Here is a 52,468-nt window from a genome sequence, read left to right as displayed (position 1 = left end):
GCTTGCCCGTATCGTAGGCAATGCGCCGAATGCTCGCCATCGAAATTTATCGATGGCCTATTTCAGACTGTAATGGGCGCCATATGGGGGTTGTCGCCCAATTATCCGTTTCTTGTGGAGAACCTGTGCTTGCACTCATCTGCAGGTTTGCGTTGTGCTTGCACGTTTCCGCAGCTATTGGTATAGTTTGCTTGCAAATGAAGTTGTAATTGAAAGAAGTGGGGTTTCGGCCCCGCTTCTTTTTTGTATGAATGGAGGTGCCGCAATGGTCAAGACCAAGACCGAGCAGGCGATCATCGACGCGCTCGAGGCCGTCGCTCCCCAGCACGATGTCGACATCGTCGACGTCGAGCTCGTGGGTGCCACCAAGGCCCCCTGCGTGCGCGTGCGTATCGAGGGTGCCGAGGGTCAGAGCCTGTCGCTCAACGACGTCACGGCCAACACCAAGTGGGTCGGCGATGTGATTGAGGAGCTCGACCCCATCTCTTCGAGCTATACGCTCGAGGTGTCGAGCCCGGGTATGGCGCGCCCGCTGCGCCGCCCGTGCGACTTTGCCCGCTTTGTGGGCGAGAACTGTGAGCTCACCTCCACCGCCACCGAGGGCCGTCGCAAGTACGCCGGCAAGATTGCCGCCGCCACCGAGGCCGACGTGACCCTCGAGCTCGAGGACGGCGAGTCCGTTACCCTCGATTTCTCTGATGTTAAAAAGTGCAAGTTGAAGCCCACCTACGACTTCAAGCCCGCGAAGGAAGGAAAGTAAGATGGCAGCATCCGACATGATGTCCGCCCTGATGGAGCTTTGCCAGGAGAAGCACATCGACCAGCTCTACCTGATCGACCGCCTGGAGCAGTCGCTCGCCAAGAGCTATGCCGAGATCCTGCATCTTGAGTGGGGCGCCAAGGTGACCATCGACCGCACCACCGGCAAGATCTACGTCTACCGCCTGGAGCCGATCGACGATTCCATGGACGAGGAGGGCAACTTCACTGAGTTCGAGGAGATTGACGTCACCCCCAAGAACACGAGCCGCATCGCTGCCCAGCACGCCAAGGCCGAGATCAACGCCATCGTGCGCAACTCCGCCCGAGAGCAGATCTACGAGGAGTTTTCCGGACGCATCGGTGACCTCATCAGCGGTACCGTTCTGCAGTCCACGCCCGACTTCACGATCGTCAAGATCCGCGAGGGCGTCGAGGCCGAGCTGCCGCACTTCGACCAGCGCCGTTACGAGAACGAGCGCAACGAGCGTCCGATGGGCGAGCGCTACCTGCACAACCAGCACATCAAGGCCGTGATCATCGACGTTCGCGACCCCAACTCCAACCTGCAGCCGGTTCGTGGCGAGCACAGCCGTCCACCGATTGTCATCTCCCGTACCCACCCCGAGCTCATGCGTCGTCTGTTTGAGCAGGAGGTGCCCGAGATCTATGAGGGCACCGTCCAGATCAAGTCGATCGCCCGCGAGCCCGGCCAGCGCTCCAAGGTCGCCGTCCACTCGCTCGACGACCGTCTGGATCCCGTGGGCGCCTGCGTCGGCCCCAAGGGCAGCCGTGTTCGCGCCGTCGTGGGCGAGCTCCGTGGCGAGCGCGTCGACGTCATCCTGTGGGATGCCGATCCGGCCGTCTACGTCGCAAACGCCCTGTCGCCCGCCAAGGTCACCCGCGTCCTTATCGACGAGGAGAAGGCCTACGCCGGCGTTATCGTGCCCGACGACCAGCTGTCCCTCGCCATCGGCAAGGAGGGTCAGAACGCCCGCCTCGCCGCGCGCCTGACCGGCTGGCACATCGACATTAAGTCCGAGACCCTTGCCGCCGACATCCTCAAGAACGTTCCCGTTCACGAGGAGCCCGCCGCCGACCTGATCGGTGACGAGGAGGACGACGACGTCCGTCGCTGCGAGTACGTGTCCGAGGACGGCATCCAGTGCCGCAACCAGGCCCGTCCCGGCTCCCGTTTCTGCGGTGTCCACGACACCGACGCCTTCGATGATGCGGAGGACCTGATCTAGCGCGCGGTCGCGCCGGGCGGGTCCCGGCGCATACCCCACGCTCGTTCAGTCTCTAGGCACCCAAGGTGCCAGAAAGGGTAGGTGAAGTCATATGGCAAAAGTCCGTGTGTCCACCCTGGCCAAAGAGTTCGGCATGACCTCCAAGGAACTGATGGGTCATCTCGCCGAAATGAAGATTCCCGCTAAGTCCGCTTCCTCCGCTCTGGAGGACGCCTATGTTGCCATGGTCCGCAAGCAGCTCGCCTCGGTGATCGAGGCCCGCGCCCAGGAAGTCGAGGCCGCCAAGCTGGCCGAGGAGCAGGCCGCTGCCGCCGAGGAGGCAGCACGCGCTGCCGAGGCAGAGCGCGAGCGCATCGCCGCCGAGAAGGCACGCGAGGAGGAGCGCCGCCAGTTCGCCGCCGCCCAGGCTGCCGAGGAGGCCACCCGCGCCGAGGCCGAGGCTAAGAAGAAGGCCGAGCAGGAGCGCCTTGCCCGCGAGAAGGAGGAGGCTGCCCGCGAGGCCCAGCGCCGCGCCGTTCCCGCTTCCGACTCCGGTTCGCGTTTCCGCTCTCTGCTCGACCAGATCGCCGCACAGGAGACCGTGCTCAAGGAGAAGAAGGACGCCGAGGAGAAGGCCAAGGCCGAGCGCGCTGCCGAGCGCGGCAACCGTCGTGGCGGCAACAACGACCGTCGCGGTGGCCGTCGTAACGATCGTAACGCCTCCGACAACAACTCCGAGCGCAATGCCTCCGAGAACCGTCCCCACAGCCATCGCACTAATGCCAGCAACAACGTCGCTGCCGGCATGGACTTCCCCAACCCCGACAAGCAGGGCAAGGGCAAGAAGCGCAAGGGCGGTCACAACAACGAAGAGGACCACTACAGCCGCATGGCTCGCGAGGCCGAGGAGTACAGCCGCGAGAAGGTGCTCGAGGAGGCTCGTGCCGCCGTCGAGGAGGCCTCTCGCGAGTCCACTGGTCGCCGCAAAAAGCGCAAGGAGAAGCGCGAGCGCGAGGCCGCAAAGGCTCAGGAAGAGCGCAAGATTGAGGAGGCGCTGGCCCAGGGAGTGAACCCCGAGGAGCTCGACGCCATCAAGGTCTCCCAGGGCGTTACCGTCCAGGAGCTCGCCGAGGCGCTCGACGTTCCGGCCAACGACATCATCAAGCGCCTGTTCCTGCTGGGCACGCCGCTTACCATGACTCAGTCCATGTCCGACGACCTCGTCGAGCTCGTTGCCGACGACCTGGGCCGCCAGATCAAGATCATCACCCCCGAGGAGGAGAACACCTTCTCGTTCTACGACGATCCCGCCGACCTTAAGCCGCGTGCCCCGGTCGTCACCGTCATGGGCCACGTCGACCACGGCAAGACGAGCCTCCTCGACGCCATTCGCCACACCGGCGTCGCAGCCGGCGAGGCGGGCGGCATTACGCAGGCCATCGGCGCTTCGCAGGTCATGATCAACGACCGCAAGATCACCTTCATCGATACCCCCGGTCACGCGACCTTTACGGCCATGCGTGCCCGCGGCGCCAAGGTTACCGACATCGTCATCCTGATCGTGGCCGCCGACGACGGCGTCATGCCCCAGACCATCGAGTCGATCAACCACGCCAAGGCCGCCGGCGTTCCCATCGTCGTCGCCGTCAACAAGATCGATAAGCCGGGTGCCAACCCCGATCGCGTGCGCCAGGAGCTCACCGAGTACGGCATCATCCCCGAGGAGTGGGGCGGACAGAACATGTTCGTCAACATCTCGGCCAAGCAGAAGATCGGTATCGACGACCTGCTCGAGACCGTCCTGCTCCAGGCCGATGTGCTCGAGCTCAAGGCCAACCCCGATACGTTCGCATCGGGCAACGTCCTCGAGGCTAAGCTCGACAAGGGCCGCGGCTCGGTTGCCACCGTGCTCGTGACCCGCGGCACCCTGCGCGTGGGCGACACGCTGGTCGCCGGCCTCACCTATGGCCGCGTCCGTGCCATGCTCGACCCCAAGGGCAACGCCGTCACCGAGGCCGGTCCTTCCGATGCCGTCGAGATCTTGGGCCTGCAGTCCGTCCCCAACGCCGGCGATGAGTTCCGCGTGTTCGAGGACGAGCGCGAGGCGCGTGCGCTGGCCGACGAGCGTTCGCTCAAGGCCCGTATCGAGGAGCAGAGCCGCGTGAAGCACGTGACGCTCGAGAACCTCTTCGAGACCATCGCCGACGCCGAGGTCAAGGAGCTCAACCTGATCATCAAGGCCGACGTCCAGGGTTCCATCGAGGCCCTTCAGGACTCCCTCGACAAGATGGACCAGTCCGAGGTGCGCATCAACACGATCCATTCCGCGGTCGGCGCCATCAACGAGACCGACGTCGTCCTGGCCGACGCTTCCAACGCCATCATCATCGGCTTTGGCGTCCGTCCCGACGGCAAGGCCCACTCCGCCGCCGAGCGCGAGGGCGTCGAGATTCGTTGCTACGACGTCATCTACAAGTGCCTCGAGGACCTCGACGCTGCCCGCATCGGTATGCTCAAGCCCACCGAGGTCGAGGTCTCCACGGGTACTGCGACCGTTCTGGACACCTTCAAGGTGCCCAAGGTTGGTATCGCCGCCGGTGTCCGCGTCGAAGAGGGCGAGATCGCCGCGACCGATTCTGTGCGCCTGGTGCGCGACGGCATCGTGGTTTTCAACGGCAAGATCGCCTCGATGCGCCACTACAAGGACGAGGCTAAGAGCCTCAAGAGCGGCTCCGAGGGCGGTATTGGCCTGGAGAACTTCCAGGACATCAAGCCTGGCGACACCATTGAGGGCTACCGCATCGACCAGGTTGCCCGTACCGAGTAGGGGGTAGCGCTATGAAGCAAACGCAGGCAACCCGCCGTCTGGGCGAGCAGCTTCGCGAGAAGCTCGGTTATATCCTGCTCTTTGAGGTTTCCGATCCGCGTCTCGACCTGGTCACCCTGACCGCGGTCGAGGTCGCGGTGGACCGTTCGTTCGCGCGCGTGTACGTGTCGTGCGATGCGAGCCGCTACGACGAGGTCATGGAGGCGCTCGTAAGCGCTAAGGGCCGTATTCGCAGCCTGTTGGCTCGCTCGCTCGATTGGCGTGTCACGCCCGAGCTCGATTTTCGCATCGATCGCTCGACCGATGAGGCCGAGCGCATCACGCGTGCGCTGGAAAACGTTCCCGCCACGCTTGCGATCGAAAAGGACGAGGACGGCTATCCGATAGCGGATGCCGCCCAGGAGGCAGCTTTAGATGACTAATTCCGCCGACCTCGCCTCGTGCGAGTCTGCAGATATTCAGCGACGCATTCTCGAGCTCATCGAGGGTGCGTCCTCCATTGCGATTTCGGGACATACTTCTCCCGATGGCGATGCCTTGGGCTCCGTGTTGGGTCTGGGCCTTTCGCTCATGAAGTTTTTTCCCAACAAGGACATTGCGCTGCTGCTGGCAGACGATGACCCGGTTCCGCGCATCTACCGCTTTATGGAAGGCTCCGATCGCCTGGTTCCGGCATCTGCGTACACCGGCAATCCGGACCTGTTCATCTCGGTGGACGTGCCGGTCGTCGAGCGCCTGAATAACTCCGCCGAGGTGCTTCGCCGCTCGGCGCATGTGGTGTGTTTCGACCATCATCCGGCGCGCGAAGAGTTTGCCGAACTCAGCCTGAGGCGCGTCGAAGCTGCAGCCTGCGCTATGATCATCGACCGCTTCTTGGACAATTGTGGCATTGTCGCACGTGATGGCGTTGCGACCTGCCTGCTGTGTGGCTTGGTTACCGATACCGGCCGTTTTCAGTACCAAAACGCCGATGCCGCCGCGTTCCATGCGGCCTCGCGCCTGGTGGCGCACGGTGCCGATCCGGCGCGCGTTGCGCTCGAGGTCTACCAGAGCATGCGCGTTGAGTTTTTGCACCTCAAGTCCATTGTCATGGGTCGCATTAAGACGGTCGCGCATGGGCGCGTGGCGTATAGCTATGCCTACCAGAGCGACCTTGAAGCCTGCGGCGTCACCTCGGACGAGTGCGACGGCCTGGTCGATGTGGTGCGTTCGGTGATGGGCGTCGAGGTCTGCATGTTCTTAAAGGGCATTGAGGGCGATACCAAGGTGCGTGGCAACCTGCGCTCCAAGGGCGACCTCGATGTGTCCGAGATTGCTGCCAACTTTGGCGGTGGCGGGCATCATGCCGCCGCCGGCTTTTCCAACAACGGAACAATTCGCGAGACGCTCGCCGTGGCACTTCCCATGCTGGCCGAGCTGGTGGGGGAGGATCCCGCTTCGGTGACCGTCGAGCTTTAACTTTTTGGATGGTACATGGCTCGTCGTACGCCTTCTCAACTGAATATGCTACTCGCCGTCGATAAGCCGGTGGGCTGCACGTCCCACGATGTGGTCTCGCAATGCCGACGCGCCCTCCATGAGCGGCGCGTCGGCCATGCCGGTACGCTCGACCCCATGGCGTCCGGCGTCATGGTGGTGGGCGTGGGCCAGGCCACCCGTCTGCTGGGTATGCTCACGCTCGATACCAAAAGCTACGTCGCCGACATCTCGTTTGGCGCCGAGACTAATACCGATGACGCGGAGGGCGAGGCCGTCCGCACGGTGGCTGTTGCCAACGAGCTCCGCGATCCTGCCTATGCCCGTGAGCGCTTGGCCGCCATGCTGGGTCCGCAGATGCAGGTGCCGCCGGCGTTTTCGGCTATCTCGGTCAATGGCGTTCGCGCCTACAAGTCTGCTCGCGCGGGTAATGCGGTGGACCTACCTCCGCGCCCCGTCGAGGTCTATGCCGCTGACCTGATCGCCGTGGGTGGCGAAGGCGATACATGTGTGTGGACCGCGGCGTTCTCGGTGAGCAAGGGCACCTACATTCGTGCGCTCGCTCGCGACCTGGGCCGTGCTTGTGATAGCGCCGCGCATATTTCCGCGCTTCGTCGCACCGCATCCGGTGTTGTTTCCATTGGCGCCTGTCATGCGGTGGAGGAGCTTTCTCCCGAGTCCGCGGCTAGCTTTGCCCTGGATCCCATTGCAGCCCTGGGCGCCACGCGTGTTGACTTGCCGGGTAATCTTGCCGACGACCTGCTCTGCGGCCGACGCATTCCCGTTGAGCGTGCGCTTGCCGATTTCGATTCCTCGAAGGCGCCGTTTGCGTTGGTGCTCGATGGGGGACTCAAGGCGCTCGCCCGCATTGAGGGCGGCCGCTTTGTCATGGAGCACGTGTTTCCGCAGGCAATCGGCGGTGTTCGATGATGTTGTCCGCTCGCGAGCTCGCGCGTGTCTTTTTCGCGGGCGAGTCGGACGAGGCTCGCATCGTTGCTGTCGATACGTTTGATGAGTGTGAGCACTTGGGTGCCGCTTCAATCGCCATTGGCGTGTTCGACGGCGTTCACCGTGGACACCAGGAACTCATCGAAGCGCTTGTCCGTGATGCCCGTGCCCATGGCTGTAAGGCGGTCGTGGTTACCTTCGATCCCGACCCGGACGTTGTGGTGAGCCCTTCGCCCGCTCAAAAATTGATGACGACGGCCGACCGTCTGCATGCCTTGGCTCAAACCGGGGTCGATGCGGTGGTGGCCGTTCCCTTTACGCCTGAGGTTGCGGCGCTTGACCATGTTGATTTTCTCTCGCTGGTGTCGCGTCTGGTCGACATTCGATCGATTCGCGTTGGCAGTGACTTTAGGCTGGGTCGTGGCGGTGCTTCTGGTGTTGCCGAGATGCGCTCCTGGGGTTCCGAGCACGGCGTTGACGTGTATGGTCACGACCTGCTTTGCGAGGGCGGTGAGGCCATTTGCGCCACCCGCATTCGTCATGAGCTGGGACAGGGCCATGTGGAGCTTGCTGATGAGTTACTCGGCCGTCCGTATATGGTGCGTGGCGGTGTTATTCGCGGCCGTCACGAGGGCTCTGGCATGGGCTTTCCCACGGCAAACCTGCAGGTTCCCGACGGTATTCAGGTGCCTGCCGATGGCGTGTATGAGGGTCTGGTGCTGGTCGATGACACCGCGTGGCCCGCTGCCGTGAACGTCGGACTGCCGCCGACGTATGCCGACGATGTCGCTTCGGCGCATCTCGAGGCTAATTTAATTGGTTATACGGGCGACCTGTACGGCTCTTCTGTTTCGCTGGCGTTTACGCGTTGGCTGCGTCCCTCGCGCGTGTTCGATTCGCTGGATGAGTTGATCGCGACCGTCGAGGGTAATATCGAGGACATTCGTCACAACTTGGGCAATCAGGGGGTGAGCATCCGTGATTAGCGATGAGGAAAAAGACCAGGTACGCGCTGCGTCTGACCTGGTTGCCATCGTGCAGGAAACGGTCGAGCTCAAGCCTCGCGGCCATGAGTTTTGGGGATGCTGCCCCTTCCATGGCGAAAAGACGCCGTCCTTCCACATTATCCCCGCCACGCAGGTGTGGCATTGCTTTGGTTGCGGCGAGGGTGGCGACGTTTTCACGTATATCATGAAGCGCGAGAACCTGAGCTTTCCCGAGTCAATCCGTTACTTGGCCGATCGCGCGGGTATTGAGCTGCATGACACCGGAGATCGCCGCGAGCGCGGCACCAAGCGTGCCCGCATCTACGATCTGTGCGCCGAGACCGCCCAGTTCTACCACACCATGCTCATGCGCGGTAAGGACGGCCGTCCGCGCGAGTACTTTGCCAGCCGCGGCATGGGCGGCGACGTCTGCCGCCGCTACTGCCTGGGCTTTGCACCGGGCCGTAACGCGCTGGTGTCGCACCTGTCCCAGGCGGGTTTTACCCCGCAGGAGATGATCGACGCCAACGTTGCCGTGAGTCGCGGGCGCGGGCAGCTTGCCGACCGCTTTTACGACCGCGTGATGTTCCCCATCTTTGACGAGCAGGGTCACAACATTGCCTTTGGCGGTCGCATTATGGGCGACGGCCAGCCTAAGTATCTCAACACCGCCGAGACGAGCGTGTTTCATAAAAAGCGAAACCTCTACGGCTTTAATTGGGCCAAGGAGTTTATCGTCGCGCAGGATACCGCCATCGTGGTGGAGGGCTATACCGACTGCATCGCCTGTTGGGAAGCGGGGATTAAAAACGTTGTCGCCACGCTGGGCACCGCGCTCACGGAGCATCACGTCAAGACGCTCACTCGTTTTGCCAAGCGCATCGTGTATATGTTCGACGGCGATGCCGCCGGTCAAAAGGCCGCCCGCCGCGCGATTCAGTTTATCGAGCAGGATTCCATGGACCTGCGCTGCGTGGTGCTCCCCGACGGCAACGATCCCATGGAGTTCATCACCGCACATGGTGGTGAGGCACTGCAGACGCGCATCGACGCTGCCGAGCCGCTTATGGACTTTGTCTACCGTTCGCTGCAGGAGTCGAGCGACATCACCACGCCGGGCGGTCGCGCCAAGGCGCTGGAGGACGCGCTGACGCTCATCTATCCGCTTCGTGACAGCTATATGATCGATACGTACTTTATCCAGATTGCCGATCTGCTGGGTTTGGATCTGGAGACCGTGCGCGCGAGCTCGGGCCGCGTGTTTCGCGATGTCGCCAAGCGCGAAGATGCGGAGCGCCGTCGCGAGCAAAACTATGAGCGCCAGAGGGCGCAGGCCGAACGGTCCGGCGGGACGGGCAGTCGGGCGTCGGGTTCTCGCGATGCCGGTCGCGGTGCTTGGGCATCGGGCGCGACGCCGCCGGTGTCCGCGCCGGTCGAAGAAGAGCCGTACGACTACGTCCCGCTCGATGCCTACGGTGCCGCGCCTGTAGAGGTCGTCGACGACCTGCCGCCGATCGATGTGCCTGATGGTATGGGCGCTGCGCCCGCCGGTGCCCCGACAGACGCCTCGGCCCCTATGGTTCTTACCGATCTAGAGCGCAAGTCCTTGGCAGGGGAGCGCGAGCTGCTGACCATGCTTACGAGCTACCCCGACCTGTTCCGCACGTATGCCGACCGCATCTGCTCCATCGAGTGGGTGGATCCGCGCCACGAGTCCATCGCATGGGCCGTGCTGGCAACGCCGCCGGGAACCGATCCGGCAGCCTGCATGGATGCGGCGCGCTCGGTGTGTCCCGAGGCGGCAACGCTTGTGAGTGCCGGGCGCATCTCGTCGACGAGCAAGCACCCCACCGAGACGAACATCGTGTTTATGCTCGATACGCTCGAGCTCTACACCATCAAGCGTCGCATGCGTGCCGCACAGGCCAAGCTGCGCCAGGACCGTTCGCTCGATGATGAGGCCCGTCGTGCGCTGACCGTGCAGGCCGCGCAGGACTCGCAGCGTCAGCGCGAACTGCAAAAGTCGATCGGCGGCGTGGCGGATCCGTTTCGTTTGATCGGCCTGGAGGCCGCAGGCACCGAACAAGCCTAGATGTTGTGGTCAACCAGCGTATTCTCGCCTATATCCAGCCCTCTTTTTGGGTATAGACGTCAATGTGTGTGCTAAAGTATTGAGTCCTGTGGACTATGAAGGGAGAATCTGTGCCAAAAAAGACTGAGAGCACGGGTACTGGGCTGGAATCCTACGTTGCAAAGCTCATGGGCAACGGCTCAAACAGGACTTCGGTAACCGAGGACGAGATTCAGGTCGCCCTGAAGGATATCGATGTTTCTGACGAGCAGCTCACCGCGGTGTATTCCGCGCTGCGCAACAGCGGCATCCAGATTATCTCCGCGAGCGGTAACGACGACGCCCCCATGGACGTCGACGATGACGATAACGATACCGATACCGACGATTTCGATGACGACGACGAGCACGATTCCGGCTCGCTCGACGATCACGAGCTCAAGATGGCCCGCCAGGCCGACGCCGAGATGGGTTCTTCCAAGAGCAAGAAGAAGCGCACCGTGCGCACGTCCCGTTCGCGTTCGCGCGTGCGCGGCATCGATGCCTCCACGGTGATGCTGACCGGCGACCCGGTCCGTATGTACCTCAAGGAGATCGGCAAGGTCGACCTGCTGACCGCCTCCGAAGAGGTCGATCTGGCCATGAAGATCGAGGCCGGTCTTGAGGCCACCGAGAAGCTCGAGGCTGCCGATGCTGGTGAGCTCGAACTCACGCGTGCCGAGATGCGTCGTCTTACGCGCATTGAGAACGTGGGCCTCGAAGCCAAGCAGGCGCTCATCAGCGCAAACCTGCGTCTGGTCGTCTCCATCGCCAAGCGCTATGTCGGTCGTGGCATGCTGTTCCTGGACCTGATCCAGGAGGGCAACCTCGGTCTGATCCGCGCCGTCGAGAAGTTCGACTACCAGAAGGGCTTTAAGTTCTCCACGTACGCCACGTGGTGGATCCGTCAGGCCATTACGCGCGCTATCGCCGACCAGGCCCGTACCATCCGTATTCCCGTGCACATGGTCGAGACCATCAACAAGCTCGTCCGCGTGCAGCGTCAGCTCCTTCAGGACCTGGGCCGCGACCCGACCCCCGAGGAGATCGGTGCCGAGATGGACATGAGCGCCGACCGCGTCCGCGAGATCCAGAAGATCTCGCAGGAGCCCGTGTCGCTCGAGACCCCCATTGGCGAGGAAGAGGATTCCCAACTGGGCGACTTTATCGAGGACTCCCAGGCCATCGTTCCGCCCGATGCCGCCAGCTTCTCCATGCTGCAGGAGCAGCTCACCCAGGTGCTCGATTCGCTTGCCGATCGTGAGCGCAAGGTTATCGAGCTGCGCTTTGGCCTTGTCGACGGACATCCCCGTACGCTCGAGGAAGTCGGCCGCGAGTTTGGCGTCACGCGCGAGCGCATCCGCCAGATCGAGTCCAAGACCCTGGCCAAGCTCCGCCACCCGAGCCGCAGCAGCAAGCTCAAGGACTATATCGAAAGCTAGTCAAGCAAGAGGCGCCCTCAAGCACATCCGCTTGGGGGCGCCCTCAAGCACATCCGCTTGGGGGCGCTTTCATGTAGTCGTTGGGGACGTTCTTGAATGACTGGTCGTTTAAGAACGTCCCCAATGACTAGGTCGGAAAATTTCTTAAAAAAGTTCTTGCCCTGAGCTGATTCGTCCGTATAATAAACTTCGTTGCTTGAGAGCACGCACCTATTCCTCGGTAGCTCAATGGTAGAGCACGCGGCTGTTAACCGCGCTGTTGTAGGTTCGAGTCCTACCCGGGGAGCCAGAATTTTCCAGCCCTTTCCGTTGGGCTTTAAATTCCTCGGTAGCTCAATGGTAGAGCACGCGGCTGTTAACCGCGCTGTTGTAGGTTCGAGTCCTACCCGGGGAGCCAGGTTGTAAAACCCGTCGCTATGCGGCGGGTTTTTTCATGCCGCGATCGCCGTTCGCGAACGTTACCGTATCAACATTTCGTGTCGAGGATGTAATCCCGAGGCCCGCCACCTCAACATGGCGCGGTCGTTGTAGAATATTGCAATGATTGCTCCCACGACATGGTGCCGCGAGCACCAAGAAAAGGAGATTCTTGTGTCTGAGACCATTAACGGCAGCCTGAGCGTCTCGAACGACGTTATTGCCGATATTGCCGGTTATGCCGCGATGACGTGCTATGGCGTTGTCGGTATGGCTGAGCAGCTCCAGGGCGCCGAGAGCGTGCGCCTGCTTGCCGGTCAGCGCCTCCGCAAGGGCGTGCTTGTCTCCGCCGACGAGAACGGCCTTACGGTCGATCTTCACGTCGTGCTCGAGAACGGCGTCAACATGAAGTCCGTCTGCCACAATCTTTCGAGCTCCGTTGCCTTCACTCTGCAGGAGATCGCCCAGATCGATCCCGCCAGCCTTAAGATCGGCATCCATATCGACGCGCTCAAGAGCCGTCTGAACTAGCATCCGAAAACGGAGATTCAAATACCCATGATTGCAAAGACCATTCGCACCTGTTTTCCGATCGCTGCGGCTGCCGTTTCCGACAAGGCCGAGGAGATCAATAAGCTCAACGTCTTCCCCGTACCCGATGGCGATACCGGCACCAATATGTCGCTCACGCTTGCCTCGGTGACCAAGGAGCTCTCCGCCCTTCCTGCCGATGCCGATATGGAGGCCATCGCCGGCGCCATCACCCACGGCTCCCTGATGGGTGCCCGCGGTAACTCCGGCGTCATCACCTCGCAGATTCTGCGCGGCGTGGCCGAGGGTCTTGTCTCTGCCGACGAGCCTATTACGTCCGCCAACATTGCCTTCGCCTTCCGTCGTGCCGTCAAGGTTGCCTTCCAGGCTGTCCGCAAGCCTATCGAGGGCACGATCCTCACGGTCCTGCGCGATGTCTCGACCAAGGCCGATGAGTGCGAGAAGAAGAAGTTCTCGGCCGAGGATGCGCTCGATGCTATCGTCGTCGAGGCGTACCAGTCCGTCGCCCGCACGCCCGACCTGCTGCCCGTTCTGAAGGAGAACGGCGTGGTCGACTCCGGCGCCTTTGGCTTCGCCATCTTCCTTGAGAACTTTGTGGCTGCAGCACTTGGCCGCAGCACCGTTGTCGAGGATTTCTCCGCCACGTTTGATTCCGCTGTCTCTGCCCGCGACGCGGCCCTTGGTCGCGTTGAGATCGAGGCCAACGACGATTGGGAGGGCTCGGAGTTCCGCTACTGCAACGAGTTCCTGTTTAAGGCCGACGCCCCGTTTGACGAGGACGAGTGCCTTAAGTTCCTGGGTTCCATGGGCGACTGCGAGCTTCTCGTGGGCGCCTATCCCGACTACAAGATCCATGTGCACTCCAACACCCCCAACCTGGTGCTCGAGCACATGCTGCAGCTCGGTCAGATCTATGAGGTCTTTATCCACAACATGGAGATGGAGGCCCACGACCGTACCGCCAAGATCCACGAGGATCAGGAAAAGGCCGCCGAGCCCGCCAAGGCGCTGGGCTTTGTCGCCGTTGCCGCCGGTTCCGGCGAGGCCGACATCCTCAAGTCCCTCGGCGTCGACGTGATCGTGTCCGGTGGCCAGACTATGAATCCCTCGACCGCCGACCTGCTGGGCGCGGTGGACCAGGTCAACGCGACCTCGGTCATCATCCTGCCCAACAACGGCAACATCCGCATGGCCGCTGAGGCTGCTGCTTCAGCCTGCACCGACAAGAAGGTCGCCGTCGTTCCCACCAAGACCGTCCCGCAGGCCTTCTCCGCGCTGTTCGCGGTCCTGCCCGATTCCGAGCTCGAGGATGCCGTCGCCGCCATGGTCGACGCCATCAGCGAGGTCCGCGATGGCGAGGTCACCCGCGCCGTGCGCGACTCCAGTGCCTCTGACGGTTCTCCGATTCACTCCGGTGACGTCATGGGTATCATCGCCGGCTCCATCGACGTGGTCGGTTCCGACGTGAAGCAGGTCACGCTCGACTGCATCAACCGCATGCAGGAGGAAGAGGAGGGCGACGCGCTGACGATTCTGGCCGGCGAGGAGCTGTCCGATGAGGCCTTCCAGGAGATCGTCGACGCCATCGAGGAGGCTCAGCCCGACCTGGAGATCGATGCTCATCGTGGCGAGCAGCCGCTCTATCCCGTGATCTTCTCGATCGAGTAGGCATCTACCCATGTCCGAGCTGTGCTCCGTGCCGCGCGCCTCGGAGCGCTTTGCCCAGAGCAATGCGCTCGACGAGGATATCGCGCGACTCAAATATGTTTCGGGTAAACGTGAGGAGGCCCTTCGCCGTCTGGGAATTCGGACGGTGGGGGACCTCCTTCTCCATATCCCTCACCGATATCTCGACTTTACGCGCTCCTGGTCCATCGAGATGGCTCCCATCGGTACCGTGTGCACCATCATCGCCACGGTCGACCGTATCGTCCAAAAGCAGCCGCGTCCGCGCATGCAGGTGACCGAGGTCTCACTCGTTGACGAGACGGGCGTGCTGCAGGTCGCCTTTTTCCGCCAGCCCTGGATTGCCCAGCAGCTTAAGCAGGGCGACCGCTTGGCCGTGATGGGTAAGGTCGAGTTTGCCTACGGTTTTAAGCAGATGGCCTCGCCGCACTTTGAAAAGCTTGAGGAAGGGCGTGCCGCGGGCACTATCCTGCCGGTCCATTATGTGAGTGATGGCGTGAGCCAGGCGTGGATGCGCCGCATCGTAAGCGGCGCGCTCGAGGTTGTCGGCAATCCCTTCGACCCGATTCCCGCACGCTTACGCGTCAAGCGCCAGCTGATGAGCAATGCTCGTGCGCTGCGCTCAATTCACTTTCCATCGAGCATGGCCGAGCGCGATATCGCGCGCGCACGGCTTGCCTACGAGGAGTGCCTCTACCTTCAGCTGGCGCTGCGTCTGCGCAACGACGGTGGCATGGTCGAGGTCGTTCCCTACGCCCACACCGCGGGCGAGCATCTGGCCGCGCTTAAGCAGGCCCTCCCGTTTTCGCTGAGCGACGAGCAAGAGGCCGCGTTCCAAGACATCCTGCACGACATGTGCGATGGCGGGCGCGTGATGAACCGCCTGCTGCTGGGCGACGTCGGAACCGGCAAGACCGCCGTCGCCGCCTGCGCGCTGGCCGTTGCGGCCGATAGCGGCACCCAGTCCTGCGTTATGGCGCCAACGGGTGTGCTGGCGCGCCAATATGCCGATAAGACCGGCCCCTTGCTCTCGCAGGCCGGCATGTCCTGGGCGCTCCTGACGGGTGCCACGCCGGCAGCCGAGCGCGAGCAGATCCATGCGCAGCTGAAATCGGGCGAGCTCGATGTCCTCTTTGGAACCCACGCGGTCCTTTCGGATGACGTGACGTTTAAGCATCTGTCGCTTGTCGTCATCGACGAGCAGCACCGCTTTGGTGTGGGCCAGCGCAATGCCCTGCGTGCCAAGGGCCCGGGTGCCGACCTGCTCGTTATGACGGCGACGCCGATTCCGCGCACGTTGGCGCTCTCGGTCTACGGCGACCTTGACACGAGCATCATCCGCCATCGGCCTGTTCCGGGGGCGGGCGTTACGACGCGTGTGCTCACCGAGTCGAGCCGCGACCTGGCCTACGGCGCCATTCGCGAGGCGCATGAAAAGGGCCAGCAGGCTTACGTGATCTGCCCGCTTGTGGAGCCGAGCGACTCGGCCGATGAGCTTGAGGATGTCCCCGGTATCGCCCGCGACGATGAGGGCCGCGTGACCGTCCCCGTGCCGCTGCACGATACGGCAACCGAGCTCGACCGGCTGCGCCTGGCGTTGCCGGGGCTTACTATCGAGCGCCTTCATGGCCGCATGCCGGCGGGGGAGAAGGACCGCGTGATCGATGCCTTCAAGCGCGGTGAGATCGACGTGCTCGTTTCGACCACGGTGGTCGAGGTGGGCGTCGACGTGCCCAACGCCACCGTCATGGTCATCGAGAACGGTGAGCGCTTTGGCTTGGCGGCCCTGCACCAGTTGCGCGGCCGTGTGGGCCGCGGCAGCGTGTCGGGCACCTGCCTGGTCATGACGCACTCCAAGGGCAACGGCGGCGCGTCGGCGGCACAAGACCGCCTCCAGTCGCTCGAAAAGACCTCGGACGGCTTTACACTCGCCCAGATGGACCTGCGCCTGCGCCACGAGGGCGAAATCCTGGGGTACCGCCAGCACGGCGGTGTGACCCTGCGCTTTGTCGACCTGGATGCCGACGAGGAGCTGATCGAGTGGGCCCATTTGGACGCGGTCGAACTCTTGCGGTATGCTTGCAACCTTGACTCTGTGGCGACGCGTCCCTTGCGCGATGCGGTCGCCATGCGTTATCGACATATCTTTAAGGAGGTCAGCGGAGGATGAGAATCATCGGCGGCGAATGGCGCGGTCGTAAAATCGAGGAGCCCCGTGGTCGCGGTGTCACCCGCCCCACGACTGATCGCGTGCGCGAGGCGTGCGCATCTATGGTCATGTCGGCATTCGATTTCGATTTGGACGAGGTTCGTGTGCTGGACGCCTTTGGCGGCTCCGGTGCCTTAGGGTTAGAGATGCTCTCTCGTGGGGCCCGCTCGCTCACGACGTTTGAGATCGATCGCAACGCCGCGCGGCTCATTACCAAGAATATCGAGTCGCTCTGCCGTGACCGTGCGCGTTGGCGCGTGGTCACGGGCGACATGCTGACGAGTGCCTCACGCGGTCGTGTACCGGGCGGCCCCTTTGATCTGGTCCTGCTCGACCCGCCCTATGCTTTTGGTGCCGAGCCGGTCGAGGAACTGCTGCAGAATCTGGCCCAGCAGGGTCTGCTTGCGTCTGGCGCTTACGCCCTGTTTGAGCATGCCGCCGCCGATGCGGGCGCGCATCCGGCAGACTTTGAGACTGTACGTGAGAAGCGCTACGGCATTACCTCGGTCGACCTGCTCCGTTGGGTCGGCGATAGCAAGGACGGCGGCACTGATGCTAACGAAAATGACGAGGCAGTATCCCCGGAGGACGCCCATGAGTGACACTATTAATCGCGTGATCGTCCCGGGCACCTTCGATCCCATCACGTTTGGCCATATCGATGTGATCCGCCGCGCCCGCCGCATCTTTCCCAGCGTGATCGTCGCTGTTGCCGAGTCGCAGGGTAAAAACGGTGTGGGTACCACGTTTATGCTCGATGAGCGCGTGGCGCTGGCCCGCGAGGCGCTCGGTGATATCGACGGCGTCGACGTCCTGCCCTTTACCGGCCTCTTGGTCGACTTCGCTCGCGAGCAGGGGGCGGGGGCCGTGGTCAAGGGCCTGCGCGCCATGACCGACTTTGAGTACGAGCTGCAGCAGGCAGATCTCAACTATCGCTTGGATAACGAGCTGGAGTCCATCTTTGTCATGAGTGCGCCGCAGTACGGCTATATCTCGAGCTCGGTCGTTCGCCAGATCGCCTCACTCGGCAGCGATGTATCGACGTTTGTCCCGCCCAACGTGGTCGAAGCGCTCAGACATCGCTTTTCGTGACGTTTTTTATTGCCTGGTGGCATGTGGTAAACTAGCACGATGATATGTTACCTATGAAAGGAGATCGGATGCCGGGCGAGATTTTTCCTGGCGATAGGATCGTCAGCTTGGTCGATGAGCTCGAAGGGCTGATCGAGGAAGCCAAGCCGCCTTTCGGCAAGAACGCTCAGTTCAAGGTCATCGACGCCGACGTGTTCTTCAACATCCTCGACGAGATCCGCATGAGCTATCCCGAGGAGTGGCAGAAGTCCCGCCGTATCCTTAAGGAGCGCGAGGAGCTTATGGCTTCCGCCGCCGCCCAGGCCGATTCCATCATCGCCGACGCTCAGCAGCAGGCCCTCACCATTGCCGGTGAGCAGGAGATTGTCCGCCTTGCGCAGCAGCAGGCCGACGACATCCGCGATCGTGCCCAGCAGTACGAGCGCGAGACGCGTTATGCTGCCGAGGACTATGCAGAGCAGGTCTTTACGCATCTGGAGGAGAACCTCAAGAGCCTGACTGGCACCGTTACCCGTTGCCGTCAGCAGCTCAACGAGGGTGCCGCCCAACAGAATGGTCAGTGGTAATGGCTGAGTTCCCGAGCGTTACCGTCGATCTTTCCGAGCAGCTTGAGTTTCCCGGAGATTCGTATCCGCTGACCGGCAAGGTCGATGTCGCCACCTACACGGTGGGCGAGAAGGAGTACCAGCTACAGGACGGCATCGACTACGACGTTGTCTTTACCAATGCCGGTACCGGTGTCTTGCTCACGGGCATGGTCCGCGCGCACGCCACCGGCGAGTGCGACCGTTGCCTGGAGCCCGCTTCGTTTGATATCGCCGGCGAGATCGAGGAGTTCTACCTCTTCGAGGAGCCCGAGGATCCCGAGGCCTTCGAGGACGGCTACGAGCTCCTGGGTGAGGACCGCATCGTCGATCTGGGTGAGCCCATCAACGACGCGGTCGTCATGGACACGCCGTTTGTGGTGCTCTGCAAGCCCGATTGCCGCGGTCTGTGTCCCACTTGCGGTTGCAATCTCAACGTCGAGCAATGCGAATGCGCCGCACAGGCAGAGGCAGAATGGGCCGCTGCCACGGAAAATCCATTTGCAGCATTGAAGAATCTCAAGCTTGATGAGTAAAACTGTGGTAGTATCGCTACTTGCGCGTAATCGCCACACTGGATAGTTCATAAGGAAGGTCACTATGCCCGTACCTAAACAAAAGCAGGGTCGTATCCGCACTCACACCCGTCGTTCCGCCAACATGAAGATCTCGGCTGCGGCTCAGTCCACGTGCCCCCGTTGCGGCGCTGTCAAGCTTCCGCACCACGTGTGCCCCAGCTGCGGTTTCTACAAGGACCGCGAGGTTATCGTTACCGAGTAACGGTATACTCTGGATGCGATGCCGTTCCAAATGGAACCACAATGGCCGGCTCAATGAGTCGGCCATTTTTGTATAAGGAGCATGTATATGAGTAACGTTCGCGTTTGTGTAGACGTTGTGGGCGGAGACGAGAAACCTCAGGTTGTTCTCGATGGTATCGAGGCTGCGCTTGCCGCCGATCCCGATATCGAGGTCTTGGCAGCTGGCCCCGCTGAAATCGTCAATCCCTTTGCTGCTTCCCATGCACGTGTTGAGGCTCTTGAGGCACCCGACGTTATCGCCATGGATGACGATCCCATTCGCGCCGTGATGACCAAGCGTAAATCGTCGATCGTGCTTGCCTGCCGCGCCATCAAAAAGGGCAACGCGGACGCGTTCTTCTCCGCCGGCTCGACCGGTGCCATGACCGCTGCCGCCACCGCCTATGTGACGCCGTTTAGATATATGGCCGAAGGCAAGAAGCAGCCGGTGCGTCCCTGTCTGACCAATGCGCTGCCCAATCGCGCCGGCGGTCTGACGGTGCTGTGCGATATGGGCGCCAACCCCGATGTCGAGGTCGATGACATGGTGCGTTTTGCCCAGATGGGTAGCGCCTATGCCCGCGTCGTCCTGGGCATCGAGCATCCCCGCGTGGGCCTGCTTGCCAATGGCACCGAGGACGAGAAGGGTTCCAACTTTACCAAGGCCTGCTTCCCGGCCATGAAAGCCGCCGTTCCCGGCTTTGTGGGCAACTGCGAAGGCACCGACCTCACCTCGGGCAATTTCGATGTCGTCGTTGCCGATGGCATGTCGGGCAATATTGCGCTCAAGGCCACCGAGGGCGCTGCCAAGTTTTTGCTGCAGGAACTCAAGGGTGCCTTTATGGCCTCGCTCGGCACCAAGATCGCCGCGCTGCTCATCAAAAAGCAGATGCGCGAGATTAAGGCCAAGCTCTCTGGTGATGCCAAGGGCGGTGCGATTCTTTTGGGCCTGCGTGGCGTGGTCCTAATCGGCCATGGCGCCACCTCGGTCGAGGCTGTTAAAAACGGTACGCTCGCGGCGGCCGAAGCCGTGCGCGCGGGGCTGGTCGAGAACGTCGCCAACTCCATGGACGGCATCGTTTTGTAAGAGCGAGTTAGAGCGCTGTTATGTGCCTCGCGGCCTGCTTCGTGGGGTAGAATCAGAACCGTGTCTTGGTACCGCCCGGGCGGTACCATTCTTTTGGTATTCATTCACTATGAGAGGAAGCGCTATGGACCGCTCCGAAATCTTCGACAAGATCGCCGAGGTCGCTGCTGACGTTCTGGGCGTCGATGTTGCCGAAATTAGCGATGAGACCACCTTTGACGATCTCGATGCCAACTCGCTCGAGCGCCTGCAGCTGGTTACGGCTATCGAGGACGAGTTCAACCTCGAGATCGATGACGAGACTCTGCTCTCGCTCAACTCTGTCGCCGACGCCGTCGACGCGATCGAAAACGCCAGGGAGGCCTAGGTCTTGGCTTTGTCTGAACGACTTACGCGTGCCCAGGAAATCCTGGGCCATGAGTTCAATAATAAGGTGCTGCTGCGCGCGGCGCTTACGCATCCCTCGGCAGTCGAGGGCCAGCCGGTTTCTGCCAGCTATGAGCGCCTTGAGTTCTTGGGCGATTCCATTTTGGGCGCCGTCGTCGCCCGTTCGCTCTTTGAGTCCTATCCGGAGTTTGACGAGGGCAAGCTCACGCGCCTGAAGGTGTCGCTTGTCTCGGGCGCCACGCTGTCCGAGGTTTCTCACGAGTTGGGCATCGACGACATCATCATCTTTGGTGCCTCCGAGACCGGTACCGGTGCGCGCGGCCTGCATTCGGCGCTCGAGAACGTCTATGAGTCGCTCGTGGGCGCGCTGTACCTGGATGCCGGCTGGGACGTTGCGGCGGAGTTCATTCACCGTACGCTTAAGCCGCATTTGGCTTCCGAGCGTGCCGAGCATCCTGCGAACCCCAAGTCGTTTTTGCAGGAGTGCGTGCAAGCCGACGGTCACGAGCCCCCGGCGTACAAGCTCGTTGGCTCCGAGGGCCCGGCGCATGCGCCCACCTTTACCGCTGTGGTTTTGATCGATGGTATTCGCCAGGGTCGCGGCTCCGGCTCCTCAAAGAAGGAAGCCGAGGGAGCTGCCGCGCTTGAAGCGCTCGACCGCATGGGTTACACCACCAACGGCGTGATTCTGAACAAGAAGCACGTGTAAGCGAGGAACCGTGTATCTCAAGTCCCTCACGCTCAAAGGGTTCAAGTCGTTTGCCGACCGCGCCCATATGACGTTTGAGCCAGGCCTGACCGTCATCGTCGGTCCTAACGGCTCGGGAAAATCGAACATCTCTGACTCGATTCTGTGGGTCCTGGGCGAGCAGAGTGCCAAGCAGCTGCGCGGCCAGGCCATGGAGGATGTCATCTTCTCTGGCTCGTCAGCGCGCAAGCCGGTGGGTGTCGCCGAAGTCACGCTGGTGCTCGATAACTCGGACCATATGCTGCCCGTCGATTTTGACGAGGTTGCCATCACCCGTCGTATGTATCGCTCGGGCGAAAGCGAGTACCTCATCAACTCGAGTCCGTGCCGCCTGATGGACATTCAGGACATCCTGCACGATTCGGGCCTAGGCAAGGATACGCATTCCATCATCAGCCAGGGCAAGCTCGACGCCATTTTGCAGAGCCGCCCCGAGGAGCGTCGCGCCCTCATCGAGGAGGCCGCCGGCATTTCCAAGCACAAGCGCCGCAAGGAGCGTGCGCTCAAAAAGATTAAGTCGATGGACGAGCACCTGACGCGTGCCCGCGACATCAATAAGGAAATCGCCCGTCAGCTGCGACCGCTGGAGCGTCAGGTCGATCGCGCGCGCAAGTACAAAGAGCTGTCCTCGCGCGCGAACGAGCTTACGCAGATGCTGGCTGTCGATGAGCTTCGTTCGCTGCAGTCGCAGTGGAACGACCTGGAGAGCCGCTCCAAGGAAGGTGCTGCCGAGCTGGAGCTTGCGCAGTACCGCATGGGCGAAAAGGAGCGCGAGCTCGAGAAGCTCCAGGTTATGCTTGAGGAAAAGGGCCTGTTTGTGGGCGACCTGGGCGAGCAACGCCGTCATATGCAAGATGTGGTCGGCCGCATTAACTCCGACATGCGCCTGCTCGAGGAAAAGGGCCACAACATGGTGTCGCGCCTGTCTGACATGCGCGGTCAGATTTCGAGCTCCGAGCATCAGCGTCGTCGCGTGGTCGAGGAGCTCAAGGACGCGCGTGCGCAGCTTGAGGAAGTGACCGGTGCGCATATGCAAGCCCAGGAGGACGTTGACGCCGCTGGTCCTGCCGCCGCTGAGCTCCACGAGCGGCGCGTGGCGCTCGACAATCAGATTTCGCAGCTTACGCGAGAGCAACGCGATGTGCAGCGCGTGGCCGATAACGCCGCGCTCGAGCTCGCCAAGGTGAAGGATTCCTTGAGCAATGCCGAGGTCGAGGACAACATGTATGCCTCGCGCCTGGAGCAGATTGACGAGCAGCTCGAGGAGGTCACGGCCTCGCTCGAGAGCCGTCGCGACCGCGCCGAGGAGCTTGAGGGCGCTCTTGAGGAAGCGCGCCAGGCCCAGGCCGATGCGCGTGAGGCCACCGAGGTCGCCCGTGCAGCCCTGAAGGACCTGCGTGCCCGCGAGAGCGAGGCGCGCAACAAGTTGTCCGAGGTGCGCTCGGAGCTTTCCAGCCAAAAGAAACTCGATGCCCGCATGGCCGACAGCTCGCCGCTCGTGAGCCGTCTGGTGGGTGCGCTGGGCGACGATGTCTCGGGTCGTCTGGGCGACGTGCTCGAGGCCCCGCGCGAGCTTGAGGGCCTGGTGGAGCAACTACTTGCCGGCGATATCGATGCGCTGCTGTTCGACGATACGTCTGCGCTTGAGCGTGCCGGTCGTTCCGCTCTGGACCAGAAGAAGGCCTCGGGTGAGGCGCTGCTGGTGGCGCGCGGCGTGAGTGGCTCTGCTGCCGCCGAGGGCGCTGCCGGTACCCGTCTGGTTGATCGTCTGTCCGTGCGCGCAGGCTACGGACCCGTCGTCGAGGCGCTGCTCGGCGGCTATTACGTCGTGGACGATCTTTCTGCCGCGCTGTCGGCGCCGGTCGTTGACGGTGTGACCTATGTGACTCCCGATGGAGCCCGCGTAAGCTGTGGCGGCCTGGTGCGCGTGGGCCTCGATGCAGGCGAGGCCTCGGGTGCCTTGGAGCGCAAGCGTCGCATTCGCGAACTGGAGGGCCTGGAGCCCGATCTTGCTGCCGTGTTTGAGCATGTGTCGGATCAGGTCGTCGAGGCCAATGCGGCCGTTGAGGAAGCGCGTGTCGCCGAGGGCGATGCCGCCGGTGAGATTGCCCGCCTTGAGGGCGAGCGCCGCTCGCTGCTCTCCGAGATCGGCCGCCTGGAGCAAAGCGCCAACAATGCCGAGGTCGAGCGCGTGCGCATTTCCAAGCGCCGCGAGCAGGCCGCTGAGGCCGTTCGTGCTGCGCGCCCGCGCGTTGACGAGCTCACCCGTTCGCGTGACGAGGCCCGTGCGCAGGCAAGCGATCTGGGCTTGCAGATTGCCGAGGCCAACGACGAGCTCGACCGTGTTCGCCGCGATGACTCCGAGGCCGCCGGTAAGCTTGCCGATGCCAAGGTGCGTCTGGCCCAGACGAGCGAGCGCCTGCGTTCGCTGAAGGGCCGCGTGCCCGACCTTGAGCATCGTCTTGAGGGCATCGACCGTCGTATCCGCGGAACACGCCAGGCTTCGCGCTCGCTCGAGCTGCTGCGCCTGCGCGTCGACCCTATGCACGAACGCTATTCTGCCCTGTTGGAACGCGCGTCGGATTGGGCAGCGCGCCTGCGTGACCAGGCCTCTCTGGAGGAGGCGGACTCCGCTTCGCTCAAGAAGACCATCGAGGATGCCAAGGCAGAGGTTGCCCGCGCTAAGGAGCGAGTCGATACCGCCTCCGCCGCGCAAAACGAGTTCAAGGTCGCGCGTGGCAAGCTCGAGGTGCAGGTAGAGGCCGCCATTAAGGCCATTACCGCCGATGGCACCACGGTACTCGAGGAAGCGCTCATGCTTCCGGCGCCCACGGACCGCGATGCCGCCGAGCGCGAACTCAACCAGCTTGTGCGCCAGATCAACAACCTTGGTCCCGTTAACCAAGTTGCCATGGAGGAGTACGAGCAGCTCAAGCGCCGCGCCGATTACATCGAGGAGCAGCTGGCCGATCTGGAGAGCGCGCGCAAGGCGCTCACCAAGATCACGGTGGCCATTGATCGCAAGATGCGCAAGGCGTTCCTGGTGACGTTTGAGAAGGTCGATGCGAACTTCCGCGAGATCTTCGCCATGCTGTTCCCGGGTGGCCAGGCGCATCTGGAGATGACCGACCCTGAGCATCCGGCCGAGACGGGCATCGAGGTCGTGGCGCAGCCGCGTGGCAAGCGCATCACCAAGATGATGCTCATGTCGGGCGGCGAGAAGAGCTTGACGGCGCTCGCCTTGCTCTTTGCCGTGTACCGCACGCGCACGGTGCCGTTCTATGTGCTGGACGAGGTCGAGGCGGCGCTCGATGACGCCAACCTGTCCAAGCTCATCGGCGCGCTCGACGTGTTGCGTTCCGATACGCAGCTCTTGGTTATCTCGCATCAGCGCCGTACTATGGAGGACGCTGACGTCCTCTACGGCGTCTCGATGCAAGCCGACGGCGTCAGTCGCGTCGTCTCGCAAAAACTCGATCGCGAAACCGGAAAGGTCGTGAATGCATAATGGGATTCTTCGATGCTCTCTCGCGCGGACTTGAGCACAGCCGCGAGGCCCTCAACGAGGTCTTTTACTTTGGCGGCGAGGTCGACGAGGATTTTTGGGAGGACCTAGAGGACACCCTCGTTATGGGTGACATGGGTGCCGAGGTCGCGATCAAGGTGTCCGATGACCTGCGCGATGCCGCGGCCAAGAAGAACCTCAAGACCGCTCCGCAGCTTCGTCGTGCCCTGGCCGAGCAGCTCGAGCAGCACTTTGTGCCCATCGAGCGCGATCCGTTCTCCGATACGCCGAGCTGCGTGCTGTTTGTGGGCATCAACGGTGCCGGCAAGACCACGACGGTCGGCAAGATCGCGAGCGCCATGGCCGCCCGCGGCAAGAACGTGGTGATCGGCTCTGCCGATACGTTCCGCGCAGCCGCCATCGAGCAGCTTGATGTGTGGGGTCAGCGTGCCGGCGTCCCCGTCATCAAGCGCGACCGCGGCTCCGACCCGGCAAGTGTTTGCTACGACGTGCTCGACGAGGCCGACAAGCGCGGCAGCGACCTGGTGCTTATCGACACCGCCGGCCGTCTGCACACGAGCCCCGAGCTTATGCGCGAGCTTGCCAAGGTGGTTAACGTGACGCGTAAGCGCGCTGCCAATATGGCCGCCGGCCCCATGCCCGTCTCGGTCGTGCTCGTGATCGATGCCGCCACCGGCCAGAACGGTCTGAACCAGGCGCTCGAGTTTAACGAGGCGCTGGGCCTGGACGGTATTATCATGACAAAGCTCGACGGAACGGCAAAGGGCGGTATCGCCATGGCCGTGGCCGAGAAGCTCAAGCTCCCGATTCTGCGCGTTGGCGTGGGCGAGCAGGTCGATGACCTGCAGGAGTTTAACGCCAAAGATTTCTGCCGCGCCCTGGTGGGCGAGTCCAACTAAGGAGTGACTAGTGTTTGATTCACTGAGCGATCGCCTCAACGACACATTTGACCGCCTGCGCGGCAAGGGCAAGCTGACCGAGGCCGATATCACCTCTGCCATGCGCGACATTCGCATGGCGCTGCTCGAGGCCGACGTTAACTTTAAGGTCGTTAAGGAGTTCGTCGCCAAGACCAAGGAGCGCTGCATGACCGCCGAGGTCATGGAGTCGCTGTCGCCGGCGCAAAACGTCGTCAAGATCGTGCTCGACGAGCTCACCGAGATGCTCGGCTCCACCGAGAGCAAGCTCGTCTTTAGCAACCGCATCCCCAATGTCATCATGCTCGTGGGCCTGCAGGGCTCCGGTAAGACTACGGCGGCCGTAAAGCTGGCCTACCTGCTCAAGAGGCAGGGCCGCTCGCCGCTGCTCGCCGCGTGCGACGTCTACCGTCCCGCCGCTGCCGACCAGCTTGCCACGCTCGGCGGAGAGATCGGTGTCCCGGTCTTCCGAGGCGACGGTGCACACCCGGTCGACATCGCCAAGGGTGCCATCCAGGAGGCCGTCGACCACCTGCGCGATGTGGTCATCGTCGATACCGCCGGTCGTCTGCAGATCGACGAGCAGATGATGCAGGAGGCCGTGGATATCAAGAAGGCCGTCAAGCCCGATCAGGTGCTGATGGTCGTCGATGCCATGACCGGCCAGGATATTGTCAACGTCGTCTCGACCTTCGCCGAGCGTACCGACTTTGACGGCGTGATCATCTCCAAGCTCGACGGCGATGCCCGTGGCGGCGGCGCGCTTTCCGTGCGCCAGGTGACCGGTAAGCCCATCAAGTTCGTGAGCATGGGCGAGAAGCCCGATTCGCTGGAGCCGTTCTATCCCGATCGTATGGCCAAGCGCATTCTGGGCATGGGCGATGTTGTCGGCATCATTGAGAAGGCCCAGGAGGCAGCCGACGCCGAGCAGCTCGAGGCTGCCGAGCGCATGCTGCGCGAGGGCTTCACCATGAACGACATGCTCGACCAGATGAAGGCCGTCAAGAAGATGGGCGGCATGAAGGGCATCCTGGGCATGCTCCCCGGCGGCCAGCGTGCGCTTAACCAGATGGGCGGCAACCTGGACGAGGGCATCTTCGACAAGAACGAGGCCATCATCATGTCGATGACCAAGGAGGAGCGTCTGCGTCCTTCCATCATTAACGGCCAGCGTCGTGCCCGCATTGCCAAGGGCGCCGGCGTGACTCCCACAGAGGTCAATAGCCTTATGAAGCAGTGGGGCGAGATGAACAAGATGATGGGCCGCATGCGCACGATGGCCAATCAGGCACAGGCCGGCGGCAAGAAGGGCAAGAAGGGCAAGAAGGGCAAGAAGATGCGCATGCCCAATATTCCCGGCCTGGATGCCATGGGCCTGGGCGGCATGGGCGGCCTGGGAACGGGCGGCCCCAAGTCCGATATGGACCTGCTGCGCCAGATGGAAGCGCAGATGCGTAATAAGAAGTAACGGCTTGATTGAGTCGTGTATGGCTAAGGCCGCCTGGATGGTATTCCAGGCGGCCTTAGCCGTTTGTTCGCTGGTTGTCGCACGCGTGGAAGCGCATTCTCGACGAGGTGCTTGCCGCTAGTGGCAGCCGCAGCCTTCGTGCCCGTCATGGTCGTGGTGACCGTGGCAGCCGCAGGACTCGCCATGCTCGTGGATGTGCTCGTGATCATGTCCATGGCAGTCGCAGGTGGCCTCGCCGTTCTGTGCGAGCGTGCCGGCAATGAGGGCCTCGACGCAGGCATCGCAGCTGCCCTGGGCGCCCGCATAGACCGTGATGCCGGCTTGGGCAAGCGCGTTGATAGCGCCGCCGCCGATACCGCCGCAAATGAGCGTGTCAACGCCACCGTTGGCAAGCAGGCCCGCCAGGGCGCCGTGGCCGGTGCCACCGGTGCCTACGACCTGCTCGTTGAGCACCTTGCCATCCTGGATGTCGTAGATCTTGAACTGGTCGCTGCGGCCAAAGTGCATAAAGATGTTGCCGTTGTCGTACGTTGTTGCCACCCTCATGGTGCCGACCTCCTTTGCTGGCCATGCGGCCGTCGTCGTGGTGATGGGGGAGTACGCGATGTTGCCGCCTTCGATGACGATCGCCCGTCCATTGACCAGCGCGTTTGCCACCTTGCGATGCGCGCGACTGCTGATTGCCGCCACCGTGGCGCGGGCGATGCCCATGTGCAGGGCGACGGCCTCCTGATTGAGGCCCTCCAGATCGCACAGGCGCAGTACTTCGAGCTCATCGACCGTCATATCGATAGCGTCTCCGCTGGCAAGGCCATCGGGGGTAAAGCCGCGATATTCGGGGATGATCCCGACGCGGCGCAGTTTTTCGCGTCTTCCAGCCATACACTCTCCAAATCTGACATATGTCAACAATAGAATAGCGAACGTGCGGATTTGCGCAAGGAATTTCTGGCATATGTCAGAAAATGAGGGCTTATGTTTGGGCTGTGGGGCCGCGTGCGCCTGGGCTACAATGAATCTCGCTTGTAGGCGACTGACAGGAGGGTCAATGAGCAAAGCTGATCAACAGTTTGTAACCATGTGCCGCGATATCTTGGACCATGGCACCACCACCGAGGGCCAAAAGGTCCGTCCGGTGTGGGAGGACGGCACCCCTGCCTATACCATTAAAAACTTTGGTGTCACGGCGCGCTATGACCTGCGCGAGGAGTTCCCCGCGCTCACCCTGCGTCGTACGGCGCTTAAGTCTGCCATGGACGAGATTCTGTGGATCTATCAAAAGAAGTCCAATAACGTGCATGATCTCAACAGCCATATCTGGGATGAGTGGGCCGATGAGACCGGTTCCATCGGTAAAGCCTACGGCTATCAGATTGGTCAGAAGAGCCATTACGCCGAGGGCGACTTCGACCAGATGGACCGTGTGCTGTACGACCTTAAGCACACGCCGTATAGTCGCCGCATTATGACCAATACGTACGTGTTTAGCGATCTGTCCGAGATGCACCTTTATCCGTGCGCCTATAGCGTGACCTATAACGTGACGCAGCGTCCTCAGGACGACAAGCCGACGCTCAACATGATTCTCAACCAGCGCAGCCAGGACATTTTGGCCGCGAACAACTGGAACGTGTGCCAGTACGCCATTTTGCTGATGATGGTCGCGCAGTCGGTCGATATGATTCCCGGTGAGCTGCTGCACGTGATCGCCGACGCCCATATCTATGATCGTCATGTCGATATCGTTCGCGAACTTATCGAGCGTCCGCAGTTTGCGGCGCCTAAGGTAACGCTTAACCCCGATGTGCACGATTTTTACGCGTTTACGACCGATGACCTGATCGTCGAGGGCTACGAGCACGGCCCGCAGGTCAAGAACATTCCCATTGCGGTGTAGGTGGTGCTCATGACGTGTAAGCTTTCTGCCATCGTTGCTGTGTGTGACGATTGGGGCATTGGGTGCGAGGGCGACATGGTGGTGTCCAATCGTGCTGACATGCGCCATTTTGTGGCGTGCACCAAAGGTTGCCCGGTCATTATGGGGCGCAAGACGCTGCTGAGTTTTCCCGGTGGGCGTCCGCTCAAGAACCGTCGCAATATCGTGCTCACCCGCGACGAGGGCTTTGCCCCCGAGGGCGCCGACGTGGTGCATAGCGTTGACGAAGCACTCGCCGCGGTAGCCGACGAGCCCGTTGCGTGGGTGATCGGTGGTGGTGATGTTTATCGGCAGTTTTTGCCGTATTGCGTCGAGGCCGAGGTCACGCATAACCACTGCGTGCATACGGTGGATACGTATTTTCCCGACCTGGATGCCGACCCTGCGTGGGAGATTGCTCAGCGTAGCGGGGTGGCGACGATTGCCGCCGGTGAGGGTGACGAGGGCCTCGATTATGAGTTCGTGACATATCGTCGTGTTGAGGCGTAAATCGTCTGGCGCGAACGGTATCATCAGGTTGATTGAATGCATGGGGCGGCGCTTAGCGTCGCCTCGTTTGGTATAGATGTGCTGTAAAGAAGGGTGCGGGCAGGCTGCTATGACTGATGCCGTTGAGGTTCTGCGAATTGATTCGCTCGAAGACGAGCGGCTCGATGCCTACGTGCGACTTACCGAGCGCGAACTGCGCTGCGTGCTGGAGCCGCAAAAGGGCATCTTTATCGCCGAGAGTGCCAAGGTTATCGAGCGCGCGGTGCGTGCCGGATACGAGCCGGTGAGCTTTCTTTTGGGCGAACGCTGGCTTGACCAGATGATGCCGCTGTTTGAGCGCCTGGTTGTGCGCGAGGGCGCGGATCCGGTTCCTGTATTCGTGGCCTCTATGGAGCTCATGGAGCAGTTGACGGGCTTTAACGTGACGCGCGGTGCGCTCGCGGCGTTTCGTCGCCCGCGACAGATTCCGGTTGATGAGTTCTTGGGTGGCGTCGTCGAGGCGGCGGGGGAGCGTCCGGTGCGCGTGTGCGTGCTCGAGGGCATTGTCGACCATACCAATGTGGGCGCGATTTTCCGCTCGGCGGCGGCGTTGAATGTTGACGGTATTCTGGTGAGCCCTACGTGTTGTGATCCGCTATATCGTCGTTCTGCCCGTGTGAGCATGGGCACGGTTTTTCAGGTGCCGTGGACGCGTATTGGCAGCGAGGTGCGCGTATGGCCGCACGATGGCCTGGCTGCGCTGCACAATGCCGGGTTTTCCTGTGCCGCCATGGCGTTGACGGATGATTCCGTTTCGCTGGACGATCCTGCGCTGCAGGAGATCGATCGACTGGCGATCTTTATGGGCACCGAGGGTGCCGGCCTGGGCGCCAAGACCATCGCGGGCTGTGACCGGGCCGTGCGTATTCCGATGGCGCACGGGGTCGATTCACTCAACGTGGCCGCGGCGAGTGCCGTCGCCTTTTGGCAGCTGTGCCCGCATGTGAGCAATGAGTATCACTACCAGCCGGGGCTGTATCACTAGGTAGATAGTTCGCACCGGGCTCTGAATCGGGGTGTTTCGGTCGACGCCGGTCGGTGCTAAGCTGGTATTGGCTTTGGTCTTAATTTGCTGTTTTGTCGGTTGACGTGCGCTTTTGGGGAGGGCGTGTGGCTAAGAAAACTACGGCTATCGATGTAACGCAGGGTGTCATTTGGCAGCAGCTGCTTTCGCTGTGCGTTCCCATCTTCTTTAGCTCGTTTTTTCAGCAGGCCTACACGCTTATCGGTACCTATATCGTCGGCCAGTTTGGCGGTAAGCTCGCACTGGGCGGCATTCAAGCCACGATGGTGCTCACCGAGCTCTGCATTGGCTTTTGCGTTGGCGTCGGTGCCGGCTGCGCGGTCATTACCGGTCAGTATTTTGGCCAGCACGATGATGAGCGACTGAGTCGTTCGGTCCATACGGCCATGACGCTCGCGCTGGTGGGTGGTATCGTTTTCTCGATTCTTGGCATAGTGTTCGTTGAGCCCATGCTGGTGCTTATGAACACGCCGCATGAACTATTGGCCGAGGGCGTGGCCTATGCTCGCTGTTATTTTGCCGCGATGGTTGCGGCACTGCTGCTTAATATGGGAACCGCACTGCTGCGTGCCGTGGGCGACACGCGCGGCCCCGCCGTGATCATTGCCTCTGGCTGCCTGGTTAACGTGGTGCTGGATATCATCTTTGTCGCTGTGTTGCATATGGAGGCGTTGGGCTGCGGCATCGCAGTGGCTCTGACCATTTGCTCCAATGCAACGATGATCGTGTTGCGCATGATGCGCGCTCCGGGTGCATGGCGTCTTTCGCTGTCTAAGCTCGGCATCGATCGCGGTATTTGCAAGAGTATGATCTCGTGTGGTCTGCCACTCGGTTTTCAATCGGCTGCCTATTCGATCTCGAACGTGCTGATCCAGGTGTCGGTTAATTCGTTTGGCGCCGATGTCACGACTGCTTGGGGTCTATCTGGGCGCCTGGATGGCATTATCTGGATGGTGACCGAGGCGCTCGGCGTATCGATCACTACGTTCTCGGCGCAGAACTTTGGCGCGCGCAATTACGAGCGAATGCGCAAGGGATATCACACGTCGCTCGTGCTGTCGTTTATGCTCATTGGTGGTCTGTCTGCCGTGCTGCTGGTGTTCTCGGGTCCGTTGTCGCGTCTGTTTGTCGACGATGCTTCGATATCGTCGTACACCACGACGATTCTTCATTTCATCGCGCCGTTCTACGCGATCTTCTCGATTATCGAAAACGCGTCGGGCTCCATTCGCGGTGCCGGTGTTAGCTTACAGCCCATGCTGCTCACGATTTTTGGCACCGTCGTGCTCAGGGTGATCTGGGTGTTTGCGATCATGCCCTTCGATCCGTCTCTTGAGCACCTGCTGTTGGTTTACCCCGTAACCTGGCTCATCACGGCCACGATGTTCACCATCTACCACCACAGTGGCAACTGGCTAGGCCGCGCCACCGCCTAGCCATTCGGGACGTCCCCAATGGCTAGTATTCGATGCCTTGGCGGGCTAGGAGTCCTTCGTCGAAGTAGTGTTTGATGGGGCGCATTTCGGTGACAAGGTCGGCGAGGTTCGCGAGGGGCAGCAAGCCCCGGCCGGTGAGCACGAGCTCTGTGGTGGCAGGCTTCAGCGCGATCAGCCCCTCCACATCCTCACGCGTCACAAAGCCGCGGCGCATCGCTTCTCCCAGCTCATCCATGATCAGCATGTCTACCTGATTAATCTGCTCGCATGCGAGCTCCATGATCTGCGCGGCGCAAGCCTCGGGCGTGTCAAGGTCGGCTTGTACGATGCGTAGCCCCAAACGAGGTGCTGCATCATGTTCGGCGCAGTGCAGCTTCTTGGCAAACTGAAGCATGAGCACGTTCAGTCCATAGCCCGTGGCGCGCAGCGCGAGCCCCAGCGCAGCCGTCGTTTTGCCCTTGCCGTCGCCCGTATAGATTTGAACCTTGCCGACTTCCAGTGATGCCATCTCTGTCCTTTCGTGCCCGGCGTCGGTTTATCGCCGTCCGGGTTGGGTATTCTAGAAAGCATTATCAACCCCAGTAGATGGAGTTCAAGCAGATGGAGATGGATGACAACAAACGTAGACGGAATATGATCCTCTACGTGCTCATCGCCTTCGTCGTCTACCTCGTGCTCTCGACCGTTCTGTTCCCCAACATCGGTCACACGCAGCAGATTACGAAGACCGATTACTCGACGTTTGTTAAAGCGCTCGATAAGAAGAGCGTCGACAAGGTCGAGTACAACACGGACGATTACACGATTTATTACACCAAGAAGGGCGAGGACGAGAACATCGCCTACAAGACGACCGGTGTGCCGAATGATGCGGGTTTTACCGATCGCGTGCTTGAATCCGGTGCGTCCCTGGAGTCGGTCGTTCCCGATAAAAACTCGGGTCTGATGACCTACTACCTGCTCACGCTCATCCTTCCCATGGCGATTTTCTTCCTCATCGGTTGGTGGCTCAATCGTCGCATGAAGAAGGCCATGGGTGATGACGGCCCGTCGATGAACTTTGGCGGTGGCGGTTTTGGCGGCGGTGGACTGGGCAAGTCCGGAGCGCGTGTGATCGCTTCCAAGGATGTGGGCGTGACCTTTAAGGACGTCGCTGGCCAGGAAGAGGCCAAGGAATCCCTCAAGGAGGTCGTCGATTTTCTGGAGAAGCCGCAGCGCTACGAGGAGATCGGCGCCAAGCTGCCGCGCGGTGCTCTCCTTGTTGGCCCTCCGGGTACCGGTAAGACCCTGCTTGCCAAGGCTGTTGCCGGCGAGGCCGGTGTTCCGTTCTTTAGCATTTCGGGCTCTGAGTTCGTTGAGATGTTTGTTGGTCGCGGCGCCGCTAAGGTTCGTGACCTGTTTAAGCAGGCCAAGGAAAAGGCCCCGTGCATCGTCTTTATCGACGAGATCGATACCATTGGTAAGAAGCGTGACGGCGGCGGCTTTAGCGGCAACGACGAGCGCGAGCAGACGCTCAACCAGCTGCTGACCGAGATGGACGGCTTCGATAACCACAAGGGTATTGTCGTTCTCGCTGCTACCAACCGCCCCGACAGCCTTGACCCGGCCCTGTTGCGCCCCGGTCGTTTTGACCGCCGCATCCCCGTCGAGTTGCCCGATCTGACCGGCCGTAAGAACATCCTCGAGCTCCACGCCAAGAGTGTGAAGACCGAGCCGCCGATCGATCTGACCGCGATTGCCCGCGCCACGCCCGGTGCCTCGGGCGCCGACCTGGCCAATATCATCAACGAGGGCGCCCTGCGCGCCGTTCGCGAGGGTCGCAAGCGTGCAACCCAGGACGACTTCGAGGAGTCGGTGGAGGTCGTCATTGCCGGCCAACAGCGTAAGTCCACGGTGCTGTCCGACCACGAGAAGCAGGTCGTTTCCTACCACGAGATCGGCCATGCCATCGTTGCCGCTCGCCAGAAGGGCTCTGCGCCGGTCACGAAGATCACCATCGTGCCGCGCACGAGCGGTGCTCTTGGTTATACCATGCAGGTCGAGGAGGACGAGCGCTTCCTGACGACGCGCCAGGAGGTCTTGGACAAGCTCGCCGTCTATTGCGGTGGCCGCGCAGCCGAGGAGCTCATCTTTGGAGAGATGACGACCGGCGCCGCCAACGACATCGAGCAGGCTACCAAGCTCGCCCGTAATATGGTGACGCGCTTTGGTATGTCCGACGAGTTTGGCATGATGGCGCTCGGTACCGTGCAGAACGCGTATCTCAATCAGGACACGTCGCTCACCTGCGCCCCCGGTACGGCCGAGCGCGTGGACGCGATTGTCGCCAAGCTGATCGAGGATGCGCACGACTGCGCTTTGCAGATTCTGAAGGAGAACAAGTTTAAGCTCCACGAGCTGGCTCGTTATCTGTATAAGAAGGAGACCATCACGGGCGAGGAGTTCATGAACCTCCTCACGCGCGAGAATCCGCTGATGCCCAAGCAGCAGTAACGCCGCGGCCGAGCCAGTAAACGCCGACGCCCCATTTGAGCAGCTTTCTCAAATGGGGCGTTTTGCTTGAGAGGGATGGAAATGAAGATCGTGGTGAGCGCCTGCTTGATGGGCGAGAGCTGCAAGTATAACGGGCTCGATAACTACCACCGCGCGTTGGTCGAGGCTTGCGAGCGCACGGGGACCGAGGTCCTCCTCGTGTGCCCTGAGGTCTTTGGGGGCCTGCCCACGCCGCGCAAGCCGTCCGAGATTGTGAACGGAGAAGTTCGTACCTGCGAGGGCATTTCGGTCGATCGCGAATTTCGTCTGGGCGCTCAACGTGCGCTCGATATGTGCGAGCAAGCGGGCGGCCCGTCCGAGATCGTTGCGTGCATTTTGCAGGATCGCAGTCCGTCGTGCGGCGTGGACCATATCTACGACGGATCCTTCAGCGGCACGCTCACAACAGGTAACGGTGTCTTCGTTGACCTGCTCCTGCGCCACGGCTATCGTGTGATCCCGGCAAGCGAATTCGACTCGAGCATGTTACGGCAATAAAAAACGCCACAAAGGTGCTTGTCCCCATTGTGGCGGTTTTGGTCGGTTAGGCCAGGATAGAGTGGCCGTAGGCGTTGGCGGCCTTGATGGCGGCGGCGAACTTTTCGTCGGTGAAGGGCTCGGGGTTTCCCTGCTTCCACTCGTTGGTGGCGTGTGCGAACTCGCACAGGGCCGGGATGTCTGCCTCGGAAAGCCCGACCTGCTCAAGCGTCACGGGCAGGCCCATCTGCTTGTTAAAGGCAGCGTAGCGTTCAAGGTTCTCGGTGTCGCCCGTATAGGCAAACAGGACCAGCACGCCCAGGCTCACGACCTCGCCGTGCAGGTAGGTGCCCTCACGCGGAATGCTGCACGTGGCGTTGTAGAACGCATGTGCAACGCTCGAGTTGTAGTAGTAATCGTTTTGGTTGGTCAGGTTGGAGACGTAGCCCGTGTTGACCACGATGTCGAGCGCGATCTGCTTGACGGCCTCGCTCGACAGGTCCTGGCGCACGTCCTCTAGACCCTGGACGCCATAGGTAAACAGCGGCTCGGAGCAGGTATGGGCGAGTGCCAGGCCAAGTCCAGCGGTGTGCTCCAGGTTGCCAGCGCTCGTGGCGTACTCGACCTCGGGCTGCTTGGATAGGGCATCGCCCACGCCAGCCCAGAAGTACTCCGCCGGAGCCTCGGCGATTATCTTGGGGTTGATGAAGATGTGCGCAGGGCGGTTGGGGTACGAATAGCCCTCGAGCGAGCCATCGTCGTTGTAGACAACGGCAATGGCGGTCGCGGCGGAACAGTTAGAGCAAATCGTCGGCACCGTAAAGACGATCTTCTTGAGCTCGATGGCTGCGGTCTTGACGGTGTCGAGCGCCTTGCCGCCGCCGCATGCGATAAGCACGTCAGCTTCCTGACAGGCGGTGGAGTTCACGACCTTGGCGATATTGGCACGCGTGCTGTTGGTGCCATAGACGCGCGTCTCCAGAATCTCGACGTCGGTACCTGCCAGTGCAGCTTCAATGCCGGGAAGAGCTGCGGCCAGTGCCCGCTTGCCACCGATGATCGCGACCTTGGTCGCTCCGTATTCGGCCAGCGCGCCGGGCAGTTCGTCAAAGCAGTCTTCGCCGACGGTATAGTCGCTCATTCCAATCGTGCGCATAGCAACCTTCTTTCGTTCGATAGAGTGCTTTCAGGTATTTTGCTCCTAGAGAAGGGCTGTAATGGCGAGAAATTTCGAACGTATAAAACCAGTGTTGAGGGTTTTTCGCCGGCGCGGAACGTGCTAGCATACTCCGCATAAGCGTTGATGGGGACGAGTAGTCGGCCATCCGCATGCTACAGAGAGCGGGGAGCGCTGAGAACCCGTGCTTGCGACCGATGAAAATCACCCCGGAGCTGCGGTCCCAACGGACGTGCCGCATAGGCACGTCTTAGTAGACATCGCCGAGATGGTCGTCGATACAGGCCAGCCGAGTAACGGATGCGAGCGCGCGAATACGCGGGCGAGGGCATCTAAGCTGGGTGGTTAAGCGAAGAGCTTTTGCGGGCGTGCGGCCCGTTTGTGGCGCTTCGTCCCAGCTTGCAGGGACGGGCGCTTTTTTGGTGCCCAGAGGGCGTGCGCGCCCACGACATGAAAGGGTTACCGTGGCAAACGAGTACAAGCAGACGATGAATCTGCCCAAGACCGGTTTTCCCATGCGTGCCGGTCTTTCCAAGTCCGAGCCCAAGCGACTCAAGGACTGGCAGGACAACAAGGTCTACGAGCAGGTTCTGAAGAAGAACGAGGGTCACAAGAAGTTCGTGCTGCACGACGGTCCTCCGTACGCCAACGGCCCGATCCACATCGGCCACGCCATGAACAAGATCTCCAAGGACATGATCAACCGCTACTGGATGATGCAGGGTTATGAGGTTCCCTATGTCCCCGGTTGGGACTGCCATGGTCAGCCGATCGAGCACAAGGTCGAGGAGAAGCTCGGCACCGAGAAGTTCAACCAGACCTCCACGGCTAAGATCCGCGAGCTTTGCAACAAGTTCGCTGTCGAGAACATCGAGCTGCAGAAGGCCGGCTTCCGTCGCCTGGGCGTGCTTGGCGACTGGGACAACCCCTACCTGACGCTCTATCACCAGCATGACGCTGCCGACATCGAGGTCTTCAAGGCCATGTTCGATAAGGGTATGATCTATCGCGGTCACAAGCCCGTCCATTGGTGCAAGCACTGCCACACCGCACTCGCTGAGGCCGAGATTGAGTACTCCGACGAGACGAGCCCCTCCATCTTCGTGCGCTTTGAGATGACCTCCAAGCCCGCCGGCCTCGAGAACTTCGACGGCCCGGTTGACTTTATCATCTGGACGACCACGCCGTGGACCATCCCCTCCGACCAGGCAGTTTCTCTCAAGCCCGGTGCCGCCTACGTCGCCGTTGAGCACGACGACCGCGCCGAGGTCATGCTCGAGGACCTGGCTCCCAAGTGCTGCGAGGAGTTTGGCTGGGAGTACACCCCGGTTGTGGTCGACGGCAAGCCCTATGTGGTTCCCGCCGAGACCTTCCATCACATTCACTATAAGCAGCCGATCTTTGACGGTGTTGAGGGCGTGGCACTGTTGGCCGATTACGTCGGTGTCGATGACGGTACCGGTATCGTCCACAACTCGCCCGGTCACGGCGTCGACGACTACTTCGCCTGCCTCAAGGAGGGCATCACCGACATTTGCATGCCGGTCGATGACGACGGCAAGTTCTACACCGGCGAGGAGTTTGGCACCGGCGGCCCCTTCAGCGGCATGGATACCGACGAGGCCAACCCGCACATCATCGAGTTCCTGCGCGAGCGCGGCACCCTGGTCCTCGAGAAGAAGATCACGCACAGCTATCCGCACTGCTGGCGCTGCAAGCACCCGGTGCTCTTCCGTGCTACCGACCAGTGGTTTGTCTCGATGGACAAGACCGGCTTGCGCGAGCAGGCTGGCAAAGAGGTCCGCGAGAACGTCAAGTGGTATCCGGCCCATGCCGCCAACCGCATTGGCGCCATGGTCGAGCAGCGTCCCGACTGGTGCATCAGCCGCCAGCGCAACTGGGGCGTGCCTATCCCCAGCTACACTTGCGCCGACTGCGGCGAGAAGGTCATGAACGACGCCACGCTCGACGCCGTCATCAAGCTCTTCCATGAGAAGGGCTCCGACGCCTGGTTCACCGACGCTCCCGAGAGCTACCTGGGTGAGGCCTGCGTCTGCCCCAAGTGTGGCGGCCATCACCTCAAGGCCGATAAGGACATCCTCGACGTGTGGTGGGATTCCGGCGTGTCCTGGAAGGCCGTCTGCGAGTATCGCCCCGAGCTTGAGTACCCGGTTGACGTGTATCTCGAGGGCTCCGACCAGCATCGCGGTTGGTTCCAGAGCTCGCTGCTCACTTCGGTGGGCGCCAACGGCCATGCTCCCTACAAGGCGGTCGTCTCGCAGGGCTTCACGCTCGACGGCCAGGGCCGCAAGATGTCCAAGTCGCTCGGCAACGTCATCGACCCCAATAAGGTCTGTGACGAGATGGGCGCCGACATCATCCGCCTGTGGGTTGCTTCCGTTGACACCAGCTCCGACGTGTCCATCGACCACGAGATTCTTGCCCGTACGTCCGATGCCTACCGTCGTTTCCGCAACACGCTGCGCTTCTTGCTCTCCGAGCTCGAGGGTCAGTTTGAGCCCGAGACCGACGGCGTCGCCTTTGCCGACTTGCTGCCGCTCGACAAGCTTATGGTTGCCCGTCTGACCCAGGTCCAGGCCGAGGTCGACGACGCCTACGCCAGCTATGAGTTCCCACGCGCCTACCGTGCGCTCTACGACTTTGTGGTTACCGAGCTTTCCAACGTGTATCTCGACGCCCTGAAGGACCGTCTGTACTGCGACAAGCCCGGCTCGCTCGAGCGCCGCAGCGCCCAGACCGTGCTGGCCGAGCTCTTCTCGATGCTCATGCGCGACCTGCAGCCGATCCTGTCCTACACGGTCGATGAGGCCATGGCCTATGCGCCCGCCGGCTGCGTCGATCACCAGAAGTACGCCGCGCTGCTCGATTGGTACAAGTCGCCCATCACGGTCGACGAGGCCAATGAGTTTGAGGGTGTGCTCGAGGCTTCGCTCGAACTCCGTAGCGCCGTGACCAAGTCCCTTGAGGATGCCCGCTCTGCCGGCACCTTCACCAAGAGCCAGCAGGTTCGCGTCAAGGCGGTCGTTCCCGCCGAGATGTACGCGCTGCTGACCGGCGACAAGGCTGTCGACCTGGCCGAGTTCTACATCGTCTCCGATGTTGAGCTGACCCAGGGCGAGGAGCTCTCCGTTGCTATCGAGGCTGCCGAGGGCGAGTGCTGCGACCGTTGCTGGAACTACCGCACCACCGTCGGCGAGTACAACGGCCACGCGCATATCTGTAAACGCTGCGCGGAGGCGCTGTAGTTACGCGGTTTTACCAAACCGCGTAACGGCTCGACGCTGCAAACCCGCCAGAGCGGCAATCTGCCTTTCAGCTTCGGCGGCATGACCAGAAGGTCTATGCCGCCTTGCTTCAAGGCACCTTGCTCGCTCTGGCGGGTTTTCGCTGTCGGTAACGAATCATCGGCTATTTCGTTGCTGGTCAATATAAGATATTGATTTGCATTAAACGTAATTCGATGTTCTTGAGGGTAGGGGATTGATTTGGGTCGTGCTGGGGAAATGACGCCGCCTTTGCGTTGGCGGTTGGGTGTTGCTGGTGGGGTAGCGCTCGTTGTGCTCCTTGTTGACCAGTTGACCAAGCTTGCGGTTCGTGCCGTCGGCGATGCTCTGCATGTGACTGTTATCCCCGGTGTGATTGACTTTCTATTTGTCCGTAATATCGGTGCTGCCTTTAGCATGGGCGAGGGGCATGGTATCGCGTTTGCCGTGCTGGCGTTGGCGGTCATTATCGCTATTGCCGTGTACCTCGTTCGTGCACCCCAGCTCGCCCATCTTGAGGTTGTGGGCATGGCGATGGTTGCGGGCGGCGCCATTGGCAACGCGATCGACCGTCTTGCTTTTGGCTTCGTGACCGATTTTATTGCCACTACCTTCATTGATTTCCCCGTCTTTAACGTTGCGGACATCGGTATTACCGTGGGTGTCGTGCTCGCCCTCGTTGGTTACATGTTCTTGAGCCCTGCGGCCCGCGAAGTCGATGCGACTGCCGAGCTCAATGCCCGTGATGAGGCACGCGCCAAGCGCAAAGCCAAGCAGCGTGGGGAGCGTGCCCGCAAGATTCGCGAAAGGAATGAGCGCTAATGGCCGACATCCATATCCTTGTTGCTGACGATTGCGCTGGCCAGCGTCTCGATGCCTATCTGGGTGCCAATGACGGCTGCCCTACGCGCTCTGCCTGTGCACATCTGATCGAAGGCGGCGCCGTTGCCGTCAACGGCGAGACCTGCCTGTCAAAAAAGTATGCCGTGCGCGCCGGCGACCGCATCTCGGTTGACTTGCCCGAGCCGCACGATCCGACCGACGTGATTCCCGAGGCCATCCCGCTCGACATTCGCTATGAGGACGACTATCTCATCGTGCTCTCTAAGCAGCGTGGCCTGGTGTGCCATCCTGCGCATGGTCATGAGAGCGGTACGCTTGCGAATGCCCTGGTCTATCACTGCGGTATCGACCATCTGGGCACCGTTCAGGGCGAGGACCGCCCCGGCATCGTGCATCGTCTGGATCGCGATACCTCGGGCCTTATGCTCGCGGCTAAAGACGACGATACCCAGCGCGCGCTCCAAAATCTTATCCGTACGCGCACGCTCGACCGCCGCTACATTACGCTTGTTCACGGTCACATTGCCATGGACGAGGGCACTATCAATACCGGTATCGCCCGTTCTACGCGGGACCGCGTGAAGATGGCGGTTTCCGATGATCCCTTTGCACGCCAGGCCATCACGACCTTTAAGGTCCTCGAGCGCTTTGATTCCACGCGTTTTGACGACGGCTATACCCTCGTCGAGTGCCACCTATTTACGGGCCGCACACATCAGATTCGCGTGCATATGCGCCATATCAACCACGCCTGCGTGGGCGATCCGCTTTACGGCAAGTGCGATGCGCGCACTGACCAGGGCCTGACCAGGCAGTTCCTGCATTCCTGGCGCGTGGCATTCGATCATCCCGTGACGGGGGAGCGCATTGAGTGCCGTGATGAGCTACCGTGGGATCTTGCGGCGGTTCTGGATGATCTGGCCCCGCGTTCGCTCGGCCGTACTGCCGCTGGCGACGAAATCGTCCCGCAGCTCGGTCTGCTCGAAGCCTAGCCAGTATTAGGTGGTTTCTTGAACTCGGTAAGCCTGCGGTAAGATATACGGTTGTTTACGTAACGCGTTGCTGGGAGCCTGCATGCTCGCCTTTTTACAAACCAACACACCCATCGTGATCTTCAACCAGATTGTTGTCACGCTGCTCACGGTCTGCTTTCTGTACCAGGTGGTCTTCTTTGTCATTGGCGCTCTTCGTGGCGAGGTCGCGCCTCCCAAGGCAAAAAAACTCCATCGCTATGCTTTCTTTATTGCGGCACATAACGAGGAGGCCGTGATTGCCAACCTCGTTCGCTCCATCAAGGACCAGGATTATCCGTCCGAGCTTATCGAGGTCTTCGTGGTCGCCGATGCCTGCACCGACAACACCGCGCAGCTCGCGCGCGAGGCCGGTGCCATTGTTTACGAGCGTAATGACCTCGCTCGCAAGGGCAAGAGCTGGGTCATGGACTTTGGTTTCGATCGCATTCTCAACGAGTATCCCGACACGTTTGAGGGCTACTTCATCTTCGATGCCGACAACGTCATCTCCCGCGATTACGTGTCTAAGATGAACGACGCCTTTGACCAGGGATTCCATGTGGTCACGAGCTATCGTAACTCCAAGAACTTCGGCAGCTCGTGGATTTCGTCTGCCAACGCCACCTGGTATCTGCGTGAGGCCCGCTTCCTCAACAACGCGCGTAATATCTGCAAGACGTCCTGCGCTGTCTCGGGTTCGGGTTACCTTATTTCGGCGAGCGTGATCGAGGGCATGCACGGTTGGCAGTTCCACACGCTGACCGAGGACATTCAGTTCACTACGTTCTGCGCTATTCACGGTATTCGCATTGGCTATGCGCCGGCGGAGTTCTTTGACGAGCAACCCGTGACGTTCAAGGCATCCTGGAAGCAGCGTATGCGCTGGACCAAGGGCTTTTACCAGGTGTTCTTTACCTACGGCAAGCATCTGGTAAAGTCGACGTTCCGCTATCATCGCTTTGCCGCCTACGATATGTTCATGACGATCGCCCCGGGTATGCTGCTATCGCTGATCTCGATGCTCGCTAATGCGACGTTCTTGATTGTGGGTGGCCTTTCGCATGGTTTCTTGGCTACCGAAGTCGAGATGCAGGCGTGCGCCGCTTCACTCATTATGACCTTCGTCATGATGTATCAGACCTTCTTTATCCTGGCGCTGCTCACGACTATCTTTGAGTACAAGCACATTCACTGCGCGCAAAAGTGGCGTCTGGTGACTAACCTGTTTACCTTCCCGATCTTTATGTTCAGCTATATCCCCATCACGGTGGCCGCGCTGTTCCTGAAGGTCGACTGGGTTCCTACCCAGCATGCCGTAAACGTCACCCTCGACGAGGTCATGCAAGGCGCCAAATAACCACCACCAAATCCACCGCAAAGGGGACAGGCCCTTTGCGGTGGTTTTTGCTTTTGCGATGCAGCTCGAGGAGGTACTCGATGTTTTATATCCCGTTTTGGATTTGCATCTTTGCCGGCGCGGCGATTGATGCCCGTCAGCGACGTTTTCCCAATGAGCTTGCCGGTGCGTGTGCGGTGACGGCGTTAGTGGGCGTTTGGCTCGACCTCGGTTTGAACACAGCGCTTGACCACGCGGGCCTTGCCGTCATTGTGTATCTTACTCTCGTGCTGAGTGAGTCCTTCTGGCGTCGTCTTCGCCAAATCCCGGGCATCGGCATGGGGGATGCCAAGGCGCTCTTCGCGCTTTGCACGCTCGACCCTATGGGTGGCATCGTGGCATTTGCCGTCGCACTCCTGGCCCTGGCCCTCTCCTGCCTCTTCACAAAATCGCGCTCCCTGCCATTACTCCCGTTTTTGGTGCCGATTTTTGCCATAATCGAGGTCGTGGGCTGCACTTTGTAACCGATTGCGCATCCTTCTTAAGGAGCATGCCATGGCAACTAACCAAGAAACGGCCGTCATTAAGGCGCGCATGGACCGTATTCCCTCGGCGTTGTCGCCCGAACTTGTCGAGCGCATTGCCGCCGATCGTGCTTCGGGCTATGTCAACCCGTATCGTTGCAACGACGATCAGGTCATTCGTCGTATTGATCGCGCCGCCGACAAAGGCACGCTTATGCGTCCGGCGTTTATGCGCGATACCGAAAAGATACTTCATCTTCCGGCGTACACCCGTTATGCAGGCAAAACGCAGGTCTTTAGCTTCCGCAGCAACGACGATCTCTCACGCCGCGGTTTGCACGTGCAGCTCGTCTCCCGCATTGCGCGCGATATCGGTCGCGCCCTGGGGCTCAATTGCGATCTGATTGAGGCGATTGGCCTGGGTCACGACTTGGGACACACGCCTTTCGGCCATGCCGGCGAGCGCTTCCTCAACGATATCTATCACGAGCGTACGGAGCGTTATTTTTTCCATAACGCGCAGTCGGTTCGCGTGCTCGACGCGTTGTATGGCCGCAACGTGTCGCTCCAGACGCTCGACGGCGTGTTATGCCATAACGGCGAGTACGAGCAGCGTGTGTTTGAGCTCTCGGACATGGGCTCCTTTGACCAGTTTGACCAGACGGTTGAGGATTGCATTGCCACGGGCTATAGTGAAATTGAGCATCTGCGTCCCATGACGCTCGAGGGCTGCGTCGTTCGCATCTCGGATATTCTTGCCTACGTCGGTCGTGACCGTCAGGATGCGATCGCGGCGGGCCTGCTTTCGCCCGACGCTTTTGATGATGGCCGGGGCGGTGCCTACAACAGTTGGATCCTCACGCATGCCTCCATCGATATCGTTGAGCACAGCTATGGTAAGCCGCGCATCGAGATGAGCGAGGGCCTGTTTGGGGAAATCCGCCGAGCCAAGCGCGAGAACTACGAGAAGATCTATAGCAAGGGCGGTATCGAAGGCGATTCCGAGGTGGAGCTGCGCGAGGCCTTCGAAAAGCTCTACGACCGTTGCCTGCGGGATCTAAATAGTGGTGACGAGTCCTCTTACATCTTTAAGCACCATATTTCGCGCATTGAGCAGCAACTTTCCTACTACGATCGCACCTATGCCTGGCAGGACGACAAGGATCAAGCCGTGGTGGATTATATCGCGAGCATGACGGACGGTTATTTCTGCGAACTGACGAGCAAGCTGTTCCCGGGTCTAAAGTTTCCGCATCGTACCTATATTAACGAACGGTAGTTCGTATCCTTTCGGTATACTGGTTAGTTGAAAACGTTTTTGATTGATGCACGGGATGGCTATGGACGACCTTTTTTCTGCCTCGACGCGCGAGCGTTCCTTTAAAAATGCGCCGCTCGCGGTGCGCATGCGACCCAATTCGCTCGACGAGTACGTGGGCCAGCAAAAGGCCGTCGGTAAGGGCTCATGGTTGCGTGCCGCGATCGAGCACGACGTGCTTTCGAGCGTGATTCTGTACGGGCCGGCCGGTACGGGTAAGACGACGCTGGCCCACATTATCGCCAACCATACCAAGAGCGAGTTTGTCGAGGTCAGCGCCGTGACGGGTACCGTGAAGGATCTTCGCCGCGTGATTGACGAGGCCAAGACGCGCCTGAATACCTACGACCGCCGCACCATCCTGTTTATCGACGAGATTCACCGCTTCTCCAAGTCTCAGCAGGATGCCTTGCTGCATGCGGTTGAGAACCGTACCGTCATTATGATTGGCGCCACGACGGAGAATCCGTACTTCGAGGTCAACTCGGCATTGCTCTCGCGCGGTCGCGTGGTGGAGCTTGAGCATCTTAAAGACGAGGATATCGCCACGCTTATCGAGCGTGCGCTCGAGGCGCCGCAGGGTTTGAACGGCAAGTTCTCGGCCGATGAGGATACGGTTAAGACCATCTGCACGCTGGCAGCGGGTGACGCTCGCTCGGCGCTCACGACGCTCGAACTTGCGAGCGAGATTGCCGTCACGCGTCCCGATACCGAGGGAACGCCAGCGCCCGTGGCGGGGGAGCGCTATCCCATCACCGTGGATGACGTGAAGATCGCCAACCCGCGTCGTGGATTTTCGTATGACAAAAACGGCGACATGCACTACGACATCATCAGTGCGTTTATTAAGTCCATGCGCGGTAGCGACCCCGATGCCACAATCTATTGGCTCGCGCGCATGATTGATGCGGGGGAGGATCCCAAGTTTATCGCTCGCCGTATTATGATTCAGGCTTCTGAGGATGTTGGCAACGCCGACCCGCAGGCGCTTTTGGTGGCGCATGCCGCGTTTAAGTCTGCCGAGGTCATTGGCTATCCCGAGTGCCGCATTAACCTGGCTCAGGCTGCACTCTATGTGTGTTTGGCCCCTAAATCCAACGCGTGTGAGGCTTCGATTGATGCGGCGCTGGCCGATATCCATTCTAGTGGGCTTCGCGAGGTGCCGAGTTATCTGCGCGATCGCCATCGCCCAGGCAGCGACGACTACGGTGTGTATAAATACCCGCACGATTATCCCGAAGGCTGGGTCGATCAGCGCTATTTGCCCGAGGGGCTGGAGCGCGGTGCGTTCTGGCAGCCTGCCGGGCGCGGCTGGGAAGAGTGGCGCGTAGAGCAAAGCGAGCGCGACCGCAGCGGGAATGCACCGAAGTAGCTGCTGATAATTTTGTCCCACGTTGCTACTCTTGGCATGTTCGGTCCCCTTTGGGGTACCATGAAAAGCGTCTGTATTTCGATTTTTCCGGGAGGCTTGTATGAGTCCCATTCAAATCGCCCTGCTGCTGCTCGCCGTTGCCGGCGTGTGGGCCATCGCTGAGCTCGCGCTTACCCTGCGCAAGACCCGCAATGTTGTCGACTCGCTCGATAAGACCGTGAACGACCTCAACAACACCATCGCCGAGGCTCAGCCTGTGGTGGCAAAGCTCGATGGCGCTGTCGATGAGCTTACGCCGGCGCTTGCCCAGATGGAGCCGCTGCTTAAGTCGAGCAAGACGGCAGTTGATGCCCTTACCTCCAATCTCGTAGAGGTCGAAGCCGTGGTTCGCGACATTTCTGAGGTTACGGGCAGCATGGCCGAGGCCAGCAATGCTGTGTCTAGCGTGACCGACTCTGCCGCCGGTGCTGTGCAGAAGCTCTTCAATAAGGTGAAGGCTCCTGCAGCCGACGCCGATCGCAAGCTCGCCGCTGCCGCTGCGGAGGCCGAGCTGCCTACCGAGCGCGTCCTAATTGGCGAGGACGAGGCTGCCGCGGGCGACGATGATGGTCAGAAGTCTGTATCCAAGCCGGCTCAGTATTACACCTATACGCCCGCCGAGACCTCTGAGGAGTCCTGCGATGAGTAGCGAAGCAACCTGCCCTATCACGCTGACCGTTGCCGGTGACCCGCGTCTCGCTCGCCTTGTGCGCATGACGGCAGCCAACGTTGGTGCCCTGTGCTCTATGTCTGTCGATCGCATCGAGGACATCCGCATGGCTGCCGAGGAAGCCTTTATCTTTGGCTGCACGGCTGTTGATTCCGACGACATCTCAATCAAATTCGATGTCGATGAATCTCACGTTGGCATGACCTTTACCTTTGGCGATCAGGCCACCGTCGACGAGGATGACCAGGCTGCTGTTTATGCCGAGCTTATTTTGGCGAGCGTGTGCGACTCCTACGAAAAGACTGCGGCGCCCCTGACGCTTTCCCTCGACCTCAAGGCGGATATTTAATATGACCGAACGTTCCCGGAGCGGCAAGACCGCTTGGGACAAGGAGAAAACCCGCGAGCTGTTTCGTCGCTACAAGGAGACCGGTGATCCGGACGCCCGCGAACAGCTCGTCATGTCCCATATGAACCTGGTAAGGTTTCTTGCCAACAAATTTAAGAATCGCGGCGAGCCGCTCGACGACCTCATGCAGGTCGGCTATCTGGGTTTGCTCAAGGCTATTGACCGTTTTGATCCCGAGCGCGGTCTTGAGTTCACGACGTTTGCGACACCCACTATCCTGGGCGAGATCAAGCGCCATTTCCGCGACAAGGGCTGGAGCGTGCGCGTACCGCGTCGTCTGCAGGAGCTCTCGGCCAAGGTCAACCAGGCTACTGACAAACTTACCAACGAGCTGCAGCGTTCGCCCAAGGTTGAGGAGATCGCTGAGTATCTAGATGTGACTGTCGATGAGGTCCTCGAGGCTATGGAATCGTCTTCGGCCTATACCTCGGTGCCCATCGAGGCTCCTGGTGCGTCCGATTCCGACGATGCCCCTTCGATTCTCGACCGTTACGCCGACGACGACAACGAGCTCGACTTTACCGATGACCGCCTAGTGATCGAGGAAGCCATCCGTGATTTCTCGCCGCGCGAGCGCGAGGTGATCGAGCTGCGCTTTGTGAAGGGCATGACCCAGATCGAGATCGCCAAGAAGCTGGGTATTTCTCAGGTGCAGGTTTCGCGTCTGCTGCGCCGCACGCTTAAGAAGATTCAGGACAAGATCGACCCCGACGGAGTGATGATTCGTTCATGAGTGAGCACCCCCAACAAACCGATCGCGTGCTGCGCGACACCCGCATTCTGACGCTGCGCATTTGGGCTGTTGTCGGCTGCATTGTTATTGCTGCTGTCATCTTTAACCTTATGGGCATCCTGGCGCCGGTTATTGAGTTTCTTGCCGTCGGCTCCATCATTGCTTTTGTGATGTCCCCGATCACCAACTGGCTCGAGCACCATGGCGTGAATCGCGGCATCGGTTCGCTTATCGCGCTTATTGTTGTTGTTGCCGTGCTCGTCGGTGTCGTTTGCATCTTGTCGCCGATTCTCTTTGGTCAGATCATGGAAGTCCTGAGCCGCCTGCCCGAGCAGCTTCGTGTTGCGGGTGGCGATCTCAATGAGATGATCTCGCATGCCAAGACGCTCAATAACACGCCGCTCAAGGAGTATCTGGACGATAATCTTTCGTCGCTGGTTGCTGTGGCATCGAAGTATGTGTCTCAGATTGCTGCCGAGCTTGGCCGCGGTGTGTTCCCGCTCATCACCAATACGGCCTCGCAGTTGTTCGTGATCTTCCTTGGTCTGGTGCTTGCGTACTGGATGGCCTGCGACTACCCTCGCATGCACCACGAGATTTGCACCATCATCGGTCAGGAGAAGGAGACCTCGTACCGCTTTATGGTCGCCATCCTTTCTCGCTCTGTCGGCGGCTACATGCGCGGTATGGTCGTGACGTCCATCTGCGGTGGTTTCCTCGCCTTTATCGGTTTTATGATCATCGGCCATCCGTATGCGGCGCTCATGGCTATCTTTACCGGCATCATGCATTTGGTTCCGGTCGTCGGTCCTTGGGTGAGCGCAGCAATCGCCACAGTGCTCGGTTTCATGTTCAGCCCCATGTTGGCGTTATGGACGCTCGTTGTGACGATGGTCGCGCAAAACGTCACCGATAACGTGATTTCGCCTAAGGTCATGCAGAGCTCGGTGCAGGTGCATCCCATCATGAGCCTCACGGCGCTCGTTATTGGCTCGGCACTCATGGGACCCATCGGTATGATTATTGCCATCCCGCTTTGTGCGGCCCTCAAGGGTATCTTCGTGTACTACTTCGAGGATGAGACCGGCCGACAGCTTGTGGCCTATGACGGTGCCGTGTTTAAGGGCACGCCGTACCGCGATGCCGATGGCAACCCGGTCGCCGCCTACGACGCGCTCGGCGACGACACCTTCATCTACGAGTCTGAGCTTATCGGTAACGAGACTGCGCCCGAGGCCAAGGCCATGCCCAAGCCCGAGCTCGATAATCCCTGGATCAAGCTCTCTGGTCTGCAGCCCGATGCGACGGGCTTCTTCAAGAACCCCTTCGCTAAGGATGACGATTCCAACACGGATGACGACACCAAAACCGGCATCGACGGCTCCATGGACGATGATGACAACTAGCGGGGTAATTCGGATTAATATTCATACGCGCTAACATGCAATTTCGCTGAAGGGCCGGCATTGTGCCGGCCCTCTTTTTTGCACTTGCGCGGTGGGATGGTAATATCGTTACGTTTGAACTGTTTCGATGTGAAACCGAGGAGATTCCCTCTATGAGTGCTGACTACCCGTCAATGACTACGGCCGAGATCCGCTCCAAGTTCCTCAACTTCTTTGAGGAGCGCGGTCTTAAGCTCTATCCTTCTTCGTCTCTTGTTCCCGACGATCCTTCGCTGCTGCTTGCCAACGCCGGCATGAACCAGTTTAAGGAGTACTACCAGGGCAAGAAGACCATGAAGGAGATCGGCGCGATCTCCTGCCAGAAGTGCGTCCGCACCAACGACATCGATTGCATCGGCGAGGACGGCCGTCACCTGTCGTTCTTCGAGATGCTCGGCGATTTCTCTTTTGGCGGCGTCTCTAAGGAGCAGGCTTGCGCCTGGGCCTTTGAGCTCATCACCAAGGAGTTTAAGCTGCCGCTCGACCGCCTGTACTTCACCGTCTTTACCGAGGACGACGAGACCCACGACGTGTGGCGTTCTCTGGGCGTTGCCGAGGACCACATCTCCCGCCTGGGCGAGGACGACAACTTCTGGGCCGCTGGCCCCACCGGCCCCTGCGGTCCGTGCTCCGAGATCTACTTTGACATGGGCGAGGAGGTCGGCTGCGGCAGCCCCGACTGCAAGCCTGGCTGCGACTGCGACCGCTTCCTTGAGTTCTGGAACCTCGTGTTTACCCAGTACGACCGTCAGGAGGACGGCTCCATGCCGGAGCTGCCGCACCGTAACCTCGATACGGGCATGGGCCTGGAGCGCATGGCCGCTATCATGCAGCACAAGACCGCCAACTACGACGGCGATCTGATGCAGCATCTCATCAAGCTGGGCGAGGGGATCAGCGGCAAGACCTATGACGCCGATGATTACTCCGGCGCCAGCCGCTCGCTGCGCATCATCGCCGATCACTCCCGTGCCGTCGACTTTATGATTTCCGACGGCATCCTCCCCGGTAACGAGGGTCGCGAGTACGTCCTTCGCCGTCTGCTCCGCCGTGCCGTGTTCCACGGTCGCCTGCTGGGTATCGAGGGTGCCTTCCTGACCAAGTTCATCGACGAGGTCAACGCTCAGATGGGCGAGGCCTATCCTGAGCTGCTCAAGAACGTCGCGCTCGTCAAGGGTATCGTCGCCTCCGAGGAGGAGCGTTTCTCCACGACGCTCGACAACGGTCGCGTCTACCTGGATGAGGCCCTGGCAGCGCTTGCCGAGGGTGCTGTGCTTCCGGGCGATGTTGCCTTTAAGCTGCACGACACCTTTGGTTTCCCCATCGATCTGACCGTCGAGATCGCCGGCACCGCTGGTCACGACGTCGATATGGACGGCTTCACTGCCTGCATGGAGGACCAGAAGGCCCGCGCCCGCGCCAATGCCAAGGGCGACGCCTGGGGCAGCTTCAACGACGTGTGGGTCGAGCTTTCCGACAAGGTCGCCGCGACCGAGTTCGACGGCTATGACAACGATGTGATCGAGGGCGCCAAGGTTGTCGCCATCGTGCGCAACGGCGAGTCCGTCGAGTCCGCTGCCGCCGGCGAGGACGTCGAGGTTGTGCTCGACCGCACCCCGTTCTATGCCGAGATGGGTGGTCAGCAGGGTGATGCCGGCAAGCTTTCCGCCGAGGGCGTTGTTCTGACCGTTGCCGACACCAAGAACCACAACGGCCTGTATGCCCACGTCGCGCACGTTGCCGATGGCACGCTGACTGTCGGTGCCGCTGTTACCGCCGCGCTCGACGCCGAGCGCCGTGGCTTCCTGCGCCGCAACCACACCGCCACGCACCTGCTCGACGCCGCCCTTAAGCAGGTCCTGGGCGAGCACGTCTCCCAGGCCGGCTCGCTGGTGACGCCCGAGCACCTTCGCTTTGACTTTACGCACTTCGAGGCCCTGTCCTCCGAGCAGCTCAAGGCTGTCGAGGACCTGGTCAACCAGCAGATCTTCGCTTCCAAGCCGGTCGTGACCCGCGTCATGGGCATCGACGAGGCCAAGGCCGCCGGTGCTGTCGCCCTCTTTGGCGAGAAGTACGGCGACGTCGTCCGCGTCGTCTCCGTAGGCGCCGAGGACCAGCCGTTCTCCCGCGAGCTCTGCGGTGGCACGCATGCCGCCAACACCGCCGAGATCGGTCTGTTCAAGATCATCTCCGAGTCCTCCACGGGCTCGAATGTCCGCCGTATCGAGGCCGTGACCTCCAAGGGCGCTCTCGACTACATGGCCGACCGTCTGGCGCTCGTCGACGCCGCCGCCGCTGCGCTCAAGTGCCGTGTCGACGAGGTTCCCGCCCGCGTGGAGAACCTGCAGGCCGAGCTGCGCGAGACTTCCGGCAAGCTCAAGAAGGCGCTCACCGGTGGCTCCTCCGATGCGATCTCCAGCGCCATCGACGGCGCTGTCGAGCTGAACGGCTACAAGCTCGTCGTCGCTGAGCTCCAGGGCCTTGAGGCTGCCGACCTGCGCAACGTTTGGGATACCGTGCACCAGAAGGTCGCCGGCCCCGTCGCCTGCGTCGTTGCCAGCGTGACCGAGAAGGGCACCCCGGCTCTGCTCGCTGCCGGCTCCGATGACGCCGTGAAGGCCGGTTTCCACGCCGGTAACGTGATCAAGCAGATTGCGGGCCTGGTCGACGGTCGCGGTGGCGGTCGTCCCAACATGGCCCAGGCCGGTGGCAAGAACGCCGCCGGTATCGCCGATGCCCTCGCGGCCGCCAAGACCGCGCTCGGCGCCTAAGAACCTAAGTAGTCGCTGTGGTCGCGCTCGCACTGGACATAGGGGAGACCAGGATTGGCATTGCCGTCTCGAGTCGTGATGGCAAGATGGCAATGCCTGTCAAGGTGCTTCCGGCTGCCGAGGTCACCGGTATGGCAAAGACGTTTCGCTACCTGGTCGAGGACTATGAGCCCGATATCCTGGTAAGCGGACGTCCTTTGACCATGGCCGGTGAACCCGGCCCCCAGGCCGAGCGCGTCGCCGCCGTGGCCCAAAAGATTGCCGACGAGCTCGACCTTCCGCTGGAGTTTGAGGACGAGCGTCTGTCCTCGCAGGAGGCCAAGCGAATCCTGCGAGAGCAGGGGCTCAACG

The 52,468-nt window shown here is 60.9% G+C and carries 45 protein-coding genes and 2 tRNA genes (1 of these 47 running past the window's edge); 44 read left to right on the top strand and 3 right to left on the bottom strand.

Going from position 1 to position 52,468, the window contains the following annotated elements; translation table 11 throughout:
- Positions 1–265 precede the first annotated feature (265 nt).
- From ABHT90_RS01555 to ffh, 25 genes are all read left to right on the top strand, one after another.
- Positions 266–760: a ribosome maturation factor RimP gene (locus tag ABHT90_RS01555; protein WP_316370068.1), complete on the top strand. Its 495-nt coding sequence runs from the start codon at positions 266–268 to the stop codon at positions 758–760.
- Position 761: 1 nt separating this feature from the next.
- Positions 762–2,009 (top strand): transcription termination factor NusA, encoded by a 1,248-nt coding sequence (gene nusA, locus ABHT90_RS01550; protein WP_195503196.1) that lies wholly within the window; start codon positions 762–764, stop codon positions 2,007–2,009.
- 91 nt (positions 2,010–2,100) lie between these two features.
- Positions 2,101–4,815, top strand: coding sequence for a translation initiation factor IF-2 (gene infB / locus ABHT90_RS01545; protein ID WP_346981378.1), 2,715 nt, complete (start codon positions 2,101–2,103; stop codon positions 4,813–4,815).
- Positions 4,816–4,826: 11 nt separating this feature from the next.
- Positions 4,827–5,237 carry a 30S ribosome-binding factor RbfA gene (gene rbfA / locus ABHT90_RS01540; protein WP_346981377.1) on the top strand — a complete coding sequence of 137 codons (411 nt, stop codon included), beginning with the start codon at positions 4,827–4,829 and terminating at the stop codon, positions 5,235–5,237.
- Positions 5,230–6,273 (top strand): DHH family phosphoesterase, encoded by a 1,044-nt coding sequence (locus tag ABHT90_RS01535; RefSeq protein ID WP_346981376.1) that lies wholly within the window; start codon positions 5,230–5,232, stop codon positions 6,271–6,273. Before rbfA ends, ABHT90_RS01535 begins: the two co-directional genes overlap by 8 nt.
- 15 nt (positions 6,274–6,288) lie before the next feature.
- Complete coding sequence (gene truB / locus ABHT90_RS01530; RefSeq protein WP_346981375.1) at positions 6,289–7,221, top strand: tRNA pseudouridine(55) synthase TruB; 933 nt, start codon at positions 6,289–6,291, stop codon at positions 7,219–7,221.
- A complete protein-coding gene (gene ribF, locus ABHT90_RS01525) occupies positions 7,218–8,225 on the top strand; it encodes a riboflavin biosynthesis protein RibF (RefSeq protein ID WP_346981374.1) in 1,008 nt (335 codons plus the stop codon). The genes truB and ribF overlap by 4 nt, the downstream gene beginning before the upstream one ends.
- Positions 8,218–10,317 carry a DNA primase gene (gene dnaG / locus ABHT90_RS01520; protein WP_346981373.1) on the top strand — a complete coding sequence of 700 codons (2,100 nt, stop codon included), beginning with the start codon at positions 8,218–8,220 and terminating at the stop codon, positions 10,315–10,317. Before ribF ends, dnaG begins: the two co-directional genes overlap by 8 nt.
- 110 nt (positions 10,318–10,427) lie before the next feature.
- Positions 10,428–11,777: an RNA polymerase sigma factor RpoD gene (rpoD, locus tag ABHT90_RS01515; protein ID WP_055286388.1), complete on the top strand. Its 1,350-nt coding sequence runs from the start codon at positions 10,428–10,430 to the stop codon at positions 11,775–11,777.
- Positions 11,778–11,991: 214 nt separating this feature from the next.
- Positions 11,992–12,066: transfer RNA gene (locus ABHT90_RS01510), tRNA-Asn, on the top strand.
- Positions 12,067–12,099: 33 nt separating this feature from the next.
- A tRNA-Asn gene (locus ABHT90_RS01505) sits at positions 12,100–12,174 on the top strand.
- 194 nt (positions 12,175–12,368) lie between these two features.
- Positions 12,369–12,725, top strand: a complete 357-nt coding sequence (locus ABHT90_RS01500) for an Asp23/Gls24 family envelope stress response protein (protein WP_022093773.1) — start codon at positions 12,369–12,371, stop codon at positions 12,723–12,725.
- Between the two features lie 27 nt (positions 12,726–12,752).
- A complete protein-coding gene (locus tag ABHT90_RS01495) occupies positions 12,753–14,414 on the top strand; it encodes a DAK2 domain-containing protein (protein WP_161161449.1) in 1,662 nt (553 codons plus the stop codon).
- A gap of 10 nt (positions 14,415–14,424) precedes the next feature.
- Positions 14,425–16,602, top strand: a complete 2,178-nt coding sequence (recG, locus tag ABHT90_RS01490; RefSeq protein ID WP_346981372.1) for an ATP-dependent DNA helicase RecG — start codon at positions 14,425–14,427, stop codon at positions 16,600–16,602.
- Complete coding sequence (rsmD, locus tag ABHT90_RS01485) at positions 16,599–17,243, top strand: 16S rRNA (guanine(966)-N(2))-methyltransferase RsmD (RefSeq protein WP_346981371.1); 645 nt, start codon at positions 16,599–16,601, stop codon at positions 17,241–17,243. Before recG ends, rsmD begins: the two co-directional genes overlap by 4 nt.
- The gene (gene coaD, locus ABHT90_RS01480; protein ID WP_117842503.1) at positions 17,236–17,733 is read left to right on the top strand and encodes a pantetheine-phosphate adenylyltransferase; all 498 of its coding nucleotides are present in this window, start codon (positions 17,236–17,238) and stop codon (positions 17,731–17,733) included. Before rsmD ends, coaD begins: the two co-directional genes overlap by 8 nt.
- A 68-nt stretch (positions 17,734–17,801) precedes the next feature.
- On the top strand, positions 17,802–18,299 hold the full coding sequence (locus ABHT90_RS01475) for an ATP synthase subunit B family protein (RefSeq protein WP_346981370.1): 498 nt from the start codon (positions 17,802–17,804) through the stop codon (positions 18,297–18,299).
- Positions 18,299–18,853, top strand: coding sequence for a YceD family protein (locus ABHT90_RS01470; RefSeq protein ID WP_346981369.1), 555 nt, complete (start codon positions 18,299–18,301; stop codon positions 18,851–18,853). Before ABHT90_RS01475 ends, ABHT90_RS01470 begins: the two co-directional genes overlap by 1 nt.
- Positions 18,854–18,917: 64 nt before the next feature.
- Positions 18,918–19,097 (top strand): 50S ribosomal protein L32, encoded by a 180-nt coding sequence (gene rpmF / locus ABHT90_RS01465; protein WP_022094017.1) that lies wholly within the window; start codon positions 18,918–18,920, stop codon positions 19,095–19,097.
- A gap of 87 nt (positions 19,098–19,184) precedes the next feature.
- Complete coding sequence (plsX, locus tag ABHT90_RS01460; protein ID WP_117803293.1) at positions 19,185–20,204, top strand: phosphate acyltransferase PlsX; 1,020 nt, start codon at positions 19,185–19,187, stop codon at positions 20,202–20,204.
- 124 nt (positions 20,205–20,328) lie between these two features.
- Positions 20,329–20,571 carry an acyl carrier protein gene (locus ABHT90_RS01455; protein ID WP_055309519.1) on the top strand — a complete coding sequence of 81 codons (243 nt, stop codon included), beginning with the start codon at positions 20,329–20,331 and terminating at the stop codon, positions 20,569–20,571.
- A gap of 3 nt (positions 20,572–20,574) precedes the next feature.
- Positions 20,575–21,300, top strand: coding sequence for a ribonuclease III (rnc, locus tag ABHT90_RS01450; protein WP_055286400.1), 726 nt, complete (start codon positions 20,575–20,577; stop codon positions 21,298–21,300).
- Between the two features lie 10 nt (positions 21,301–21,310).
- Positions 21,311–24,847 (top strand): chromosome segregation protein SMC, encoded by a 3,537-nt coding sequence (smc, locus tag ABHT90_RS01445; protein ID WP_346981368.1) that lies wholly within the window; start codon positions 21,311–21,313, stop codon positions 24,845–24,847.
- The gene (gene ftsY, locus ABHT90_RS01440; protein ID WP_346981367.1) at positions 24,847–25,764 is read left to right on the top strand and encodes a signal recognition particle-docking protein FtsY; all 918 of its coding nucleotides are present in this window, start codon (positions 24,847–24,849) and stop codon (positions 25,762–25,764) included. The genes smc and ftsY overlap by 1 nt, the downstream gene beginning before the upstream one ends.
- Positions 25,765–25,774: 10 nt before the next feature.
- On the top strand, positions 25,775–27,250 hold the full coding sequence (ffh, locus tag ABHT90_RS01435; RefSeq protein WP_346981366.1) for a signal recognition particle protein: 1,476 nt from the start codon (positions 25,775–25,777) through the stop codon (positions 27,248–27,250).
- Positions 27,251–27,367: 117 nt separating this feature from the next.
- Here ffh and ABHT90_RS01430 read toward each other — a convergent pair whose 3' ends face one another.
- A complete protein-coding gene (locus tag ABHT90_RS01430; RefSeq protein ID WP_271748263.1) occupies positions 27,368–28,132 on the bottom strand; it encodes a NifB/NifX family molybdenum-iron cluster-binding protein in 765 nt (254 codons plus the stop codon).
- Between the two features lie 166 nt (positions 28,133–28,298).
- Here ABHT90_RS01430 and thyA point away from each other — a divergent pair, with 166 nt between their 5' ends.
- From thyA to ABHT90_RS01410, 4 genes are all read left to right on the top strand, one after another.
- Positions 28,299–29,147: a thymidylate synthase gene (gene thyA, locus ABHT90_RS01425; protein ID WP_055309513.1), complete on the top strand. Its 849-nt coding sequence runs from the start codon at positions 28,299–28,301 to the stop codon at positions 29,145–29,147.
- 9 nt (positions 29,148–29,156) lie between these two features.
- Entirely contained in the window at positions 29,157–29,675 is a 519-nt protein-coding gene (locus tag ABHT90_RS01420; RefSeq protein WP_346981365.1) for a dihydrofolate reductase, read from the top strand.
- Positions 29,676–29,784: 109 nt separating this feature from the next.
- On the top strand, positions 29,785–30,699 hold the full coding sequence (locus tag ABHT90_RS01415; protein WP_346981364.1) for a TrmH family RNA methyltransferase: 915 nt from the start codon (positions 29,785–29,787) through the stop codon (positions 30,697–30,699).
- Between the two features lie 125 nt (positions 30,700–30,824).
- Entirely contained in the window at positions 30,825–32,174 is a 1,350-nt protein-coding gene (locus ABHT90_RS01410; protein WP_346981363.1) for an MATE family efflux transporter, read from the top strand.
- A gap of 22 nt (positions 32,175–32,196) precedes the next feature.
- On the opposite strand, the gene ABHT90_RS01405 is transcribed toward ABHT90_RS01410, so the two are convergent.
- Positions 32,197–32,682: a cob(I)yrinic acid a,c-diamide adenosyltransferase gene (locus ABHT90_RS01405; protein WP_346981362.1), complete on the bottom strand. Its 486-nt coding sequence runs from the start codon at positions 32,680–32,682 to the stop codon at positions 32,197–32,199.
- 92 nt (positions 32,683–32,774) lie between these two features.
- On the opposite strand from ABHT90_RS01405, the gene ftsH reads away from it, so the two are divergent.
- On the top strand, positions 32,775–34,667 hold the full coding sequence (gene ftsH / locus ABHT90_RS01400) for an ATP-dependent zinc metalloprotease FtsH (protein ID WP_346981361.1): 1,893 nt from the start codon (positions 32,775–32,777) through the stop codon (positions 34,665–34,667).
- Between the two features lie 81 nt (positions 34,668–34,748).
- On the top strand, positions 34,749–35,204 hold the full coding sequence (locus tag ABHT90_RS01395; protein ID WP_346981360.1) for a 2-thiouracil desulfurase family protein: 456 nt from the start codon (positions 34,749–34,751) through the stop codon (positions 35,202–35,204).
- A 46-nt stretch (positions 35,205–35,250) separates the two neighbouring features.
- On the opposite strand, the gene ABHT90_RS01390 is transcribed toward ABHT90_RS01395, so the two are convergent.
- On the bottom strand, positions 35,251–36,339 hold the full coding sequence (locus tag ABHT90_RS01390) for an iron-containing alcohol dehydrogenase family protein (RefSeq protein ID WP_346981359.1): 1,089 nt from the start codon (positions 36,337–36,339) through the stop codon (positions 35,251–35,253).
- A 509-nt stretch (positions 36,340–36,848) separates the two neighbouring features.
- Here ABHT90_RS01390 and ileS point away from each other — a divergent pair.
- From ileS to ruvX, 13 genes are all read left to right on the top strand, one after another.
- Positions 36,849–39,626, top strand: coding sequence for an isoleucine--tRNA ligase (gene ileS / locus ABHT90_RS01385; RefSeq protein ID WP_346981381.1), 2,778 nt, complete (start codon positions 36,849–36,851; stop codon positions 39,624–39,626).
- Positions 39,627–39,938: 312 nt separating this feature from the next.
- Positions 39,939–40,466, top strand: a complete 528-nt coding sequence (lspA, locus tag ABHT90_RS01380) for a signal peptidase II (protein WP_346981358.1) — start codon at positions 39,939–39,941, stop codon at positions 40,464–40,466.
- Entirely contained in the window at positions 40,466–41,479 is a 1,014-nt protein-coding gene (locus ABHT90_RS01375; protein ID WP_346981357.1) for an RluA family pseudouridine synthase, read from the top strand. The genes lspA and ABHT90_RS01375 overlap by 1 nt, the downstream gene beginning before the upstream one ends.
- An 82-nt stretch (positions 41,480–41,561) precedes the next feature.
- On the top strand, positions 41,562–42,857 hold the full coding sequence (locus tag ABHT90_RS01370) for a glycosyltransferase family 2 protein (protein WP_117635141.1): 1,296 nt from the start codon (positions 41,562–41,564) through the stop codon (positions 42,855–42,857).
- A gap of 80 nt (positions 42,858–42,937) precedes the next feature.
- Positions 42,938–43,360: a prepilin peptidase gene (locus ABHT90_RS01365; protein WP_346981356.1), complete on the top strand. Its 423-nt coding sequence runs from the start codon at positions 42,938–42,940 to the stop codon at positions 43,358–43,360.
- A 31-nt stretch (positions 43,361–43,391) separates the two neighbouring features.
- Positions 43,392–44,639, top strand: coding sequence for a deoxyguanosinetriphosphate triphosphohydrolase family protein (locus ABHT90_RS01360; protein ID WP_346981355.1), 1,248 nt, complete (start codon positions 43,392–43,394; stop codon positions 44,637–44,639).
- Positions 44,640–44,700: 61 nt separating this feature from the next.
- Complete coding sequence (locus ABHT90_RS01355; RefSeq protein ID WP_346981354.1) at positions 44,701–46,050, top strand: replication-associated recombination protein A; 1,350 nt, start codon at positions 44,701–44,703, stop codon at positions 46,048–46,050.
- A 100-nt stretch (positions 46,051–46,150) separates the two neighbouring features.
- Positions 46,151–46,738, top strand: a complete 588-nt coding sequence (locus ABHT90_RS01350; protein ID WP_346981353.1) for a hypothetical protein — start codon at positions 46,151–46,153, stop codon at positions 46,736–46,738.
- Positions 46,731–47,108, top strand: coding sequence for a hypothetical protein (locus ABHT90_RS01345; RefSeq protein ID WP_022094590.1), 378 nt, complete (start codon positions 46,731–46,733; stop codon positions 47,106–47,108). The genes ABHT90_RS01350 and ABHT90_RS01345 overlap by 8 nt, the downstream gene beginning before the upstream one ends.
- Position 47,109: 1 nt before the next feature.
- Complete coding sequence (locus tag ABHT90_RS01340) at positions 47,110–47,901, top strand: RNA polymerase sigma factor SigF (protein ID WP_022094589.1); 792 nt, start codon at positions 47,110–47,112, stop codon at positions 47,899–47,901.
- Positions 47,898–49,307 carry an AI-2E family transporter gene (locus ABHT90_RS01335; RefSeq protein ID WP_346981352.1) on the top strand — a complete coding sequence of 470 codons (1,410 nt, stop codon included), beginning with the start codon at positions 47,898–47,900 and terminating at the stop codon, positions 49,305–49,307. The genes ABHT90_RS01340 and ABHT90_RS01335 overlap by 4 nt, the downstream gene beginning before the upstream one ends.
- A gap of 152 nt (positions 49,308–49,459) precedes the next feature.
- A complete protein-coding gene (gene alaS, locus ABHT90_RS01330; protein WP_346981351.1) occupies positions 49,460–52,117 on the top strand; it encodes an alanine--tRNA ligase in 2,658 nt (885 codons plus the stop codon).
- Positions 52,118–52,134: 17 nt separating this feature from the next.
- A protein-coding gene (ruvX, locus tag ABHT90_RS01325; protein WP_022094586.1) for a Holliday junction resolvase RuvX crosses the window boundary here: on the top strand, positions 52,135–52,468 show its 5' portion. It continues 95 nt past the right edge of the window; only the first 334 of its 429 coding nucleotides appear in the window; its start codon is at positions 52,135–52,137; its stop codon lies beyond the right edge, outside the window.

This window comes from Collinsella aerofaciens, assembly GCF_039758815.1.
GTDB lineage: Bacteria > Actinomycetota > Coriobacteriia > Coriobacteriales > Coriobacteriaceae > Collinsella > Collinsella aerofaciens_BP.
This window is presented reverse-complemented; position numbering and strand designations above follow the sequence as displayed.

What these genes read in the sequence shown, in the direction of transcription:
- rsmD (WP_346981371.1), top strand. Translation starts at nt 16,599, where the DNA reads ATGAGAATCATCGGCGGCGAATGGCGCGGTCGTAAAATCGAGGAGCCC.
- ABHT90_RS01375 (WP_346981357.1), top strand. Translation starts at nt 40,466, where the DNA reads ATGGCCGACATCCATATCCTTGTTGCTGACGATTGCGCTGGCCAGCGT.
- ABHT90_RS01535 (WP_346981376.1), top strand. Translation starts at nt 5,230, where the DNA reads ATGACTAATTCCGCCGACCTCGCCTCGTGCGAGTCTGCAGATATTCAG.
- ABHT90_RS01370 (WP_117635141.1), top strand. Translation starts at nt 41,562, where the DNA reads ATGCTCGCCTTTTTACAAACCAACACACCCATCGTGATCTTCAACCAG.
- truB (WP_346981375.1), top strand. Translation starts at nt 6,289, where the DNA reads ATGGCTCGTCGTACGCCTTCTCAACTGAATATGCTACTCGCCGTCGAT.
- ABHT90_RS01365 (WP_346981356.1), top strand. Translation starts at nt 42,938, where the DNA reads ATGTTTTATATCCCGTTTTGGATTTGCATCTTTGCCGGCGCGGCGATT.
- rbfA (WP_346981377.1), top strand. Translation starts at nt 4,827, where the DNA reads ATGAAGCAAACGCAGGCAACCCGCCGTCTGGGCGAGCAGCTTCGCGAG.
- ABHT90_RS01555 (WP_316370068.1), top strand. Translation starts at nt 266, where the DNA reads ATGGTCAAGACCAAGACCGAGCAGGCGATCATCGACGCGCTCGAGGCC.
- ABHT90_RS01455 (WP_055309519.1), top strand. Translation starts at nt 20,329, where the DNA reads ATGGACCGCTCCGAAATCTTCGACAAGATCGCCGAGGTCGCTGCTGAC.
- ABHT90_RS01340 (WP_022094589.1), top strand. Translation starts at nt 47,110, where the DNA reads ATGACCGAACGTTCCCGGAGCGGCAAGACCGCTTGGGACAAGGAGAAA.
- alaS (WP_346981351.1), top strand. Translation starts at nt 49,460, where the DNA reads ATGAGTGCTGACTACCCGTCAATGACTACGGCCGAGATCCGCTCCAAG.
- ABHT90_RS01360 (WP_346981355.1), top strand. Translation starts at nt 43,392, where the DNA reads ATGGCAACTAACCAAGAAACGGCCGTCATTAAGGCGCGCATGGACCGT.
- ABHT90_RS01420 (WP_346981365.1), top strand. Translation starts at nt 29,157, where the DNA reads ATGACGTGTAAGCTTTCTGCCATCGTTGCTGTGTGTGACGATTGGGGC.
- ABHT90_RS01405 (WP_346981362.1), bottom strand. Translation starts at nt 32,682, where the DNA reads ATGGCATCACTGGAAGTCGGCAAGGTTCAAATCTATACGGGCGACGGC.
- ABHT90_RS01390 (WP_346981359.1), bottom strand. Translation starts at nt 36,339, where the DNA reads ATGCGCACGATTGGAATGAGCGACTATACCGTCGGCGAAGACTGCTTT.
- ABHT90_RS01355 (WP_346981354.1), top strand. Translation starts at nt 44,701, where the DNA reads ATGGACGACCTTTTTTCTGCCTCGACGCGCGAGCGTTCCTTTAAAAAT.
- nusA (WP_195503196.1), top strand. Translation starts at nt 762, where the DNA reads ATGGCAGCATCCGACATGATGTCCGCCCTGATGGAGCTTTGCCAGGAG.
- ABHT90_RS01395 (WP_346981360.1), top strand. Translation starts at nt 34,749, where the DNA reads ATGAAGATCGTGGTGAGCGCCTGCTTGATGGGCGAGAGCTGCAAGTAT.
- ABHT90_RS01470 (WP_346981369.1), top strand. Translation starts at nt 18,299, where the DNA reads ATGGCTGAGTTCCCGAGCGTTACCGTCGATCTTTCCGAGCAGCTTGAG.
- ABHT90_RS01345 (WP_022094590.1), top strand. Translation starts at nt 46,731, where the DNA reads ATGAGTAGCGAAGCAACCTGCCCTATCACGCTGACCGTTGCCGGTGAC.
- ileS (WP_346981381.1), top strand. Translation starts at nt 36,849, where the DNA reads ATGAATCTGCCCAAGACCGGTTTTCCCATGCGTGCCGGTCTTTCCAAG.
- ftsY (WP_346981367.1), top strand. Translation starts at nt 24,847, where the DNA reads ATGGGATTCTTCGATGCTCTCTCGCGCGGACTTGAGCACAGCCGCGAG.
- infB (WP_346981378.1), top strand. Translation starts at nt 2,101, where the DNA reads ATGGCAAAAGTCCGTGTGTCCACCCTGGCCAAAGAGTTCGGCATGACC.
- recG (WP_346981372.1), top strand. Translation starts at nt 14,425, where the DNA reads ATGTCCGAGCTGTGCTCCGTGCCGCGCGCCTCGGAGCGCTTTGCCCAG.
- ABHT90_RS01495 (WP_161161449.1), top strand. Translation starts at nt 12,753, where the DNA reads ATGATTGCAAAGACCATTCGCACCTGTTTTCCGATCGCTGCGGCTGCC.
- ABHT90_RS01350 (WP_346981353.1), top strand. Translation starts at nt 46,151, where the DNA reads ATGAGTCCCATTCAAATCGCCCTGCTGCTGCTCGCCGTTGCCGGCGTG.
- ftsH (WP_346981361.1), top strand. Translation starts at nt 32,775, where the DNA reads ATGGAGATGGATGACAACAAACGTAGACGGAATATGATCCTCTACGTG.
- rpmF (WP_022094017.1), top strand. Translation starts at nt 18,918, where the DNA reads ATGCCCGTACCTAAACAAAAGCAGGGTCGTATCCGCACTCACACCCGT.
- plsX (WP_117803293.1), top strand. Translation starts at nt 19,185, where the DNA reads ATGAGTAACGTTCGCGTTTGTGTAGACGTTGTGGGCGGAGACGAGAAA.
- ABHT90_RS01335 (WP_346981352.1), top strand. Translation starts at nt 47,898, where the DNA reads ATGAGTGAGCACCCCCAACAAACCGATCGCGTGCTGCGCGACACCCGC.
- ABHT90_RS01475 (WP_346981370.1), top strand. Translation starts at nt 17,802, where the DNA reads ATGCCGGGCGAGATTTTTCCTGGCGATAGGATCGTCAGCTTGGTCGAT.
- ABHT90_RS01430 (WP_271748263.1), bottom strand. Translation starts at nt 28,132, where the DNA reads ATGGCTGGAAGACGCGAAAAACTGCGCCGCGTCGGGATCATCCCCGAA.
- thyA (WP_055309513.1), top strand. Translation starts at nt 28,299, where the DNA reads ATGAGCAAAGCTGATCAACAGTTTGTAACCATGTGCCGCGATATCTTG.
- ABHT90_RS01415 (WP_346981364.1), top strand. Translation starts at nt 29,785, where the DNA reads ATGACTGATGCCGTTGAGGTTCTGCGAATTGATTCGCTCGAAGACGAG.
- ribF (WP_346981374.1), top strand. Translation starts at nt 7,218, where the DNA reads ATGATGTTGTCCGCTCGCGAGCTCGCGCGTGTCTTTTTCGCGGGCGAG.
- coaD (WP_117842503.1), top strand. Translation starts at nt 17,236, where the DNA reads ATGAGTGACACTATTAATCGCGTGATCGTCCCGGGCACCTTCGATCCC.